Origin of the sequence: Pseudomonas sp. C2B4 (genome assembly GCF_013359695.1) — a bacterium.
In the GTDB taxonomy this organism is placed as follows: domain Bacteria; phylum Pseudomonadota; class Gammaproteobacteria; order Pseudomonadales; family Pseudomonadaceae; genus Aquipseudomonas.
Map to the genome: position 1 here is coordinate 1 of NZ_JABFMU010000010.1, position 57,671 is coordinate 57,671.

46 protein-coding genes and 3 tRNA genes (1 of these 49 running past the window's edge) are annotated in these 57,671 nt (G+C 59.0%); 13 read left to right on the forward strand and 36 right to left on the reverse strand.

Features of this window, described 5'->3' with window-relative positions:
- Positions 1-136 precede the first annotated feature (136 nt).
- Entirely contained in the window at positions 137-1,720 is a 1,584-nt protein-coding gene (locus tag HNQ83_RS09770; protein WP_175388752.1) for a peptide chain release factor 3, read from the reverse strand.
- 451 nt (positions 1,721-2,171) lie between these two features.
- On the opposite strand from HNQ83_RS09770, the gene HNQ83_RS09775 reads away from it, so the two are divergent.
- The 6 genes from HNQ83_RS09775 (at position 2,172) to HNQ83_RS09800 (ending at position 7,876) form a co-directional block, all read left to right on the forward strand.
- Complete coding sequence (locus tag HNQ83_RS09775; RefSeq protein WP_175388753.1) at positions 2,172-2,888, forward strand: ABC transporter permease subunit; 717 nt, start codon at positions 2,172-2,174, stop codon at positions 2,886-2,888.
- A gap of 20 nt (positions 2,889-2,908) precedes the next feature.
- Positions 2,909-3,802: a glycine betaine ABC transporter substrate-binding protein gene (locus HNQ83_RS09780; protein WP_175388754.1), complete on the forward strand. Its 894-nt coding sequence runs from the start codon at positions 2,909-2,911 to the stop codon at positions 3,800-3,802.
- A 12-nt stretch (positions 3,803-3,814) separates the two neighbouring features.
- A complete protein-coding gene (locus HNQ83_RS09785) occupies positions 3,815-4,468 on the forward strand; it encodes an ABC transporter permease (protein WP_175388755.1) in 654 nt (217 codons plus the stop codon).
- On the forward strand, positions 4,465-5,622 hold the full coding sequence (locus HNQ83_RS09790; RefSeq protein WP_175388756.1) for a betaine/proline/choline family ABC transporter ATP-binding protein: 1,158 nt from the start codon (positions 4,465-4,467) through the stop codon (positions 5,620-5,622). Before HNQ83_RS09785 ends, HNQ83_RS09790 begins: the two co-directional genes overlap by 4 nt.
- Positions 5,623-5,864: 242 nt before the next feature.
- Positions 5,865-6,230: a hypothetical protein gene (locus HNQ83_RS09795; protein WP_175388757.1), complete on the forward strand. Its 366-nt coding sequence runs from the start codon at positions 5,865-5,867 to the stop codon at positions 6,228-6,230.
- Positions 6,231-6,712: 482 nt separating this feature from the next.
- Complete coding sequence (locus HNQ83_RS09800) at positions 6,713-7,876, forward strand: type III PLP-dependent enzyme (RefSeq protein WP_175388758.1); 1,164 nt, start codon at positions 6,713-6,715, stop codon at positions 7,874-7,876.
- Between the two features lie 183 nt (positions 7,877-8,059).
- Here HNQ83_RS09800 and HNQ83_RS09805 read toward each other — a convergent pair whose 3' ends face one another.
- Together HNQ83_RS09805 and HNQ83_RS09810 are read right to left on the reverse strand one after the other, a co-directional pair.
- Complete coding sequence (locus HNQ83_RS09805; RefSeq protein WP_175388759.1) at positions 8,060-8,827, reverse strand: tetratricopeptide repeat protein; 768 nt, start codon at positions 8,825-8,827, stop codon at positions 8,060-8,062.
- Positions 8,824-9,504 carry a Fe2+-dependent dioxygenase gene (locus HNQ83_RS09810; RefSeq protein WP_175388760.1) on the reverse strand — a complete coding sequence of 227 codons (681 nt, stop codon included), beginning with the start codon at positions 9,502-9,504 and terminating at the stop codon, positions 8,824-8,826. The genes HNQ83_RS09805 and HNQ83_RS09810 overlap by 4 nt, the downstream gene beginning before the upstream one ends.
- 206 nt (positions 9,505-9,710) lie before the next feature.
- Between HNQ83_RS09810 and HNQ83_RS09815 the strand changes: the two genes are divergently transcribed.
- Positions 9,711-12,035 carry a TonB-dependent siderophore receptor gene (locus HNQ83_RS09815; RefSeq protein WP_175388761.1) on the forward strand — a complete coding sequence of 775 codons (2,325 nt, stop codon included), beginning with the start codon at positions 9,711-9,713 and terminating at the stop codon, positions 12,033-12,035.
- Positions 12,036-12,290: 255 nt separating this feature from the next.
- The gene (locus tag HNQ83_RS09820) at positions 12,291-14,819 is read left to right on the forward strand and encodes a PepSY domain-containing protein (protein WP_175388762.1); all 2,529 of its coding nucleotides are present in this window, start codon (positions 12,291-12,293) and stop codon (positions 14,817-14,819) included.
- Between the two features lie 717 nt (positions 14,820-15,536).
- Here the strand turns inward: HNQ83_RS09820 and HNQ83_RS09825 are convergent.
- From HNQ83_RS09825 to ptsP, 4 genes are all read right to left on the reverse strand, one after another.
- A complete protein-coding gene (locus HNQ83_RS09825; protein WP_175388763.1) occupies positions 15,537-17,078 on the reverse strand; it encodes an alkaline phosphatase in 1,542 nt (513 codons plus the stop codon).
- Between the two features lie 148 nt (positions 17,079-17,226).
- Complete coding sequence (locus tag HNQ83_RS09830) at positions 17,227-18,966, reverse strand: PTS fructose-like transporter subunit IIB (RefSeq protein WP_175388764.1); 1,740 nt, start codon at positions 18,964-18,966, stop codon at positions 17,227-17,229.
- An 11-nt stretch (positions 18,967-18,977) separates the two neighbouring features.
- Positions 18,978-19,919 carry a 1-phosphofructokinase gene (gene pfkB / locus HNQ83_RS09835; RefSeq protein WP_175388765.1) on the reverse strand — a complete coding sequence of 314 codons (942 nt, stop codon included), beginning with the start codon at positions 19,917-19,919 and terminating at the stop codon, positions 18,978-18,980.
- The gene (gene ptsP / locus HNQ83_RS09840) at positions 19,919-22,780 is read right to left on the reverse strand and encodes a phosphoenolpyruvate--protein phosphotransferase (RefSeq protein ID WP_175388766.1); all 2,862 of its coding nucleotides are present in this window, start codon (positions 22,778-22,780) and stop codon (positions 19,919-19,921) included. The genes pfkB and ptsP overlap by 1 nt, the downstream gene beginning before the upstream one ends.
- Before the next feature lie 292 nt (positions 22,781-23,072).
- Between ptsP and cra the strand changes: the two genes are divergently transcribed.
- Both cra and HNQ83_RS09850 read left to right on the forward strand, forming a co-directional pair.
- On the forward strand, positions 23,073-24,068 hold the full coding sequence (gene cra, locus HNQ83_RS09845) for a catabolite repressor/activator (protein ID WP_175388767.1): 996 nt from the start codon (positions 23,073-23,075) through the stop codon (positions 24,066-24,068).
- A gap of 3 nt (positions 24,069-24,071) precedes the next feature.
- A complete protein-coding gene (locus HNQ83_RS09850) occupies positions 24,072-24,848 on the forward strand; it encodes a TatD family hydrolase (RefSeq protein WP_175388768.1) in 777 nt (258 codons plus the stop codon).
- Here HNQ83_RS09850 and HNQ83_RS09855 read toward each other — a convergent pair whose 3' ends face one another.
- From HNQ83_RS09855 to ampD, 4 genes are all read right to left on the reverse strand, one after another.
- On the reverse strand, positions 24,849-25,238 hold the full coding sequence (locus HNQ83_RS09855) for a hypothetical protein (RefSeq protein ID WP_175388769.1): 390 nt from the start codon (positions 25,236-25,238) through the stop codon (positions 24,849-24,851).
- Between the two features lie 259 nt (positions 25,239-25,497).
- Entirely contained in the window at positions 25,498-27,528 is a 2,031-nt protein-coding gene (locus HNQ83_RS09860; RefSeq protein ID WP_175388770.1) for a methyl-accepting chemotaxis protein, read from the reverse strand.
- Positions 27,529-27,756: 228 nt separating this feature from the next.
- Complete coding sequence (gene ampE, locus HNQ83_RS09865) at positions 27,757-28,593, reverse strand: regulatory signaling modulator protein AmpE (RefSeq protein ID WP_175388771.1); 837 nt, start codon at positions 28,591-28,593, stop codon at positions 27,757-27,759.
- A complete protein-coding gene (ampD, locus tag HNQ83_RS09870) occupies positions 28,590-29,165 on the reverse strand; it encodes a 1,6-anhydro-N-acetylmuramyl-L-alanine amidase AmpD (RefSeq protein ID WP_175388772.1) in 576 nt (191 codons plus the stop codon). The genes ampE and ampD overlap by 4 nt, the downstream gene beginning before the upstream one ends.
- A 215-nt stretch (positions 29,166-29,380) precedes the next feature.
- Here ampD and nadC point away from each other — a divergent pair, with 215 nt between their 5' ends.
- The gene (nadC, locus tag HNQ83_RS09875) at positions 29,381-30,229 is read left to right on the forward strand and encodes a carboxylating nicotinate-nucleotide diphosphorylase (RefSeq protein WP_175388773.1); all 849 of its coding nucleotides are present in this window, start codon (positions 29,381-29,383) and stop codon (positions 30,227-30,229) included.
- Between the two features lie 51 nt (positions 30,230-30,280).
- Here the strand turns inward: nadC and HNQ83_RS09880 are convergent, their stop codons facing one another.
- On the reverse strand, positions 30,281-30,586 hold the full coding sequence (locus HNQ83_RS09880) for a DUF6388 family protein (RefSeq protein ID WP_175388774.1): 306 nt from the start codon (positions 30,584-30,586) through the stop codon (positions 30,281-30,283).
- 298 nt (positions 30,587-30,884) lie between these two features.
- On the opposite strand from HNQ83_RS09880, the gene HNQ83_RS09885 reads away from it, so the two are divergent.
- Entirely contained in the window at positions 30,885-31,391 is a 507-nt protein-coding gene (locus HNQ83_RS09885) for a hypothetical protein (RefSeq protein ID WP_175388844.1), read from the forward strand.
- A gap of 9 nt (positions 31,392-31,400) precedes the next feature.
- Here HNQ83_RS09885 and HNQ83_RS09890 read toward each other — a convergent pair.
- From HNQ83_RS09890 to rlmE, 16 genes are all read right to left on the reverse strand, one after another.
- A tRNA-Thr gene (locus HNQ83_RS09890) sits at positions 31,401-31,476 on the reverse strand.
- Between the two features lie 139 nt (positions 31,477-31,615).
- On the reverse strand, positions 31,616-33,721 hold the full coding sequence (gene pnp / locus HNQ83_RS09895) for a polyribonucleotide nucleotidyltransferase (protein WP_175388775.1): 2,106 nt from the start codon (positions 33,719-33,721) through the stop codon (positions 31,616-31,618).
- Positions 33,722-33,924: 203 nt separating this feature from the next.
- Positions 33,925-34,194, reverse strand: a complete 270-nt coding sequence (rpsO, locus tag HNQ83_RS09900; protein WP_011332409.1) for a 30S ribosomal protein S15 — start codon at positions 34,192-34,194, stop codon at positions 33,925-33,927.
- Between the two features lie 117 nt (positions 34,195-34,311).
- A complete protein-coding gene (gene truB / locus HNQ83_RS09905; protein ID WP_175388776.1) occupies positions 34,312-35,229 on the reverse strand; it encodes a tRNA pseudouridine(55) synthase TruB in 918 nt (305 codons plus the stop codon).
- Between the two features lie 3 nt (positions 35,230-35,232).
- On the reverse strand, positions 35,233-35,634 hold the full coding sequence (gene rbfA / locus HNQ83_RS09910; RefSeq protein WP_095193994.1) for a 30S ribosome-binding factor RbfA: 402 nt from the start codon (positions 35,632-35,634) through the stop codon (positions 35,233-35,235).
- Between the two features lie 159 nt (positions 35,635-35,793).
- Positions 35,794-38,319: a translation initiation factor IF-2 gene (infB, locus tag HNQ83_RS09915; RefSeq protein ID WP_175388777.1), complete on the reverse strand. Its 2,526-nt coding sequence runs from the start codon at positions 38,317-38,319 to the stop codon at positions 35,794-35,796.
- A 27-nt stretch (positions 38,320-38,346) separates the two neighbouring features.
- Complete coding sequence (gene nusA, locus HNQ83_RS09920; protein WP_175388778.1) at positions 38,347-39,828, reverse strand: transcription termination factor NusA; 1,482 nt, start codon at positions 39,826-39,828, stop codon at positions 38,347-38,349.
- A gap of 47 nt (positions 39,829-39,875) precedes the next feature.
- On the reverse strand, positions 39,876-40,334 hold the full coding sequence (rimP, locus tag HNQ83_RS09925; RefSeq protein ID WP_110966294.1) for a ribosome maturation factor RimP: 459 nt from the start codon (positions 40,332-40,334) through the stop codon (positions 39,876-39,878).
- A 138-nt stretch (positions 40,335-40,472) separates the two neighbouring features.
- Positions 40,473-40,549 (reverse strand) — tRNA-Met (locus tag HNQ83_RS09930).
- A 97-nt stretch (positions 40,550-40,646) separates the two neighbouring features.
- A tRNA-Leu gene (locus HNQ83_RS09935) sits at positions 40,647-40,732 on the reverse strand.
- A gap of 22 nt (positions 40,733-40,754) precedes the next feature.
- Entirely contained in the window at positions 40,755-41,138 is a 384-nt protein-coding gene (gene secG / locus HNQ83_RS09940; protein WP_017336473.1) for a preprotein translocase subunit SecG, read from the reverse strand.
- Positions 41,139-41,142: 4 nt separating this feature from the next.
- Positions 41,143-41,898, reverse strand: a complete 756-nt coding sequence (tpiA, locus tag HNQ83_RS09945) for a triose-phosphate isomerase (protein ID WP_175388779.1) — start codon at positions 41,896-41,898, stop codon at positions 41,143-41,145.
- A 66-nt stretch (positions 41,899-41,964) separates the two neighbouring features.
- A complete protein-coding gene (gene glmM, locus HNQ83_RS09950; protein ID WP_175388780.1) occupies positions 41,965-43,302 on the reverse strand; it encodes a phosphoglucosamine mutase in 1,338 nt (445 codons plus the stop codon).
- 16 nt (positions 43,303-43,318) lie between these two features.
- Positions 43,319-44,170 (reverse strand): dihydropteroate synthase, encoded by an 852-nt coding sequence (gene folP / locus HNQ83_RS09955; RefSeq protein ID WP_175388781.1) that lies wholly within the window; start codon positions 44,168-44,170, stop codon positions 43,319-43,321.
- Between the two features lie 8 nt (positions 44,171-44,178).
- The gene (gene ftsH / locus HNQ83_RS09960; protein ID WP_077046416.1) at positions 44,179-46,089 is read right to left on the reverse strand and encodes an ATP-dependent zinc metalloprotease FtsH; all 1,911 of its coding nucleotides are present in this window, start codon (positions 46,087-46,089) and stop codon (positions 44,179-44,181) included.
- A 200-nt stretch (positions 46,090-46,289) separates the two neighbouring features.
- Positions 46,290-46,919, reverse strand: coding sequence for a 23S rRNA (uridine(2552)-2'-O)-methyltransferase RlmE (gene rlmE, locus HNQ83_RS09965; RefSeq protein ID WP_008057410.1), 630 nt, complete (start codon positions 46,917-46,919; stop codon positions 46,290-46,292).
- Between the two features lie 101 nt (positions 46,920-47,020).
- On the opposite strand from rlmE, the gene HNQ83_RS09970 reads away from it, so the two are divergent.
- Positions 47,021-47,329 (forward strand): YhbY family RNA-binding protein, encoded by a 309-nt coding sequence (locus tag HNQ83_RS09970; protein WP_007942889.1) that lies wholly within the window; start codon positions 47,021-47,023, stop codon positions 47,327-47,329.
- A gap of 9 nt (positions 47,330-47,338) precedes the next feature.
- Here the strand turns inward: HNQ83_RS09970 and HNQ83_RS09975 are convergent, their stop codons facing one another.
- The 8 genes from HNQ83_RS09975 to grpE form a co-directional block, all read right to left on the reverse strand.
- A complete protein-coding gene (locus HNQ83_RS09975) occupies positions 47,339-47,743 on the reverse strand; it encodes an MFS transporter (protein ID WP_175388846.1) in 405 nt (134 codons plus the stop codon).
- Between the two features lie 28 nt (positions 47,744-47,771).
- Positions 47,772-48,248, reverse strand: coding sequence for a transcription elongation factor GreA (gene greA, locus HNQ83_RS09980; RefSeq protein ID WP_175388845.1), 477 nt, complete (start codon positions 48,246-48,248; stop codon positions 47,772-47,774).
- 2 nt (positions 48,249-48,250) lie between these two features.
- On the reverse strand, positions 48,251-51,472 hold the full coding sequence (carB, locus tag HNQ83_RS09985) for a carbamoyl-phosphate synthase large subunit (RefSeq protein ID WP_175388782.1): 3,222 nt from the start codon (positions 51,470-51,472) through the stop codon (positions 48,251-48,253).
- Between the two features lie 118 nt (positions 51,473-51,590).
- Positions 51,591-52,727: a glutamine-hydrolyzing carbamoyl-phosphate synthase small subunit gene (gene carA, locus HNQ83_RS09990; protein WP_175388783.1), complete on the reverse strand. Its 1,137-nt coding sequence runs from the start codon at positions 52,725-52,727 to the stop codon at positions 51,591-51,593.
- Positions 52,728-52,986: 259 nt separating this feature from the next.
- Positions 52,987-53,790 (reverse strand): 4-hydroxy-tetrahydrodipicolinate reductase, encoded by an 804-nt coding sequence (gene dapB / locus HNQ83_RS09995; RefSeq protein WP_175388784.1) that lies wholly within the window; start codon positions 53,788-53,790, stop codon positions 52,987-52,989.
- Between the two features lie 10 nt (positions 53,791-53,800).
- On the reverse strand, positions 53,801-54,925 hold the full coding sequence (dnaJ, locus tag HNQ83_RS10000) for a molecular chaperone DnaJ (RefSeq protein ID WP_007973132.1): 1,125 nt from the start codon (positions 54,923-54,925) through the stop codon (positions 53,801-53,803).
- A 298-nt stretch (positions 54,926-55,223) separates the two neighbouring features.
- The gene (gene dnaK / locus HNQ83_RS10005) at positions 55,224-57,140 is read right to left on the reverse strand and encodes a molecular chaperone DnaK (RefSeq protein WP_175388785.1); all 1,917 of its coding nucleotides are present in this window, start codon (positions 57,138-57,140) and stop codon (positions 55,224-55,226) included.
- A 102-nt stretch (positions 57,141-57,242) separates the two neighbouring features.
- Positions 57,243-57,671 carry the 3' portion of a nucleotide exchange factor GrpE gene (grpE, locus tag HNQ83_RS10010; RefSeq protein ID WP_095194007.1) on the reverse strand. 138 nt of this gene lie beyond the right edge of the window, so 429 of the gene's 567 nt are visible here — the last part of the coding sequence; its start codon lies beyond the right edge, outside the window; the stop codon is at positions 57,243-57,245.

Below are 57,671 nucleotides of genomic sequence, written 5' to 3' on the forward strand. Positions count from 1 at the left end.
TTGGGCGCCATCATAGCGCCCGATTGAAGTGTCCAAAATCATTAGGCCAGTTCAGGCTCGCTCCTACAGGGGGGAACAGGCAATAAAAAACCCCGAGGCTTTCGCGTCGGGGCTTTTGGTGTTTACAACTCAGCGCTTAGTGATGCTCACGCGTCGCACGGAATTTGATATCCGGCCAGCGCTCTTCCATCAACGCCAGGTTGACCCGCGTCGGCGCGAGGTAGGTCAGGTGACCGCCGCCGTCCAGTGCCAGGTTTTCCACAGCCTTGTTGGAGAATTCCTCAAGCTTCTTCTTGTCGCCGCATTCGATCCAGCGCGCGGAATAGACGGTGATCGGCTCGTAGGAGCACTCGACCTTGTATTCCTCTTTCAGGCGGCTGGCGACCACATCGAACTGCAGCACACCGACGGCGCCGAGGATGATGTCGTTGCTGCGTTCCGGGAAGAACACCTGGGTCGCACCTTCTTCGGCCAATTGCTGCAGACCTTGGCGCAGTTGCTTGGATTTCAGCGGATCTTTCAGACGTACGCGGCGGAACAGTTCCGGGGCGAAGTGCGGGATACCGGTGAAACCCAGGGTTTCGCCTTCGCTGAAGGTGTCGCCGATCTGGATGGTGCCGTGGTTGTGCAGACCGATGATGTCGCCGGCGAAGGCCTCTTCCAGTTGCTCACGCTCCGAGGAGAAGAACGTCAACGCATCGCCGATGCGCACGTCCTTGCCGGTGCGCACGTGGCGCATCTTCATGCCTTTCTCGTACTTGCCGGAACAGATACGCATGAAGGCGATGCGGTCGCGGTGTTTGGGGTCCATGTTCGCCTGGATCTTGAAGATGAAGCCCGAGAACTTCTCTTCCACCGGTTCCACGGTGCGTTCGTTGGCTACGCGTGCGAGCGGGCGTGGCGCCCAGTCGACCACGGCATCGAGGACATGGTCGACACCGAAGTTGCCCAAGGCAGTACCGAAGAACACCGGGGTCAATTGGCCGTCGAGAAACTCCTGCTGGTTGAACTCGTGGCAGGCGCCCTGCACCAGTTCCAGCTGCTCGAGGAAACGCTCGTATTCGTCACCCAGATGCGCCCGCGCTTCGTCGGAATCCAGCTTCTCGATGATTTTGGTTTCGGTGCGCTCGTGGCCGTGACCGGCGGTGTAGACAATGATGTAGTCGTCGGCGAGGTGATACACGCCTTTGAAATCGCGGTAGCAACCGATCGGCCAGGTGATAGGCGCGGCCTTGATCTTCAGGACCGCTTCGATTTCGTCGAGCAGTTCGATCGGGTCGCGAATGTCACGGTCAAGTTTGTTGATGAAGCTGACAATCGGCGTGTCACGCAGACGGCAGACGTCCATCAGGGCGATGGTACGAGGCTCGACACCTTTACCGCCGTCGAGAACCATCAAGGCCGAGTCCACCGCGGTCAGGGTGCGGTAGGTGTCTTCGGAGAAGTCTTCGTGGCCCGGGGTGTCGAGCAGGTTGATCATGTGCTCGCGATACGGGAACTGCATGACCGACGTGGTAATCGAGATACCCCGCTGCTTTTCCATTTCCATCCAGTCGGAGGTGGCATGGCGGTCGGATTTACGGGATTTCACCGTACCGGCCACCGCAATCGCCTTGCCCATCAGCAAGAGCTTCTCGGTGATGGTGGTTTTACCGGCATCGGGGTGGGAAATAATGGCGAAAGTGCGGCGTTTCGCGACTTCGGCGGCCTGTTTGGTCATGGGAAATCGCCTGGCGGTGATCAAAAAAAGGGCGGCGAGTATAGCGCAAACCGACCTCCACGAACCACCGTTCGCCCCGAGGGGAATGGCCATACAGGGTGGCCAAACGCTGCCAACTATGGAACCTTTTAAAAGGTGGAGGCGTCCACTCCCCTGTTACGACCACTCGTCGGGGGCTGAAACATCAGCAAGTTGGCCTGACGAGGCTGCGCTCATGGCTCGAAATGCCGTACGCCTCCCCCTGTAGGAGCGAGCAAGCTCGCGATGGACGTTAACGATAACGCGGGATACCTGAATGTACGCGTTGTCTGGGCGTTTTTCGCGAGCATGCTCGCTCCTACAGGGGATTGCGCTCGGCTTGAGCTGCTTCTCGCGAACGCCTTGCCCGGCAGCCAATGATGGCCTGCCACACGGGACTACGTTCGCCGACAAAGAAAAAAGGAGTCCGCCTGTGGCTATCCACCATGGCAAAGGGCTGATAGGAGGCGCGCTGGTAATCGCCCTTCTGGCCCTGCTGATCCACTGGATCGGCATCGACACGATCGAACATTACCGCGACGATCTGTTGTTTTACCTGCAAGCTCATCTGCTTCTCGTCCTCGCTTCCATGCTGGCCGCCCTTGCCGTGGGCCTCCCCGCCGGCATCTTCCTCAGCCGTCCGACCCGGGTCGCGCGCGCCGAGCGCTTCATGCAGATCTTCAACATCGGCAACACCATTCCACCGCTGGCGGTGTTGGCCATCGCCCTGGGCGTCCTCGGCATCGGCAGCGGTCCAGCGATCTTCGCCCTGTTCCTCGCCTCGTTATTGCCCATCGTGCGCAACACCTACGAAGGCCTGAAAAACGTTCAGGGTTCGCTCAAGGAAGCCGCCATCGGCATCGGCATGACCCCGCGCCAGGTGCTGTGGAAAGTCGAATTGCCGAACGCCGTGCCGATCATCATCGGTGGTGTGCGTGTGGCGCTGGCGATCAATGTCGGGACGGCGCCCCTGGCGTTCCTGATCGGCGCCAATAGCCTGGGCAGCCTGATTTTCCCCGGCATTGCCCTGAACAATCAGCCGCAACTGATGCTCGGTGCGGCTTGCACAGCGCTGTTGGCGTTGTTGCTCGACGGCCTGGTGACTGTTGCCAGCCGCCTCTGGCTCGAACGCGGCTTGCGCCCGTCTTAAGCCTCGGCAAAGGAATTCTCATGAAGACATCAAGCTTTTTACTAGGCTGCGTCCTGCTGTGCGCAGGATTTGCCCAAGCCACAGAAAAACCGGTCATCCGCATCGGCGCCCGGGTATTCACCGAGCAGGCCCTGCTGGCGGAAATCACTTCGCAATACCTGCGCGCCAAGGGTTACGACGCCCAAGTAACGGGCGGCCTGGGCAGCAATCTGGCCCGCAGTGCCCAAGAAAGCGGACAACTGGACATGCTTTGGGAATACACCGGCGTGTCGCTGGTGGCCTACAACCATGTCACTGAAAAACTCGATAGCGAACAGTCCTACGCCCGGGTGAAAGCACTCGATGCGAAAAAAGGCCTGGTCTGGCTGACGCCGTCGAAATTCAGCAACACCTATGCCCTTGCCCTGCCGAAAAACGTCGCTGACGAGTACCCGCAGATCAATAGCATCAGCCAGCTCAATGAGGTGTTGCAGGACGAAGCCAAGACTCATCATCTGGTCGCTTTGGACACCGAGTTCGCCAATCGCTCTGACGGTCTACGCGGCATGGTCGACCTCTACGACATGAACCTGACCCGCCAAAACATCCGCCAGATGGACGCCGGACTGGTTTACACCGCACTGCGCAACGGTCAGGTGTTTGCCGGCCTGGTCTACACCACCGACGGTCGCCTCAATGCCTTCAAGCTGAAACTGCTGGAAGACGACAAGCACTACTTCCCGGACTACACCGCCGCGCCCGTGGTGCGCCAGGCGTTTCTTGACGCTCATCCCGCATTGGCCGAGCAGCTCAAACCCCTGGCCGAACTGTTCGATGACGACACCATGCGCCAGCTCAATGCGCGGGTGGATGTCGACCATGAAAGCCCATCCGCCGTTGCCGCCGATTTCCTGCGCCAGCATCCATTCAATTAAGGAGGAAAAGCCATGGACTTCTTGAACGCCTTTTCCCATCTCGATTGGCAGCAGGTGATGCACCTGACCTGGCAGCACATCACCCTGGTCGGTATCGCCGTCACCCTGGCCATTGTGGTCGGCGTGCCCCTGGGCATTCTGATGACACGCTTTCCGACCCTCGCCGGCCCCCTGCAGGCCAGCGCCACGGTGTTGCTGACCGTGCCATCGATTGCCCTGTTCGGCCTGCTGCTGCCGTTCTATTCGAAGTTCGGCCAGGGCCTGGGGCCGATGCCGGCGATCACCGCCGTGTTTCTGTATTCACTGCTGCCGATCATGCGTAACACCTACCTCGCCCTGACCGGCGTCGAACCCGGCATCCGTGAAGCCGCCCGGGGTATCGGCATGACCTTCGGCCAGCGCCTGCGCTTGGTCGAACTGCCCATCGCCGTGCCGGTAATCCTCGCCGGTGTACGCACCGCCGTCGTGATGAACATCGGTGTCATGACCATCGCCGCCACCATCGGCGCCGGCGGCCTCGGCGTACTCATCCTCGCCTCTATCAGCCGCAGCGACATGTCGATGCTGATCGTCGGCGCCGTGCTGGTCAGCCTGCTGGCCATCTTCACCGACCTGCTTTTGCAAATGCTGCAACGCTCGCTGACTCCAAAAGGACTGCTCAAATGATTGAACTTCAAAACCTCAGCAAGACCTTCCAAAGCAACGGCAAAGACGTGAAAGCCGTGGACTCGGTAAGCCTGACCGTCAATGAAGGCGAGATCTGTGTGTTCCTCGGGCCATCGGGTTGCGGCAAAAGCACCACCCTGAAAATGATCAACCGCCTGATCAAACCGACTTCGGGCAAGATCCTGATCAAAGGTGAAGACACCACCGATCTCGACGAAGTGACGCTGCGGCGCAACATCGGTTATGTGATCCAGCAGATCGGCCTGTTCCCGAACATGACCATCGAGGAGAACATCGTGGTTGTTCCGAAACTGCTCGGCTGGGACAAACAGAAATGCCACGACCGCGCCCGCGAGTTGATGAGCATGATCAAGCTGGAGCCCAAGCAGTATCTGCATCGCTATCCCCGTGAACTGTCCGGCGGCCAGCAGCAACGCATTGGTGTGATTCGCGCGCTGGCGGCCAATGCGCCGCTGTTACTGATGGACGAACCCTTCGGCGCGGTCGACCCGATCAACCGCGAAATGATCCAGAACGAGTTCTTCGAGATGCAACGGGCGCTGAACAAGACGGTGATCATGGTCAGCCACGACATCGACGAAGCGATCAAGCTGGGCGACAAGATCGCGATCTTCCGGGCTGGCAAACTGCTGCAAATCGACCACCCCGACACCCTGCTCGCCCATCCCGTGGATGATTTCGTCAGCCACTTCGTCGGCCAGGACAGCACCCTCAAGCGCCTGTTGCTGGTAAAGGCCGAAGACGCGGCGGACAACGCGCCGTCCGTCAGTCCGCAGACTCCGGTGGCCGAAGCACTGGAATTGATGGATGAGCATGACCGGCGTTATGTGGTGGTCACCGACGCTGGGAACAAGGCATTGGGTTATGTGCGACGCCGCGACCTGCACCGCCAGACCGGCACCTGCGCCCAATACCTGCGCGAGTTCAATGCCACCGCAGCGTATGACGAGCATTTGCGCATCCTGCTGTCGCGGATGTACGAGTTCAATCGGGCCTGGCTGCCAGTGATGGATGCCGAGCGGGTGTTTCTCGGGGAGGTGACTCAGGAGTCGATTGCCGAGTATCTGAGCTCAGGCAAGTCTCGTGGAGGCAAGACAAGTATTGTTTCGCCAGCCGATATGGCGCTGATTTAATTCATGCCTCCCGCCGCTGAGTCATTGGATGCAGCGGCGGAGTTGCATTAACAAAAATACAACCCCCACTTCACACATACTTTTAGATATCCCGCCAGTTACAAATCCACATTCAATACCCTCATAAATGACAGTTTCATTTTCCGATTAAAGACATTTAACTAATGGCGTGCAGTTGCTCGACGAAACCACGCACTGTACAACTTGTTAAATTCACTACTTATCAAAAAAGGAATTTTTAAATGAATACTTCCGACGTGTTACCCAACCGCGACGAACCCTCTGCTCACGCGGGCCCAGCCGTTCAGCTGCGCCTCAGCGCGACTGGAAACCCGAATAAAGTACGGCGCGGAAATAGCTTCACAAAGCTTCCCCTCGGCGACCTGCTGGATGCGACTGGACAAATCGTTCCAGGTTCCGGTAATTGGACTTTAGTGAGTGTTTCGCCTGCTACGCCAGGTGTAACAGTAGGTAATAACCCTGGTTACTTGAACGGAAGAATTTATGTCCCCAGCGTGACGAGCAACATGACCATCACCGCCAGGCTCACACCTTCGCAATATCCGGTTTTGGCAAAAAACTATGTTCTGCAAATTCAAGTCATTTAATTAGTCGCCAATAGTTACCGACATTTGACATACCCTGATGGCTCCCTGCCGCAATCACAGTCGGACCAGGGAGCACTCAGTACCCTTCAAGGGGAGTTCCACCGGTTCGCGATTCTCGTCTCTGATCGACTCCCCCTGGATCACCCCAAACTCCCCTCCCGAGGGAACATCACACCGTCACACAGGTCCGTTACATCAGTAGCTGTCAGGGACCGCACGACGGAAGCGTGCAAAAACGCGACATTTTTTGTTGATCTCGAGCCCCTCACGCCCTAAAGTTCGCGCCGAACGTCCATGCTGGAAACGATCCATCCGGCTCAAGTACTGACGACGAGACAGCAAGGCCAAGGGAAAGCAGCGCTTCCCATGGCCTTTTTGCTTTCGGCGACATGCCTTGGGAAGTAGGCGAACCAAAGTGGGGATACGGAGGACGTTCATTTGCACCCATTGATAATTTCAGTTTGCCAGTAGGAGTTCCCAGCATGTCGATCCAGGTCGAAGACTATTTCGCGCGCGAAACCTTTCAGAAAATGAAGGCGTTCGCCGACAAGCAAGAAACCCCGTTCGTATTGATCGATACCGGAATGATCAGCCAGGCCTATGACGACCTGCGCGCCGGTTTCGAATTCGCCAAGGTCTACTACGCGGTCAAGGCCAACCCGGCCGTGGAAATCATCGACCTGCTCAAGGAAAAAGGCTCGAGCTTCGACATCGCCTCGATCTACGAGCTGGACAAAGTGCTGAGCCGTGGCGTCAGCGCCGATCAGATCAGCTACGGCAACACCATCAAGAAGTCCAAGGACATCCGCTACTTCTACGAGAAGGGCGTTCGCCTGTACGCCACCGACTCCGAAGCCGACTTGCGCAATATCGCCAAGGCCGCACCGGGTTCGAAAGTCTACGTGCGCATCCTGACCGAAGGCTCGACCACCGCCGACTGGCCGCTGTCGCGCAAATTCGGCTGCCAGACCGACATGGCCATGGACCTGCTGATCCTCGCCCGCGACCTGGGCCTGGTCCCTTACGGCGTGTCGTTCCACGTTGGTTCGCAACAGCGCGACATCAGCGTCTGGGACGCGGCGATTGCCAAGGTCAAAGTGATTTTCGAGCGCCTGAAAGAAGAAGACGGCATCGAACTGAAGCTGATCAACATGGGTGGCGGCTTCCCGGCCAACTACATCACCCGTACCAACAGCCTGGAAACCTACGCCGAAGAAATCATCCGCTTCCTCAAGGAAGACTTCGGTGACGATCTGCCGGAAATCATCCTGGAGCCAGGCCGTTCGTTGATTGCCAACGCCGGCATCCTGGTCAGCGAAGTGGTACTGGTGGCACGTAAGTCCCGTACCGCCGTCGAGCGTTGGGTATACACCGACGTGGGCAAGTTCTCGGGCCTGATCGAAACCATGGACGAAGCCATCAAGTTCCCGATCTGGACCGAAAAGAACGGCGAAGTGGAAGAAGTGGTCATCGCTGGCCCGACCTGCGACAGCGCCGACATCATGTACGAAAACTACAAGTACGGCCTGCCGCTGAACCTGGCCATCGGCGATCGCCTGTACTGGCTGTCGACCGGTGCCTACACCACCAGCTACAGCGCCGTTGAATTCAACGGCTTCCCGCCGCTGAAATCGTTCTACGTGTAAGCACTACACGCAGAAAGCAAAAAGCCCATGACGTGTCATGGGCTTTTTTGTGTCTGACTGATTATGCCGCGATAAATCACACCTCCCTGTAGGAGCGAGCTCTGCTCGCGATGGCGTTCAACGATAACGTGTCAAACCTGACACCCCGCGCTGACCCAAGGTTTTTCGCGAGCATGCTCGCTCCTACAGGGGGTTGAGTAGCTGCTCGAGTTCAGCTTGTCGCTGGACATAATCGGATGTCATGGCGCGAATGTCCGGATCGGTTGCGCTCAACAGCGCTTTGCTCGCCACCCGGAGGAAATTCAAGTTCCCGCCGGCCAGCGCCTTGCGCAGCCAGATCAAAGCTTCGTCGATATTTCCTTCACCGGCCAACACCGCTGCATAACTGAACTGCCCACGAAAATCTCCGCCTGCCGCCGAACGTCGATACCAGTCACGGGCCGCCACTGGATCAGCTAAACAAAAACGCCCTTCTTCCAGATACCGCCCCAGCAGGTTCATCGATTTGGCGTGGCCCAGTTCAGCGGCGCGACGATAGAGATCCAGCGCCTGCGCCTGATCCTCACCAACGCCGCGCCCGGTCGCCAGCAGGTTGGCGTAGTTGTACATCGCCCAATCCAGGCCGGCTTCTGCCGCGACCCGGTAATGCCGTGCAGCAACCGACGCATCGGCGGAGCAGCCCCAGCCATGTTCATGACAACGCCCGAGCATATTGCGCGACATCAGGTGCCCTTGTCGGGCAGCGATACCAAACCAGCGCAACGCCAGCGACTGATCCTGCGCAATCCCTCGCCCGTCCAGCAGGATCTGCCCCAACAATGCCTGAGCCTCGACATCACCCTCGCGGGCCGCCATTAGAATCGCCTGTGCCGCACGCGCCGGGCTTTCATCGAGCATGGATTTGAGTTGCTCACCGTCGAGCACTTCCTCGCGGCGCAGTCGAAAACTCATACCTCGACCCAGCGGCGCAGCAGGTTGTGGTAGGTGCCGGTCAGGCGGATCAGCGAAGGATGGTCCGGCACGTCCTGGGTCAGTTGCCTGATAGCACCGTCCATCTCGAACAGCAAAGCGCGCTGGCTGTCTTCGCGCACCAGGCTTTGGGTCCAGAAGAACGAGGCGTAGCGGGCACCACGGGTCACCGCATTGACCTTATGCAGGCTGGTGCCGGGGTACAGCACCATGTCGCCGGCCGGCAGCTTCACGCGTTGCGTGCCGTAGGTGTCCTGAATTTCCAGCTCGCCGCCGTCGTAATCCTCGGGCTCGCTGAAAAACAGGGTCGCCGACAAATCGGTACGCACCCGTTCGATGCTGCCCTTGGGTTGGCGCACGGCATTGTCGATGTGGAAATCGAAACTGCCACCGGCCGTGTAACAGTTCAGTAACGGAGGAGAAACCTTGTGCGGGAGTGCCGCCGACATGAACTGCGGATTTTTCCACAGCCGCTCCACCATGGCCGCGCCGATCTCCTTGGCCAGCGGATGGCCCTCCGGCAACTGTAAATTGTGCTTGGCCTTGGCTGACTGATAGCCGGCGGTGATCTTGCCGTCAGCCCAATCGGCCTGTTCCAGAGCCTCGCGAATGCGCTGCACTTCTTCTTTGTCGAACAAGCCGGGAATATGCAACAGCATGGTAAGGACACCGGAAAACCAAGGGGCGCCAATGGTATTGATTCTTATTGCCCGTGTAAAACCCGCTAGACGAACGAAACAGTAAAAACCGTAAGGTTAAATTGTAAAGAATGTAAATTCAGTGCGAATAGTAACGTTTCGCAATTGATACAAAGACGCGTCTCCCCTATATTCCGCCGCCTCAAATCCTTGGGGAGGGGAATCAAATGTCACGTCTACACCCACAATTACCGGTCAGTTCACCGCGCCTGCTCGCTTCTGCCATTGGCGTGGCAATCACTGCCGGCTCTGCGGGCCATATGGTTTTCGCGGCTGAGAAAGCCGACGAGAAAGCGCCAAGTAACACCATTTCGCTGGGCGCTACCGCGATCACCGGCGAAGCCCAGGACGAGACCTCCTACAACGTCGAAAAAGCCTCCTCGCCCAAGTACACCGCACCGCTGGTCGACACCCCCCGTTCGATCACGGTCATCCCGCAACAAGTCCTCAAGGACACCGGCGCCCTGAACATGCAGGACGCGCTGCGCACTGTTCCAGGCATCACCTTCGGTGCCGGTGAAGGCGGTAACCCGCAGGGCGACCGCCCATTCATCCGCGGCTTCGATGCCCAGGGTGACACCTACCTCGACGGCGTGCGCGATACCGGTTCGCAGAGCCGCGAGATCTTCGCCGTTGAATCGATCGAAGTCAGCAAGGGTCCGAACTCCGCCATTGGCGGTCGTGGCGCGGCGGGCGGCAGCATCAACCTGGTGAGCAAGAAAGCGCACCTGGGCAACTCGTTCGACGGTGGCTTTACCTGGGGCTCGGACCAGACCCAGCGCTACACCCTGGACGGCAACTATCAGTTCTCCGACACCGCCGCCGGCCGTCTGAACCTGATGAGCCACGAAAGCAACGTCGCCGGTCGCGACAGTGTCGATTACGATCGCTGGGGCGTCGCGCCATCGCTGGCCTTCGGCCTGGGCACCGACACCCGCGTCAACCTCGATTACTACCACCTGGAAAGCAACGACACGCCAGATTCGGGGATTCCATACTCGATCCCGACCGCAGGCTCGGCTGCCCGCACCAAGTCCAACCCGGACAAGCCGGATGACGGCGGCGACAGCAGCAACTTCTACGGCCTGGACAACCGCGACTTCCGCAAAGGCCGCGTCGACACCGCGACCATCGCCATCGAGCACGACCTGAGCGACGCGCTGACCGTCAAGAACACCCTGCGCCACGGCAGCAGCATGCAGGACTACATCCTGACCCAGCCGGACGACAGCAAGGGCAACGTCAACAATGGCAGCGTCTGGCGCCGGGCCAACACCCGTGTCAGCAACACCGAGACAACGACCAACCAGACCGATCTGTTCGGTGACGTCTATATCGCCGGCTTCAAGAACAGCTTCGCCACCGGTATCGAGTTGAGCCGCGAGGAAAGCCAGAAATCCTCGTACAACGTCAACACCGACACTACCCCTGGCACAGCGGCCGTCACCACCAACTGCTCGCCGGCACTGATCGGCGCGCCAAGCGGTTACAACTGCACCTCGCTGTCCAACCCGAACCCGAACGACCCGTGGAACGGTGCGATCTCGCGCAACTACGCCGGTACCGACACCAAGGCCAACACTTACGCACTGTATGTGTTCGACACCCTGGAGTTGTCCGAGCAGTGGCTGGTGAACATGGGCCTGCGCTACGACCATTTCGATACCGACTACAAAACCTACAACGCTGCCGGCACCACCACGTCCAAGGGCGATGACGTCAGCGAGTTCGTCACCGGTCAGTTCGGCGTGGTCTACAAGCCAGCGGAAAACGGCAGCATCTATGCCTCCTACGCCACCTCCGCCACTCCACCGGGCTCTACCCTCGGCGAAGGCCAGGACGGCAACCCGCTGGGCGGCACTCCGGATCGCAACGGCAACCTGTTGAGCAGCGACATGGAGCCGGAAACCACCAAGAACTACGAAATCGGTACCAAGTGGGATCTGTTGAACGATCGCCTGTCGCTGACCGCCGACATTTTCCGCACCGAGAAAGAAAACGCTCGCGTGCAGACCAACACCACCTCGTACGAAAACGTCGGCAAGACCCGCGTTCAAGGCTTCGAGTTGTCGGCCACCGGTAAGCTGACCGACAAATGGCAAGTGTTCGCCGGCTACGCCTACATGGACAGCGAGCAGGTCGACGGCGGTCCACTGGCGGCGAACAAGGCCAACGACGGCAACGAACTGCCTAACACGCCGAAAAACAGCGCCAGCCTGTGGACGACCTATCAGGTCACTCCGAAGCTGACCATCGGTGGCGGTGCGTTCTACGTGGACGATGTGTTCGGCAGTGTGGCGAACACCACCATGGTCGACTCCTACGTTCGCTACGATGCAATGGCCGCCTACAAGCTGACCAAGAACATCGACCTGCAATTGAACGTGCAGAACCTGACCGACGAAACCTACTACGACAAGGCCTTCTCGACTCACTTCGCCAACCAGGCGGCGGGCCGTACTGCCTTGCTGAGCACTAACTTCCACTTCTAATGGAAAGGTGATCACGCAACCTCTGTAGGAGCGAGCCTGCTCGCGATGGTCGTGAACGATAACGAGGTCAACCTGACACCCCGCGTCGTTCTCCAGTTCATCGCGAGCAGGCTCGCTCCTACAGGAAAGCGTGAAAGCAGATGCCCCGTTCATCCAAGTGAACGGGGCTTTTGCGTGTAAAAAAGAATGCTTCTCGAAAACCCACGGCATAATGCGCGCCGTGACGATTATTTTTAAACGAACAAGGCGAGCGACGTGTTTAAGAAAACCCTGTTCCAGTTGCACTGGTTTTTTGGCATCAGCGCCGGGCTCGTCCTGGCCCTGATGGGCATCACCGGTGCAACGGTTTCGTTTCAGGATGAGATCCTGTACGCACTGAATCCGTCTGTGCTGCAGGTACAGAAACAGGTCGCCGGTGTGCTGCCACCCGCCGAACTGGTGGAAAAAGTCGAAGCGGCCACGGGCCTGAAAGTCGCAATGCTCTCGGTGGACATCGACAGCGACATTGCCGCCCGCGCCTTCTTCACCCCGGCGCCGGGTGAGCGTCGCGGCCCCATGCGTTTCTTCGATCCCTATACCGGCGAACTGCTGGGCGATGCCACCGGTCAACAATTCTTCGGCCTGATGCTGCAACTGCACCGCTTCCTCGCCATGGGCGACACCGGCCGGCAGATCACCGGCGCCTGTACGCTGATCCTGGTGTTCTTCTGCCTGTCCGGCCTGTACTTGCGTTGGCCGCGCCAGTGGAGGAGCTGGCGCGCCTGGCTGACCCTCGACTGGAAGAAAAAGGGCCGCAACTTCAACTGGGACCTGCACTCGGTCGCCGGCACCTGGTGCCTGGTGTTTTACCTCTTGTCAGCGCTGACCGGATTGTCCTGGTCCTATGAGTGGTACAACAAGGGCCTGAACCAATTACTGTCCGACTCGCCGCAGAACGAACGGGTTCGCGGTGGTCGTGGCCCCGCGCCAAGCGGTCCGGCGCCGACGGCGGATTACTCGGCCATGTGGAGCAGCATTTACAGTGCGGCCGGCCCCGGCCTGAGTTTCTACAACACCCGCATGCCACCCGTGGCCGGCCAACCGGCGACTGTCTATTACCTGTTGAAAGACTCGCCCCACGACCGGGCGTTGAACCAGATCACCCTCGACCCGGTCACTGGCGCGATCAAACGGCATGACCGCTACAGCGACAAGAGTTTCAAGGCGCAACTGCTGACCAGCATCTACGCGCTGCATGTCGGCAGTTACTTCGGCCTCGGCGGACGCATCATCCTGACGATCACCGCCCTGACCATGCCGCTGTTCTTCATCACCGGCTGGCTGCTGTACCTCGATCGCCGCCGCAAGAAACGGCAGATCAAGGATGCGCGCAAAGGTCTGGCTCAACCGGGCAGCGATGCCCCGGCATGGCTGATCGGTTTCGCCAGCCAGAGCGGGTTTGCCGAACAACTGGCATGGCAGACAGCTGGCCAATTACAGGCTGCCGGCCTGCCGGTCAAAGTGCAGCCGCTGGCGAGTGTCAGCGAACAGGACCTGCGTGCTTCGAGCAACGCGTTGTTCGTGGTCAGCACCTTCGGCGACGGCGAAGCACCGGACAGTGCCCGTGGCTTTGAGCGCAAGGTACTGGGCCGAACGCTGAGCCTGGAGAGCCTGAACTACGCCGTGCTCGGTCTGGGTGACCGGCAGTACCAACACTTCTGCGGTTTCGCCCGACGCCTGCACACCTGGCTGGGCGAACACGGCGGCAAGACCCTCTTCGCCCCGGTGGAGGTCGACAGTGGCGACCCGTACGCCTTGCGTCACTGGCAGCAGCAACTCGGTCTGTTGACCGGCCAGGCGCCCGTGGACACCTGGCAAGCGCCAAGCTATGACAACTGGACCCTGACCCGCCGCGAACTGCTCAACCCTGACAGCAGCGGTTCGGCCGTTTACTTGCTGGGCCTCACCGCGCCGACCTCCAGCAGTTGGCTGGCCGGGGATCTGGTGGAAGTGTTGCCGCGCAACTGCCCGTGGGCGATCGAGCATTTCCTCGACGGATTGGGGATCGACGGTCGGGCCACGATTACACTCGATGGTTTGTCACAACCGCTGGAGCAAGCCCTCGCCAGCCGTCAGTTGCCCGAGAACCGCAGCCATCTGGTCGGCCTGCACGCGCAGGCGCTGGTGGATGCCCTTGTGCCATTGGCCATGCGCGAATACTCCATCGCCTCGATTGCCGCCGACGGCATCCTGGAACTGATCGTGCGCCAGGAACGGCACCCTGACGGCAGCCTGGGCGTCGGCTCCGGCTGGCTCACCGAACACGCACCGGTGGGCGGTAGCATCAGCCTGCGGGTTCGACGCAACAGTGGCTTCCACCTGCCAAATGAGCCGGTGCCGATGATCCTGCTCGGCAACGGCACCGGACTGGCCGGCCTGCGCAGCCTGCTCAAGGCGCGGATTGCCGATGGGCAACAGCGTCAGTGGCTGTTGTTCGGCGAGCGCAATCGCGAACACGATTACCTGTGTCGCGACGAGCTGGAGGAGTGGTTGATAGCCGGTGACTTGCAACGCCTTGACCTGGCGTTTTCAAGGGATCAGGCCGAGAAGATCTACGTGCAGGATCGCTTGCGTGAATCGGCCAACGAATTGAAAAAATGGCTGGCGGACGGTGCCGTGATTTACGTCTGCGGCAGCTTGCAAGGGATGGCGGCTGGGGTTGATCAAGTACTCAACGATGTACTCGGTGCCGCGGAAGTGGAACGCCTGATCGAACTGGGCCGTTATCGCCGCGACGTTTACTGATCAACCTGAATATTGATGAAAGATCGTTCCCAAACATGGGAACGATCGAATTCAAATCATGACAGGGGAATCAATCTCAAGGCGACTTGATTAATTCTTCGTCTGTCGTTCGGCCTAATGTATCGAGTCGTGCACTTATATCGTCGAGTTGCTTGCCTACGGGGCATGTAACTCTAGAGCAGTTGTTATTCAGGCGACACATTTCATTACAGTCGATCCCCCTCTGACGCCCCGCCTCATCGACTATACATTGGTCGCTGGTGCCACTTCGGTAGACCCCGTTTCGATCATTGTCTCTCCCCAAAAAAACACATAGGACACTCCCCCCGCCAATCGGGTTTAGATTGCAGTAATAACCCCCGACCATCCCCCACGCACCGTTGCACAACCCGGCGTTGGTTTCACTGGCATAGACGTTTTTACAGGTTGCAAGAAAGAGTACAGAAAAGATCAACGAGGCCATTATCTTCCATAGATTTATTTGATTTTCCATTATCAACTTCATCATTGATTACTCGGTTGGACTGAGGCACAACCATAAATAGAAACCATGGATAAAACACCTAGCACAAATAACAGGCACTGCACCTCAATCAATTCGAAGTTTTACTTCCTTCTCCCGAGGGCATGCCAATACATACGAAGAGAACAGTTCTATTTCTTAATTAATTTATTGAGAAAAAGGTACGCTCCCCACAAGCCCTAGATGCTGATCCGTCAGACCGCTTCCAATGTCCGCTCAAACAGGCTGACCCCATCCAGATCCCGTAATACCACGCTCAACGCCCCCGTCTGCCCGTCGATATTCACCTCACCAAAGAACTGAAACCCGGCAAACGGCGACGCGTTTGGCGAGGGGGCTGCTTTCTGGAACACCACTTGCGGACCAAAGGTTTTATCCAGTAGATCAGGGCCGAAGCTTGCGGCATTCAAGGGACCGGCAACGAACTCCCAAAACGGCTCGAAGTCCTGAAACGCGGCACGGTCCGGACGGTAGTGATGCGCCGCGCAGTAATGCACATCCGCCGTCAGGAACAGGAAATTGCGCACGTGCTGCGCCCGCAGAAAACCCAACAATTCCGCGATTTCCAGCTCGCGCCCCTGGGGCAGACCGGGGTCGCCATTGGCCACCGCTTCCCAGCGCGTGACGCCGGGGCTGACCTCGCCATCCGGTGCGCCGAGGCCGATCGACATGTCGGCGGCGATGACTTTCCATTGGGCCCTGGAAGCTTTGAGCGACGCCTTCAGCCAATCCAGTTGTTCACGACCGAGAAAAGGCTTGGCGTCGCCCAGGTTGTCGTCATTGGCGCCGCGATAACTGCGCATGTCGAGCACGAACACATCGAGCAGCGGCCCATAGCTGAGCTGGCGATAAATTCGCCCGCCGCCATCGGCCCGCTGCAGGCGCATCGGTGCGTATTCGAGCCAGGCCTGACGCCCGCGATCCACCAGGCTGTGGATATCTTTGCTCCTGTAGCGCTCGCCCAGTGGCTGGCCCGGTGACCAGTTGTTCATCACCTCGTGGTCGTCCCACTGCCAGATCTGCGGCACCTCGGCGTTGAAACGACGAATGTTTTCGTCCATCAGGTTGTAGCGGTAATTGCCACGGTAATCATCCAGGGTTTCAGCGACTTTGCTCTTGGCCTCGCTGGTGATGTTGCGCCACACCCGGCCACCCTCGGTGACGAGTTGCGCAGGCACGGGATTGTCGGCGTAGATCGTGTCGCCGCTGTGGATAAAGAAGTCCGGCAGGCGCAGGCGCATGGCTTCGTAGATGCGCATGCCACCGATGTCCGGGTTGATGCCGAAGCCCTGGCCGGCGGTATCGCCGCTCCAGACAAAACGGATGTCTCGGCGGGTCTGCGGCACGCTGCGCAAATGGCCAAACCAGGGCTCGCTGGCGACACCGCTCTGGGCATCTTCGAATTGCACACGATAGAAAATCGCCTGGTCGGCGGGCAGACCGGTTATCTCAACCCGCGCCGTAAAGTCGGTGCGGGCATCGGCCAAGGACGAGACAAATCGCCGGGGATTGGGGAGCAGGCTGCGGGTGTCCCACTCCACCACCATCCGTGCCGGACGATCACAGCGGCTCCAGATCATTGCGCGGTCGCCGAGCAAGTCGCCGGATTGCACGCCGTCGGTGAGTTGCGGTCGATCCTTGAGCGAAGCGATCACTGCCGGCGCCAGCCCCGGCAACAACAGCCCGGCGCCCAGGGCTTGCATGACTCGACGGCGACCGGGGTCGAATTCGCTCATGGTGTTCTCCCGAGAAAGGAAAACTGAAATATGTAAAAACGCGGTCCCTGTGGGAGCGAGCCTGCTCGCGAAGGCGTCGTGTCAGTCTAATTCCATTTCAATGACAGACCGCTTTCGCGAGCAGGCTCGCTCCCACAGGGGGGCCAAGTCAGGCGCTGACAGGTTCTACCGCCAACTCTACAACTTCCGGCCGTTTGACCAGTGCATACACCACCGCCGTCAACAAACTCCCCGCCACAATCGCCAGCAAATACAACAATGCATGATTGATCGCATTCGGGATCGCCAGCACGAACAAACCACCATGGGGTGCCATCAACTTGCAGCCGAAATACATCGACATCGCACCGGTCAGCGCACCGCCGGCGATGCTCGCCGGGATCACCCGCAACGGGTCTTTGGCGGCGAACGGAATCGCGCCTTCGGAGATGAAGCACAAACCCAGTACCAGCGCCGCTTTCCCCGCTTCGCGTTCAGTCTGGGCAAACTTGCGCCGGGCGATGAAGGTGGCGATCCCCAGGCCAATCGGCGGCACCATGCCCGCCGCCATGGTCGCCGCCATCGGCGCGTAACTCTGTGACGCCAGCAGCCCCACCGAAAACGCATACGCGGCCTTGTTGATCGGCCCACCCAGGTCGACGCACATCATGCCGCCCAGCAAGACACCGAGCAGAATCGCGTTGGTGGTGCCCATGCTATCGAGAAAATGCGTGAGTCCTGCAAGCATCCCGGCCACCGGCTTGCCAACCACGTAGATCATCACCAGGCCGGTGAACAAACTGGCCAGCAGCGGGATGATCAGGATCGGCTTCAGCGCTTCGAGACTTTGCGGCAGCCGCGCATAACGATTGATCGCCTGCGCCGCGTAACCGGCGATGAAACCGGCAATGATCCCGCCGATAAAACCGGCACCCAGGGTGCTCGCCAGCAGGCCACCAATCATCCCCGGCGCCAGGCCCGGACGGTCAGCGATGGAGTACGCGATATAGCCCGCCAGCAACGGCACCATCAGCTTGAACGCGGTATCGCCACCGATCTGCATCAACGCCGCCGCCAACGTCCCTTCTTCCTTGAACGCGGTGATGCCGAACACGAACGACAACGCGATCATCAGTCCGCCCGCCACCACCATCGGCAGCATGAACGACACACCGGTCAGCAGATGCTTGTAGACCCCGGTCTTCTCTTGCTTCACCACCCCTTTGGCACCGGTCGATGCGCTTTCCTGCGCGCCTTCGGCCAGTGCCTTGTTCAGTGTCGCTTCAGCCTGCTTGAGCGCGATGCCGGTACCGCAACGGTAGATTTTCTTGCCGGCAAAACGCTCGGTGGCGACTTCGATATCCGCCGCCAGCAGTACCACGTCGGCATCGGCAATCGCTTGAGCGCTCAGCGGATTGCGCGCCCCCACCGAACCCTGGGTTTCCACCTGCAAGTCATAGCCCAGACGCTTGGCCGCTTGCTGCAAGGCTTCCGCCGCCATGAACGTGTGGGCAACGCCGGTCGGGCACGCCGTGATCGCGACCAGGCGCGGGGCGTTTTTGCCGACGGGCGCAGGCTCGACGGTGGCCTGGGGTGCACGATAAATCTCAGCCTCTTCGGCGCCACGTCGCAGCACCGTTTCCACATCCTGCAGGGCCTGGGCCGGAGTGCTCTGGAACACGCGTTTTCCGACAAATCGCGACATGTCCACCGGCGCACTGGTCACCAGCAACACCCATTCGGCCGCTTCAATTGTGGCCGCCGACATTTGCCGCTCGGGATGGGCGACATCGCAGACTTCGACGCTGGTGCTCCAGCCTTGACGCTGGGCCGCCGCATCGAGCAAGCGCGCGCACAGCACACTGGTGACCATGCCATTCGGGCAGGCAGTAATAATGGCTAACTTCATGACCAACCCTCTTATTGTTCTGTCAGGGGGCGCACGCGCACGCCCTGCTCGAGCTGCGCCAATTGCGCGGCATCGCTGATGCCGAATCCGATCTGGGTGACCGCCATCGCGGCAATCGCCGTGGCAGTGCGCAAGGTCTGCTCGGGCGTATCGGGCTTGAGCAAACCGTGGAGCATGCCCGCCAGCAACGAGTCGCCCGCGCCCACCGTACTGGCGACGCAGACCTTGGGCGGCGTGGCATGCAGCGCCGAGCCGACGCTGAACCAGTTCACACCCTCGGCACCGTGGGAAATCACCACATGTTCGATGCCTTGGGCGTGCAAGCGGTTTGCCGCTTCGGCCTGTGCCAGGACCGAAACCACCTCGCCACCCAGCACCTCGGCCAGTTCTTCGGTGTTGGGTTTGATCAGCCAGGGACCGGCCTTGAGCGCGGCTGCCAGAGCCTCGCCACTGGTGTCGAGGGCCACTTTCAAACCGAGGTTTTTCAAGCGCAGGATCAACGCCTGCAACCACTGCGCACTGACGCCTTGCGGCAGGCTGCCGGCGACAACGACAGCGTCATGGGCTGGCGCAATCTGCTCCAGTCGATCGAGCAATGCTTGCTGCGCCGCCGCGCTGACCCGTGGTCCCGGACCGTTGAGGTCGGTGATGCGGCCATCGTTTTCCGCCAGTTTGATATTGCTGCGCGTCTCGCCGGGCACGCGGATGAACGCATCGGTAAAACCGCGCTTGGCGAACAGGGTTTCGAACGCTTGCAGGTTGTCTTCACCGAGAAAACCACTGACCGTCAGCTGATGCCCGAGGTCCGCCAGCACCTGCGCCACGTTCACCCCTTTACCGGCGGCGTGGGTGTGCATGGCGTCGCTGCGGTTAACCTGACCGGGCTCCAGGCGTGACAATTGCACCGTCAGGTCCAGCGCCGGGTTGAGGGTCAGGGTCAGAATCCTGGCCATTACAGGGCCTCCACTAATGCACGCACTTCATTGGCGCTGCCCACGGCGAGTGCCGCCTGGGCAAGGGTTTGGGACTGGCTGAGGCTGAGTTCGCGAATCCGCGCCTTGACCTCAGGGATGCTGCGCCCGCCGACGCTCAGCTCATCTACCCCCAGCCCGACCAGCACCGGCACCGCCAGCGGATCGGCCGCCAGCTCACCGCACACCCCTACCCACTTGCCATGGGCATGGGCCGCCCGCACGGTGATGTCGATCAGTTGCAGTACGGCCGGGTGCAAGCCGTCGGCCTGCGCCGACAGCGTCGGATGACCGCGGTCGATGGCCAGGGTGTATTGCGTCAGATCGTTGGTGCCGACGCTGAAAAAATCGACTTCCTTAGCCAGCACCGGCGCCAGCAACGCCGCCGACGGCACCTCGATCATGATCCCCAGTTGCAAGTCCGCGACCGGGATTTCCAGGCGCAGGCGTTCGGTCATGTCCCGGGCCTGGCGCCACTCATCAACGCTGCCGACCATGGGAAACATGATGCGCAGCGGGCGGTTGTCGGCAGCCCGCAACAAGGCGCGCAACTGTGCCTCCATGATCTTCGGCCGTTGCAGGGTCAGACGAATGCCGCGTACGCCGAGGAAAGGATTTTCCTCCTTGGCGATCGGCCAATAGGGCAGCGGTTTGTCACCGCCGACATCGAGGGTGCGCACCACCAGCGGCCGTCCGGCCAGGCCATCAAGCACACGACGGTATTCGGTTTCCTGGGTGGCTTCGTCCGGCGCTTGCGGGTGGGCCATGAAAATCAGTTCGGTGCGCAGCAGGCCGATGCCTTCGGCCCCCTGCTCCACCGCGCCGGTCACGCCAGCGCTTTCACCGATGTTGGCGAACACTTCGACGGCGTGACCGTCGGTGGTCAGGGCCGGTTGGTGACGTTGTTCCGCGGCTGCCTTGAGCCGTTGTTCGCGGGTGTCACGCTCTTCGATGGCGCGCTGCAAGGTCACTGCATCGGCATCCACGTGCAGGCGACCACGCTGGCCGTCGAGCAGCAACGGCGTACCCGGTGTCAGCAGCAACACCCCTGCGCCGGCACCCACCAACGCCGGAATACCCAATGCCCGGGCGACAATGGCGCTGTGGGCCGTGGCGCCGCCCCGGGCGGTGAGAATGCCGGCGACGCGCGTCGGATCAAGTCGCGCCACGTCGGACGGACCGACTTCGTCCATTACCAGAATGTACGGCTGCTCGGGTTCGGCCGGGGTTTCGATACCACACAACTGCGCCAGCACACGGCGACCGATATCGCGCAAATCGGCGGCGCGCTCGGCGAGCAAGGCATCCTGCAAGGCTTCCTGTTGCCGGGCGGCGGCTTCGATCACCGACATCCACGCCGCTTCCGCGCTTTCACCCTGCTTGAGACGGGTGTCCACCTCATCGGTCAATTCCGGGTCGTCGAGCATTTCCTGATGGGTGACGAAAATCTCGCGAATCGCCTTGGCCTTGCTGCGCTCGATCAAGCCGCCAATGTCACGCCGCACATCCGCCAACGCCTGCTTGAGACGTTCGCGTTCGATCGCTGCGGACTCACCGCGCAGCGGGTAATCAATGACTTGCTGCACTTGAATGTGCGCCGGACCGATAGCAATCCCGGGCGCGGCGGCAATGGCTTGAACCAGGCTGCCGGACGCCGGAGCGAGCAGCACTTCACTCATCTCGACGACTTCTTCTCGCGGCTGGCTCACCGGTGGCAACGGCTCGATTTCCTCGCCGAGGCCTTCTTCTATCGCAGCCAACAACGCAGGCAATGCATCGGCGGCGATGCTCGGCTCGGCGATGATTTCCAGCACCTGACCGCGACGGGCGCCGAGGCTGAGCAGTTTGCTCAAGCTCTTCACCGACACCGCGCTGTCCTTGCTATCGACGATGCGGACGCGAATCTCGCCTTCAAAGCTTTTGGCCAGCTGGGCGAGGATTTTTGCCGGGCGTGCATGCAAACCGTGGGCATTGGCCAGTGCGATGCGCGCGCTCGGCCAGTCCGCCGGCAGTTCCCCGCCGAGCGCCTCCAGCACGGCGCGGCAACTGGTGGCACGGCCCAGTTCATGTCCGCGACCTTCAATCAGCAAGGCGCACAGGCGTTCGAGCAGGGCTTGATGGGCTTCGCCAAGGCTGGCCAGGCAGAACAAACCGTTGAGTGGCTGACCGAGGTAACGCAGCGGTTTGTCTGGAGTGACGAAGGCGAGCCCCGGACGTTTTACGGTTTGCTCACTGTGCAACCACCACAGGCCATCGCCCAACGGCAACGCTTCGACCTGCTGCAACACGGCGGAAAAACCATTGCTGACGCAATCGGCCTGGCGCAACAAACGGGCCCCACGCCAGACCAACTCTTCAAAATCCTCGGCGGCGACGCCCAGGCCGATCATCTGCGCATCCAGCGCCAGCTCCTGCGGCGCGCCTTGCAGCAGCTTCAGCAAGGCTTCGGCGGAACTGGCCCGGCGCAAGGCCTGGCCCAGATCGGTTTCGCCGAGGGCACGGGTCAGCAGTTGCAGGAGTCGTAAATGTTCGTCGGATTTAGCGGCAATACCAATCGCCAGGTAAACGATGTGCCCATCGCCCCAGTCCACGCCCTCGGGGAACTGCATCAGGCGCACGCCGGTGGTAAACACCTGATCGCGGGTTTCGGGTGTACCGTGAGGGATGGCAATACCTTGACCGAGAAAGGTCGAGCCCTGGGCCTCTCGTGCCTGCAAACCCGCGAGGTAACCCTCGGCGACCAGGCCATCGGCAACCAGATGCCGGGCCAGCAACTGCAAGGCTTCGGATTTATCCACAGCCGACTGGCCCATGGATATCTGCTCTACAGTGAGCTCGAGCATGCTTTCTCCTTTTTGGCGCGTATGGGCACCAGGTATTGTTTTGAGTGATTCAGCTTACGCGCTTGTCCGAAGACAGCATTTGGCGGTTTCGCGGCAGAACCGACCAAAGGCATCAATATGGTAGAAAATACGCTTGCTGAAACGTTTAATCTAGAATGATTGGCACGTTACTCCATAATTTCTTTCTCTTGAAGTCCAATTGTCGGATGCGCCATGACAATGGTCGACTGCCTGAATCGGGTAGGATTGACGAAAATGTCGGGCATGCTCGAAAAAACAAGGAAATAACGGGTTGAAACTCAGTGATATCGCCCAGTTGGCCGGTGTGTCCGTTACCACCGCCAGCTATGTCATCAATGGCAAGGCTGAACAGCAACGCATCAGTAGCGCCACCGTCGAACGCGTGCGCGCCGTGGTCGATCAACATGGCTTCACGCCCAATCCCCAGGCCGCCGGGCTGCGCAGTCGCCACACCCGCACCCTGGGCTTCATTCTGCCGGATCTGGAAAACCCCAGTTACGCGCGAATCGCCAAGTTGCTGGAACAAGGCGCGCGGGCTCGTGGCTATCAGTTGCTGATCGCCAGTTCCGACGATGCGCCGGACAGCGAACGGCAATTGCTCAAACTGTTCCGCGCCCGGCGCTGTGATGCGCTGATCGTCGCCAGTTGCCTGCCCGCTGGCGACGACAGTTATCGCCAACTGCAAGCCAAAGGCATTCCGATCATTGCCATCGACCGGGTCATGGAGCCGGAGCATTTCTGCTCGGTGATCAGCGACGACCGCGAGGCCAGCCTGCACCTGACCCGCAGCCTGCTCGACCCGTTGCCCAAACAGATTGCCTTGATCGGCGCCCGCCCTGAACTGAGCATCAGCCAGGAACGGGCCGCGGGTTTCCAAGAGGCGCTATCGGGCTACAACGGTGAAGTGCTGATCGAACACGGCGAATCGTTCAGCCGCGAGTGCGGCAGACAGTTGATGGAAGAACTGCTCCGGCGTGTAGGGCATTTGCCCGAGGCGCTGGTGACCACCTCGTACGTGCTCCTCCAGGGGGTGTTCGATGCCTTGCATGACTTCCCCCTGAAAACCCGCCCATTGCGTCTCGGCACCTTCGGTGACACTCAGTTGCTGGACTTCCTGCCACTGCCGGTGAATGCCATGGCCCAACAGCATCAACTGATTGCCGACAAAGCGCTTGCGCTGGCCCTGGCGGCCATTGAGCAGTCCGATTACCAACCGGGCGTGCAGGCCATCGCGCGCACCTTCAAGCAGCGTATTCGCCAGGATTGAACCGTGGAGCTGATCGACACCCACACCCATCTGGATTTTCCGGACTTCGACGCCGATCGTCAGGCGCTGCTGGTCGAAAGCCGCGCCCTCGGCGTGCGGCGGATGGTGGTGCTGGGGGTGTATCAGGACAATTGGCAGCGGGTCTGGGACCTGGTGCAAAGCGATCCCGACCTGCACGCCGCCCTCGGTTTGCACCCGGTGTACCTGGACGACCATCGTCCTGAACATCTGATGCAGCTCGGTGACTGGCTGACGCGCTTGAGCGGTCATCGGCAACTGTGCGCAGTGGGCGAAATCGGCCTGGACTACTTCATCGAAACCCTCGATCGTGAACGCCAGCAAGCCTTGTTCGATGCACAGCTGCAACTGGCGGCAGATTTCAATCTGCCAGCGCTGATCCATGTACGGCGCAGCCATGCGGCAGTGATTGCCACGCTCAAACGCTTTCGCCTGAAGCGTGCCGGCATCATCCACGCCTTCGCCGGCAGCCGCGAAGAAGCCCGGGAATACATCAAGCTCGGTTTCAAACTTGGCCTGGGCGGTGCCGCAACCTGGCCTCAGGCCCTGCGCATGCATCGGGTCCTGGCCGAGTTGCCGCTGGATTCGGTGGTACTGGAAACCGACTCACCGGACATGGCACCCGCCATGTTTCCCGGCCAGCGCAACAGCCCGGCGCACTTGCCGGCGATCTGCACGGCACTGGCCGGGATCATGGCGGTCAGCCCCGATCGACTGGCCACCTTCAGCACCGCCAATGCCTGTGAGTTGTTCAACTGGTAGTCAGTCGATGTGGGCCTTGGCGGCCGCCAGAATCAGCGTCATGTGCTGACGCTGGCGGGCCAATCGAAGGGCAATGAAGTAAACGAAAATCGCCACCAGCGAAAAATTCAGCTGCTCCACGACACTGATCAAACCAACCCACTCCAGCACCAGCGCGACCAACAGCGCCGTGCAGACCATGATCAAAAGACTCGCCTTCAACATGGCCAATGAGTCGAGGGACTTGAAGCGTTTGATCTGTTTCGGGTCGTTCAACTGCAAGGTTTTCTGGCAGTGGGAACAGGTGAAGGGCTCATTGATTGCAATAGCATTGAGCTGCCAGGGTTTGAGTAACAGCGTGCACTGGCAATGGGCGCAGTGCCCCTGGATTCCAAGCGTTGCAACAGTCATGACCGGGCTTCCTCCAAGCGGACAGTGAAGTGGATCTTCCCTCATTGAAGACGAAAAACCAGAGTGCGGAGGAAAACAGGAGGATCCTCACTCATACAGGGAAAAAGTATTACAGGAAATTCCGCAATGCCTCCAGCCGAAATCAATTCAATGTGGGAGCGAGCCTGCTCGCGAAGGCGATGCCACATCCAGCATCGATGTGACTGGCAGACCGCTTTCGCGAGCAGGCTCGCTCCCACATTGTTTATCGCGGTGTTCGTTAAACCCGAAATGCGCTGATCAACTGCTTCAACTCCATCACCTGCATCGACAAAGCCCGGCTGGCATCCTCGGTCTGGTGCGCCCCTTCGGCGGTGCGTTCACCGGCGCGGTTGATCTCGACGATGTTCTGGTCGATGTCATGGGCCACGGCGGTTTGTTGCTCCACGGCCGCAGCGATCTGCTGGTTCTGGTCGACGATCATCCCCACCGCATCGAGGATGTTCTCCAACGCCTGCTGGACCTTTTCCGACTGACCTACCGTGCCGTTCGCCATTTCATGGCTGACGCCCATCGCCTTCACCGCCGCACCAACGCCACCGTGGAGTTTGGCGATCATCTGCTCGATTTCCTCGGTCGACTGCTGGGTACGCTTGGCCAACGTCCGAACCTCGTCCGCCACCACCGCGAAACCACGCCCCTGCTCCCCGGCCCGCGCCGCTTCGATGGCGGCGTTCAGTGCCAACAGGTTGGTCTGTTCGGCAATGCTCTTGATCACTTCCAGCACACGACTGATGGACTGGCTGTCGCTGGCCAGCTGATTGATCACCAGTACCGATTGATCGATCTCGCTGGCCAGCGCGGCGATACTGCCCTGCTGGGATTGCACCAGCCCGCGGCCGCTGATGGTCTCGTCGTTGACACTGTGGGCACTGCTGACCGCCGCCGCTGCACTGCGCGCCACCTCCAGGGAGGTGGCGGACATCTGATTCATTGCCGTGGCAACCTGCTCGATCTGCGTGCGTTGCCCGGCCACGGCCTGGTTGCTTTGTGCGGAGACATTCTCCACCTGCCCGGCCTGACGCTCTACCTCGCTGACGGTATGTCCCACGCGCTCGATCAGGTCATGGATTTTTTTCACGGTGCCGTTGAACACCTCGCCCAACTCACCCAGTTCGTCACGGCTATTGGCGCTGAACGTGACGGTCATATCGCCTGCCGCCACTTTATCCATCACCCCGCCAAGGCGTTTAAGCGTGGTGCGGGTCGAGGCGTAGAAACCGCCATACAGGTAAAAAATCAACACAAACACCACCGACAGCGCCACGGCCTGCAAGATCATGTGAGTGCGGTTCTGCTCCAGGCGCTGTTGCAACTGGGTGCCGAGAAACTTCAGGGTGGCTTCATTGAGCTGGAAAGTCTGGTCCATCAGGCCGGTGACCTGGTCGTAAAAAGCCTGCCACGGTGCATCCAGCGTGTCGGCCATCACCACTTGCTCTTCAAAGAGCTCGCTGGCTTTTTTCAGCGACGCCCTGCTGCTATCGGCCTGGGCAGCCAGCGTTTCCCGTGCGGCTTTGCTGGAGGCCAGGGCGTCCTGCAATTTCAGGCCATATTCGGCCTGGAGCTTTTCGATCTGCGCCAGCAACTCATCGAAACGGGTGCTCGACGACGAATTGAGAAAGCCCTGCCCCAGCGAATAAGAGCCCATTGCCCGACCGTCGCCCAGGACCTGGGTGACCGCTGGTGTCACGCTGGTGACGAGTTCGCTGAGCTGACGCATGTCGCTTTGGTTGTCACGGCTCAGACCGGCCTGACTGGCAATGATCTGGCTGAAGATTTGTGCGCTGCCCACCAATTTGCCGATCAAGGCACTTTTGCTTTGCAGGGATTTTTCCGCTTGTTGAGCCTTGAACGCTGCGATCATTTCATCGCGCTTGCCATTGAACACCACGATCTGTTCCGGATCGGTGGTCATCGCCGCCAGCCCTTGCAGGCGCGTCAACACACCTTGCTCCAGCGTGCCGATCTGTGATTCGAGATTGCCGGCCTTGCCAGACTGACCGAGGGCAACGTTGATCTGCACCAGGTTGTTCAGGGTTTCCAGATCACGTCGCAGGGTCAGGCTGCCGCCCAACAGATCGAGGCTCTGCAGTTCGACCCGGGTGCCCTGGAATTCACGATAGGAGTCACGCACCAGATAGAAGTTGGTCACCAGCATCGGCACCAGGAACAGAACACTGATCAAGCTGAACTTCATGCCGAAGCTCAGGCGGTTCATCAGCGCGACGGCGGGATAGAGCAAGCTCTTCACTGGAAGTCTCCCCTTGATTTCTTATTTTTATTGGTAGGCGCAGCCGGGCAGCAGATAGCCACTATCCGTCGCCATCTCTATATAGCTCAAATCAAGGGAGGGTTTTGTAACTTAAGGTTAACGGCAAAAGATCGCAGCTTGCGACAGCGCCTACTCGGACCGTGTGACTGACACGAATCTACTGCAGGAGCTGCCGCAGGCTGCGATCTTTTGATTTTGAACGACGAATCAGGGCAACACAGTCCACAACGCAAACCCCGCATACCAGAGCACCGCCGCTCGCAGCAGCAGCTCCCAGATCCGGTCGAGGTTGTTGATGCCTTCAGGCCCGACCATCGGGGCCGGGATTTCGGCGGCCACCAGCCCGGCCTTCTCGATCAATTGGGCGGCGCTGATGTTCCAGTTCAGCAGTTCGTGCAACATCACCCGGCTGACCGCGACAAAGTTGCCGACAAGGGCAAAACTCGCCGCCAGCAGGCGCACCGGCACCCAATCGAACGCGTGGCGCAATTGCCCGGCGCGTTCGGTTACCGCAGGGTTCTGTCCATGTTCTTCAGCCAGGGCCAGTAGCCGGTAACTCAGGGCAGCGACCGGTCCCAACAGGAAATACCAGAAAATCACCGCGAAAAAACTCTGGTAGGCCTCCCACAGCAAATGCCCTTCGACCTGTTCCAGCAGTTGCTCGCCGCTGTCAGCGCAGATATCGAGGTCACGTTTGGCGACATGAGCCGCGGCTTGCAAGTCCTCTCGGCGCCAGGCATCGCGAAACGGCCCGAGGCCACCCAGCAGATCGCCGCGCCCCAAACTGTAAATCACCACCAACAGGTGCACCGGCAGCGCCAGCAAGCCGTAGGCCACCGGGTCCAGCACCAGCAACAGCAAACCCAGCAGCGCGACTGGCAACAGCACCAGCACGACCAGAACCAGCCATGGGCTTTTTGCCATGCGTGGATTGGATTCAAGCTTGTGCAATTCGCGCACCCAACCGCCATCTCGTTGAATCTGATGACGCAGTGCCGAGAACTTCTCGATCCACACCGCCAGCAGCAACACCAGAAAACTCATTGTTGTTCCTCTTTTTCCGAACCTGCTTTCGCCAGGCCCCCGCGATAGCGTGCCCAGTCGAACGCCGGCCCCGGATCGGTCTTGCGCCCGGGCGCGATGTCGCTATGCCCGCAAATGCGCTGTGGGGTGATGGCCGTGAAGGTGCTTTGTAGCTGCCGGGTCAGGGTAATCAACGCGTCGTACTGAGCATCGGTGAACGGCAGATCATCCGTGCCTTCAAGCTCGATGCCCACGGAAAAATCGTTACAGGTCTCCCGTCCCTCGAAACTCGAAACCCCGGCATGCCAGGCGCGCTCAAGGCAGGAGACAAACTGGGTGACGGCACCGTCACGCTCGATCAGAAAATGCGCAGACACTCGCAGGTCGGCAATCCCCTCAAAGTAAGGGTGCTCCGTGACATCCAGGCGATTCTGGAAAAACTCCTGCACCTTGCCGGTGGCGAACTGCGCTGGCGGCAGGCTGATGTTGTGAATCACCAGCAGGGAAATTTCGCCCGTGGGGCGCGCATTGAAGTTGGGCGAGGGGCACAAACGCACGTCCTGGCACCAACCGCTCGCGGGGTCCAACTGCATACCGATTCCTTCAACGACGACTGTATTGCTGCCCAGTATGCCGCGATAGACCCTCCGGACGCGATCACTTGCCGCGATTGAGACGCAACGGGCCGTTCGTCAGTGTGCGGGAATCGACCAAATGCAGACTCCGCAGCGTCAGGAACGTCGCGGATGCCTTGGGTTGCTTCGCGCCATGGCCCTATAATCGGGCGACTTTGTTTGTGGAGCCCGTTATGCCGAATCTACGTCTCGCCGATCTGACCGCCGAAATCGAAGCCAACGTGCGCCGTGCGTTGCGCGAGGACATCGGTAGCGGCGACATCACCGCGCAATTGATCCCGGCTGAACGCCTGGCCAAAGCCACCATCATTACCCGCGATGCCGCTGTCATCTGTGGAACCGCATGGGTGGATAACGTGTTTCGGCAACTGGACCCACGAGTGGCGGTGCACTGGCAAGTCGCCGATGGCGAACGGGTCAAACCCAATCAAGTGCTGTTCCACCTCGAAGGCCCGGCCCGCTCTCTGCTGACGGGAGAGCGCAGCGCACTGAATTTTCTGCAGTTGTTGTCCGGCGTCGCGACTCGCGCGCAATACCTGGCGGACTTCGTGGCCCAGACACAAGTGAAACTGCTCGACACCCGCAAGACCTTGCCGGGTCTGCGCCTGGCGCAAAAATACGCCGTGACCTGCGGTGGTTGCCACAATCATCGCATCGGCTTGTATGACGCCTTCCTGATCAAGGAAAACCATATCGCCGCATCCGGGGGTATTCCACAAGCCATCGCCGCCGCGCACAAAATCGCGCCGGGCAAACCGGTGGAGATCGAAGTGGAGAGCCTGGATGAGCTGAAGGAGGCCCTGGCGGCGGGTGCCGACATCATCATGCTCGACGAACTGAGCCTGGATGACATGCGCGAAGCCGTGCGTCTGAACGGCGGAAAGGCCAAGCTGGAAGCCAGTGGCGGGATCAACGAGAGCACGTTGCTGCCGATCGCTGAAACCGGCGTGGATTACATTTCGATTGGGGCGATGACCAAGGATGTGAAGGCTGTCGACCTGTCGATGCGTTTGAGTCTCTGATCTCTGCACGCGATGAAAAACGCCAGCCTCGATAAGGCTGGCGTTTTTGTCTCAGACCACCAGATTGTTCATCTCGCAGTACTCTTCCCACTCGACACCCAGCACCTCGGCCGCTTCTTTATGCAGCTTCAGGCGCTCGGCTTCGTACTCTTCCGGGGTTGTGGTGTACTTGAGCGTCAGCTCCCACGGCTGCAAGCCCTGGGCCTCTGCTTCATCCTCGAATGCCCACTGGATCTGGTCTTTTTGATCATCGGGACTCAAGTCCTTGATCTCGTCCATCAACTCGGGTGCATCCAGCGCGTACTTTTTCAGCGCTTCTTCGTGTCTGGCTTCCTGGCTCAACTCTTTTACGGTCATGTTGTTCTCGCTGATCGGGGGAATGGAAGATGGATCTGGATCATCAAGGATCTCTCTGACGCAAAAAACCGTTAGACGCCCGGTTTATCTGGCCTTCAGGACCATTCTGGATCATCTGAAAACTGCTGGGCGAAGCTCATGCAGGCTCCGAATATAGGATGTTTGTCGGACGATTTACACGACTCTTTACATCAATCCCACAAAAAACCGCACTTTCCGTCAGTGGTGCCTGGGAACATAAGTCAAAACACCAAGTCATAGCGATGTGCCATATAGCACTTCACAAGGAACCTCAGTGATGCGCAGTTTTTCGAAGCATTCGTCTTCTCTGTCCGCAACCGTGATAGCTACCCTGCTGGGTGCCATGGCGTTGCCAGGCACCGCGCAGGCCGGCATTGAAGTGAGCAATAGCTCCGCGTATCCCAGCGATAAAATTACCGCCATTCACAATGAGTTCGGCAAAGACGTACTGATCAAATCAGATGTTGACGTCGGCGACCTGAAAAAAATGCAGGATACCCTCAACGATCAGGCGCGCCAGATCGAAGAACTCAAGCGCAGCAGCGGTTCCAGCTCTAGCTACAGCAACAAGGAGATCGAGGAGCTCAAGCGCACGATCAAGGAGCAGGAGCGTGACCTGGAAAATCTCGGCAAACAAGTGGAAGAACTCAAGCGCAACAGCGGCTCCAGCTCAAGCTCGAACAACAGCGAGATCTCGAACCTCAAGCGGGAAGTCAGTGATCAGGATCGCGAAATGGATCAGCTCAAACGCACTGTCGAGGAGTTGAGTAGAAAAGTGAAATGAGGTGCAGCGTGGTGCCCGAGACAGGAATCGAACCTGCGACCTTCGCGTTACGAGTGCGCTGCTCTACCGACTGAGCTACACGGGCAGTGGGCTAAACCTAGCATCACGTAGCGATACCGGCAACTTCAGCCAGCGCCTCAGTTCTTCCCGTACAAAAAAAGGCCCCGCAGTTTTCACTGCGGGGCCTTTTTTACGACGTTGTAGCCGTCAGGCTGGAGGGGTGATTAAACGCCCGAAGCCTTGGCTGCTGCTACGTCCTTGATGGACAGCTTGATACGGCCGCGGTTGTCCACGTCCAGTACCAGAACTTCCACTTCCTGGCCTTCTTTCAGGATGTCGGTCACTTTCTCAACGCGAGCGTCGCTCAGCATGGAGATGTGAACCAGACCGTCCTTGCCAGGCAGGATGTTGACGAATGCGCCGAAGTCGACGATGCGCTCAACCTTGCCGACGTAGATCTTGCCGATCTCGGCCTCGGCGGTGATGCCCAGGACGCGCTGACGTGCTGCTTCGGCCGCTTCCTTGGTTTCGCCGAAGATCTTGATCGAACCGTCGTCTTCGATGTCGATCGAAGCCTTGGTCTCTTCACAGATCGCACGAATGGTCGCGCCGCCTTTACCGATGACATCACGGATTTTGTCGGTGTCGATTTTCATCGCGATCATGGTCGGAGCGTTGGCCGACAGCTCGGTACGCGATTGACCAATGATCTGGTTCATCTGGCCGAGGATGTTCAGGCGCGCTTCCAGGGCTTGGCCCAGGGCGATTTCCATGATCTCTTCGGTGATGCCTTTGATCTTGATGTCCATCTGCAGCGCGGTGACGCCTTTGGCGGTACCGGCTACTTTGAAGTCCATGTCGCCCAGGTGGTCTTCGTCACCCAGGATGTCGGTCAGGACGGCGAATTTCTCGCCTTCTTTAACCAGACCCATGGCGATACCGGCAACCGGCGCCTTCATCGGCACACCGGCGTCCATCAGGGCCAGGGAAGCGCCGCAAACGGAAGCCATCGAGCTCGAACCGTTGGATTCGGTGATTTCCGAAACCACGCGGATGGTGTACGGGAACACGTCAGCGGCAGGCAGCATGGCCGAAACCGAGCGACGGGCCAGACGGCCGTGACCGATTTCACGACGACCAGCACCACCCATGCGACCACACTCGCCTACCGAGAACGGAGGGAAGTTGTAGTGCAGCATGAACGGGTCTTTTTTCTCGCCTTCCAGGGTGTCCAGCAGTTGGGCGTCACGGGCGGTGCCCAGAGTTGCAACGACCAGAGCCTGGGTTTCGCCACGGGTGAACAGAGCAGAACCGTGGGTTTTTGGCAGAACACCGACTTCGATGTTCAACGGACGTACAGTCTTGGTGTCGCGACCGTCGATACGTGGCTTGCCGTTAACGATGTTTTCGCGAACGGTGCGGTATTCGATTTCGCCGAAAGCTGCTTTGACGTCAGCAGCGGAAGGCTGGCCTTCTTCGCCGGACAGCTTGGCAACGACCTGGTCCTTCAACTCGCCCAGGCGAGCGTAACGGTCGGCCTTGACGGTGATGGTGTAAGCCTGGGAGATCGCTTCGCCGAACTCGGCACGGATCGCACCCAGCAGTTCGGTGGCTTCTGGCGCAGGAGCCCAGGTCCAGGTTGGCTTGGCAGCTTCGGCAGCCAGTTCTTTAACGGCGTTGATCACAACCTGGAACTCGTCGTGAGCAAACAGTACAGCGCCCAGCATCTGGTCTTCGGTCAGCTCTTTGGCTTCCGATTCAACCATCAGCACAGCGTCCGAAGTACCGGCAACGACCATGTCCAGGCTCGAAGCAGCCTGTTGCTCGTAAGTCGGGTTCAGCAGGTAGCCGGTGCTTTCGTGGAAAGCAACGCGCGCAGCGCCGATCGGGCCATCGAAAGGAATGCCGGAGATGGCCAGGGCAGCCGAGGTACCGATCATCGCAGCGATGTCCGGATCGGTCTTCTTGCTGGTGGAAACGACGGTGCAGACAACCTGCACTTCGTTCATGAAGCCTTCTGGGAACAGCGGACGGATCGGACGGTCGATCAGTCGGGAAGTCAGGGTTTCTTTCTCGGAAGGACGGCCTTCGCGCTTGAAGAAACCGCCAGGGATCTTACCGGCAGCGTAAGTCTTTTCCTGGTAGTGAACAGACAGAGGGAAGAAGCCCTTGCCTGGATCGGCTTGCTTGGCACCGACTACGGTCACCAATACGCTGACGTCGTCGTCAACGGTGACCAATACTGCGCCGGAGGCCTGACGGGCGATACGGCCAGTCTCGAGGGTAACGGTCGACTGACCGAACTGGAATTTTTTGATTACCGGGTTCACGGTGTCCTACCTTCTTTGTGGCTCTTGGGGGAACTGGTTTCTTGCGAAATTCTTGGGCAACGCCGGGAATCGGCCCGACCGGTTGTCCGGAGTACACAGGTAAAGCAGGTATCCAGATAAAACTTGAGGCTGGGAGCCTGCCATGCGCTGGCGGGAAACCCGCTGACGCACGACAGACAACCAACCTCTAGCGCAATCGCTTATTAGCGACGCAGACCCAGGCGAGCGATCAGAGCGCTGTAACGGCTCACGTCCTTGCCTTTCAGGTAGTCCAGCAGCTTACGACGCTGGTTAACCATGCGGATCAGACCACGACGGGAGTGGTGGTCTTTACCGTTGGCCTTGAAGTGACCTTGCAGTTTGTTGATGTTGGCGGTCAGCAGTGCAACTTGCACTTCTGGCGAACCAGTGTCACCAACGGCTTGCTGGTAGTCAGCAACGATTTGAGCTTTTTCTTGAACGTCGAGAGCCATGAGACAATCCTTTTATCAGGAAACTGTTTCAGAAAAACAGTTTCAACAGGCCAGGGACAAATCCCTGTATCTAAAAATGAGTAGTGACCGTGCCTGTTAACAGCCACCCTCGTCCGGTCATTCTGACCGAATCAGTCGACGCGGCGCGATACGCCCGTCTTCGCTCACTTCACCGATACCGATGAAGCGACCATTGTGATCCTGTACCCGCACCATGCCGAACTTCGGAGCATCCGGGGCACGTACCGGCTGGCCGTTGAGCCAGTAGAACGCGCTCGCTTCCGAGAACTGTAACAGTGGCCAATCCAGCAGGCCGCTGTCCGATGGCATCAGGAAGCGATCAACCGCTTCGTTGCCGCCTTCGGCATGTACCGCTTCCAGCTCTTCCAGGGTAACCGTCTGCGCCAGGGTGAATGGCCCGGCCTGGGTACGTCGCAGTTCTGCAACGTAAGCGCCACAACCGAGTTGCTCACCGATATCCTCCACCAGGGTGCGGATATAGGTGCCTTTGCTGCAATCCACCGCCAGCCGCGCAGTATCGCCTTCGAAGGCCAGCAATTCCAAGCGCGTAATAGTAACAGAACGCGGTTCGCGCTCCACTACTTCGCCAGCACGAGCGAGCTTGTACAACGGTTGCCCATCACGCTTGAGAGCCGAGTACATCGGTGGTATCTGACTGATTTGCCCACGAAATTTCGGCAACGCGGCCTCGATTTCGGCGCGACCAACGGTCACTGGGCGTTCCTGCAAAACTTCACCCTCGGCATCGGCCGTGGTGGTGGTTTTGCCCAGTTGCGCCAGGGTTTCGTAACCCTTGTCGGAATCAAGCAGATACTGCGAGAACTTGGTCGCCTCACCGAAGCACAGCGGCAACACGCCGGTGGCCAGCGGATCGAGACTGCCGGTGTGTCCGGCCTTCTCGGCGTTGAGCAGCCAGCGAACTTTCTGCAGGGCTGCGTTGGAGGTGAACCCCAACGGTTTGTCGAGCAGGATGATGCCGCTGACATTACGACGGATACGTTTGACCTGAGCCACCGATTACTCCTTGGTGTCTTCGGCTTCTGCCGCAACCGGATGCTGATTGTCTTCAGCCACTGCACGTTCGATCAACGCGGACAGATGCGCACCGCGCACGACGCTCTCGTCGTAGTGGAAGTGCAACTGTGGAACGCTGCGCAGCTTCATCTCGCGAGCCAACTGCATGCGCAGGAAACCGGCTGCGGAGTTGAGCACCTTGATGCTTTGTGCGATGTCTTCGCGGCTGTCCTGCCCCATCACAGTGATGAAAATCTTGGCGTGACCGACGTCACGGCTGACTTCCACAGCGGTAATGGTGACCAGGCCGACGCGCGGGTCTTTGACTTCACGACGGATCAGCTGTGCCAGCTCGCGCTGCATTTGATCGCCGATTCGTTGGGTACGGCTATATTCTTTTGCCATGTCTTGTTACCTGTTGCTGCCCCATGGTGAAACCCACGAGGTCTGAAAGCGGCAAACGCCCGGCCTGACAAAAGCCAGACCGGGCGTTGCGTTTAGAGTCCGGGCGATGCGCCGTGCATTTGCATGCGGCTGGCCATCACGGCTCTTGAAGTGCGCGAGTTAGAGGCTGCGAGCAACCTGAACCTTCTCGAAGACTTCGATCTTGTCACCGACCTTGACGTCGTTGTAGCTCTTCACGCCGATACCGCATTCCATGCCGGCACGCACTTCGGAAGCGTCATCCTTGAAGCGGCGCAGGGATTCCAGCTCGCCTTCGAAGATAACGATGTCTTCACGCAGTACACGGATTGGACGGTTGCGGTGAACAACACCTTCGATAACCATGCAACCGGCGATCGCGCCAAACTTCGGCGAACGGAACACGTCACGCACTTCGGCCACACCCAGGATGTTCTCGCGAACATCACTGCCGAGCATGCCGGTCAGGGCTTTCTTCACGTCTTCGATGATGTCGTAGATCACGTTGTAGTAACGCATATCCAGACCTTCCTGCTCGACGATCTTGCGAGCGCCGGCATCGGCACGCACGTTGAAGCCGAACAGTACAGCGTTGGAGGCCAGTGCCAGGTTGGCGTCGGACTCGGTGATACCACCGACACCGCCACCGACTACACGCACTTGCACTTCGTCGTTACCCAGGCCATTCAAGGCACCGTTCAACGCTTCCAGCGAACCACGGACGTCAGATTTGAGGACGATGTTGAGCGTCTTCTTCTCTTCCTGACCCATGCTTTCGAAGATGTTTTCCAGCTTGCCTGCGTGAGCACGAGCCAGTTTGACTTCGCGGAACTTGCCTTGACGGAACAGAGCTACTTCACGGGCTTTCTTCTCGTCGGCCACAACACTCATCTCGTCGCCGGCATCCGGGGTGCCGTCCAGGCCGAGAATCTCGACAGGGATAGCTGGACCGGCTTCCTTGATTGGCTTGCCGTTCTCGTCGAGCATGGCGCGAACACGGCCATAGTTCGAACCGACCAGGACCATATCACCCTGACGGAGAGTACCGTCTTGAACCAGAACGGTAGCCACCGGACCACGGCCCTTGTCCAGACGCGATTCAACCACGACACCACGGCCAGGAGCCGAAGGCGTAGCCGTCAGTTCCAGAACTTCGGCTTGCAGCAGAACGGCTTCGAGCAGTTCGTCGACACCGGTACCCATCTTCGCCGAGACCGGTACGAATGGAGTGTCGCCACCCCAATCTTCCGAAGTCACGCCATGTACCGACAATTCGCTACGGATGCGATCGAGGTCGGCACCCGGCTTGTCGATCTTGTTCACTGCCACGACCAGCGGAACGCCAGCGGCCTGGGCATGCTGAACAGCTTCGATGGTCTGCGGCATCACGCCGTCGTCCGCTGCAACCACCAGGATCACGATGTCGGTCGCCTTGGCACCACGGGCACGCATTGCGGTAAACGCGGCGTGACCCGGGGTATCGAGGAACGTCACCATGCCACGGTCGGTTTCAACGTGGTAGGCACCGATGTGCTGAGTAATACCGCCGGCTTCGCCAGCAGCTACCTTGGCACGACGGATGTAGTCCAGCAGGGAAGTCTTACCATGGTCAACGTGACCCATTACGGTCACGACCGGCGCACGGGCAACGGCCTCGCCTTCAAACTTCAGGGACTCGGCCAGGGAATCTTCCAGGGCGGTATCGCTGACCAGGGTCACTTTATGGCCCAGTTCTTCAGCAACCAGCTGGGCAGTTTCCTGATCCAGTACCTGGTTGATGGTCGCTGGCGTACCCAGTTTGAACATGAACTTGATGATTTCAGCAGCCTTGACCGACATCTGCTGAGCGAGATCGCCCACAGTGATGGTCTCGCCGATCTTCACTTCGCGCACGACAGGGCCGGTTGGGCTCTGGAAACCGTGGGCGTTGCGCTTCTTCAGCTTGGCCTTGCCGCGACCACCACGACGGAAGCCATCGCTTTCTTCGTCGGTAGTACGCGGGGCAACGCGTGGAGCAGGCGCCTTTTCCTTGACCGATGCACGATGCGGAGCGTTTTTGCGCTCGCCATCGCCGCCACCGCGACGATTGTTGTCGTCGGCACGTGGCTTGTCCGGACGACGCTGTTCGTCGCGCTTGCGAGTGTCCGCCGCAGGAGCCGGGGCAGCCGCAACAACCGGAGCGCTTTCGCGCACAGGCTCGGCAACCGCAACAGGCGCTGCAACAGGTTCGACAGGAGCGGTCGGCGCAGCAGCAGGCTGGCGACGCGCTTCTTCTTCGGCGCGACGCTTGGCTTCTTCTTCAGCCTTCTGACGTGCAGCATTTTCTACTGCGCGACGTTCTTCCAGTTCACGCTTGCGCTCGGCTTCGATTTCTTCCGGGCTGCGCTGTACGAAGACTTTCTTCTTGCGTACTTCAACGCTGATGCTTTTGCTGCCAGCAACACGCAGGGTGCTGGTGGTTTTACGCTGCAGCGTGATCTTGCGTGGTTCTTCCACTTTCGCCTTGTGGCTGCTTTTCAAGTGAGTCAGCAAGGATTGCTTCTCACTGTCAGTCACATGTTCTTCGGCGGCGGTGTGCGGCAGACCTGCCTCACGCATCTGCTGCAACAGGCGCTCTACCGGTGTTTTGACCTCATCGGCCAGTTGTTTCACCGTGACTTGCGTCATGCACTTCTCTCCTCAGGCCGCGCCTAATTACTCGAACCAATGGGCTCGGGCGGCCATGATCAACTTGCCGGCACGATCATCGTCAATGCCGTCGATGTCGAGCAGGTCGTCAATAGACTGCTCGGCCAGGTCTTCGCGGGTAATTACGCCGCGCACCGCCAGTTCCATCGCCAAATCCTTGTCCATACCCTCAAGCGAGAGCAGGTCTTCGGCCGGATGGGCGTCTGCCAGCTTTTCCTCAGTAGCGATGGCTTTGGTCAACAAACGATCCTTGGCACGAGCGCGAAGCTCGTTGACGATATCTTCGTCAAAGCCGTCGATGTTGAGCATTTCTTCCAACGGTACGTAGGCAATCTCTTCCAGGCTGGTGAAGCCTTCATCTACCAGCACCTGAGCCAGTTCTTCGTCGACTTCCAGCTCGTCGATGAAGTTGCGCAGGATGTCGCCGGTTTCTGCTTGCTGTTTAGCCTGGATGTCCGATTCGGTCATCACGTTCAGGGTCCAGCCAGTCAACTGGCTAGCCAGACGCACGTTCTGACCACCGCGACCGATGGCCTGAGCCAGATTGTCTGCGCCAACGGCGATGTCCATGGCATGGGCATCTTCGTCAACGATAATTGCCGCAACCTCGGCCGGGGACATGGCGTTGATTACGAACTGAGCCGGGTTGTCGTCCCACAGGACGATATCAACACGCTCACCGCCCAACTCACCCGACACTGCCTGGACGCGCGAACCGCGCATACCGATGCAAGCGCCCTGAGGGTCGATGCGTTTGTCCTTGGAGCGGACGGCGATCTTGGCGCGCGAACCCGGATCACGGGACGCTGCCATTACTTCGATCAGGCCTTCAGCGATTTCCGGCACTTCGATGCGGAACAACTCGATCAGCATTTCCGGCGCGGTACGCGACAGAATCAGCTGCGGGCCGCGGTTTTCGGTGCGGATTTCCTTGAGCAGCGCGCGCAGGCGCACGCCAACCCGGAAGGTTTCGCGGGAAATGATGTCCTCACGAGCCAGCAACGCTTCGGCGTTGTTACCCAGGTCAACGATCACGTTGTCGCGGGTTACTTTCTTGACGGTACCGGAGATGATTTCACCCAGGTGCTCGCGATAAGCGTCAACAACCTGAGCGCGCTCGGCCTCGCGGACTTTCTGCACAATGACTTGTTTAGCCGTCTGCGCAGCGATACGACCGAACTCGATAGACTCGATCTTCTCTTCGACCACGTCGCCGACCTTGGCGCCAGGATGCGTTTCGGCAACCTTGCTCGGCCAGGTTTCGATGGCCGGATCGTCCAGGTCTGCTTCTTCGACGACCGTCCAGCGACGGAAAGTTTCGTAAGCACCGGTGTGGCGATTGATTTCCACACGCAGATCGACTTCGTCCTCGAAACGCTTTTTGGTAGCAGTGGCCAGAGCCAGCTCCAGCGCTTCAAAAATCACGTTTGCCGGTACGCCCTTTTCATTGGATACCGACTCAACAACCAGCAGTACTTCTTTGCTCATCGTACGCCTCGCCTTTCGCAAGCCATTGGATCCGCGGGATCCGCGTCTCAGTCAAAACTGGGAATAATGTTGGCCTTGTCGATCATATCGATCGGCAACAGGAACTCATGGTCATCTACCTGCACCACGACATCCTGCTCTTCTACACCGCGCAGAAGGCCCTGAAAGTTGCGTCGACCTTCAAAAGGCGAGCGCAGCTTGATCTTCACTTGTTCACCGGCAAATTTTGCAAACTGCTCAAGAGTGAACAGCGGGCGTTCCATGCCAGGCGAGGAAACTTCAAGGGTGTATTCAACGGCGATTGGATCTTCAACATCCAGCACACCGCTGATCTGACGGCTGACAATGGCACAATCGTCCACCAGCACGCCGCCCTCTTTATCGATATAAACGCGCAACATTGAGTGGCGACCTTGAGCCGTAAACTCAATACCCCAGCATTCATAGCCTAGGGCCACGACCACCGGGGCCAGCAAGGCCTGCAACTCTTCTAGCTTGCTCGACACCTGAACCCCCTAGTGCATGTATGTGCATGCTATGCAAAATAAAAAAATGGGCTAAACGCCCATCCTTGAAACGCCGTCGAACAGCGGCGTTGAAAGTGTCCAGCTAACAAAAAGCCCCTTAAAAGGGGCTCCTTAAACTGGTTGCGGGGGCCGGATTTGAACCGACGACCTTCGGGTTATGAGCCCGACGAGCTACCAGACTGCTCCACCCCGCGACAAAGCTGGGGCGGAAGTATACGACCGATCCCTGACAGGGTCAATGTAACCTTCCACCTGCAAGAAAGCCCGCAACAGCGGGCTCTCCTGACTAATTGGTACCGAGAAGGGGACTCGAACCCCTACACCCTATGGGCACAACCACCTCAAGGTTGCGTGTCTACCAATTCCACCACCTCGGCAATACTACGTTTGAAACCCTTCTTACTTCTGCTCTTGAGCTGGAGGTACGTCAGTCGCTGGAGTAGCCGACTTTTGCTCTTGAAGCACCGGGACATCATCAGAAGCCGGTTGTTGCTTTGGAACTTCCAACACCGCTGGATTTGGGAGACCTACTTGAGTCAGCTGGTGAGCCTTCTCTTTAGCAAAGTAACCTAACCCTAAGCTGGTTATGAAAAAACCTGCGGCAAGTATAGCAGTAAACTTACTAAGAAAGGTAGAGGAACCTTGGCTTCCGAACACAGTATTTGAAGCACCTGCTCCGAAAGACGCGCCAGCATCCGCACCCTTACCCTGCTGCAGCAATACCAGAGCCACTACGCCCAATGCACCCAGCAGATGAAAAACGACTACGACTGTTTCCAGCATTTTTTCAGTTTCCCGCGGCGCGACAAATCGCACCGAACTCATCTGCATTCAGGGAAGCCCCACCAATGAGGCCCCCATCGATATCCGGCATGCCGAACAGTTCGACCGCATTGGCCGCCTTCACGCTGCCGCCGTATAGAAGCCGCACACCTTGCGCGACTTCAGAATTCTCTGCCGCCAACTGAGCGCGAATGGCTGCATGCACATCCTGCGCTTGTTGCGGCGAAGCAGTCAGCCCGGTGCCAATGGCCCAGACCGGCTCGTAAGCAATTACTGCCTTTGCAAAAGCTCCGACACCCAGCTCCTCGATGATACTGCCCAGCTGACGCGAGACAACCTCAAGAGTTTTTCCGGCTTCGCGCTGCTCGAGGGTTTCCCCTACACACAACACCGGAATCAAGCCACATGCCTGTGCCGCTGCGAACTTGCGATTCAGCGCTCCATCCTGCTCGCCCATGATGAGGCGACGCTCGGAGTGCCCGACAAGTACGAAGGAACAACCTGCATCCACTAACTGACTCGGCGCAATCTCACCGGTCAATGCACCTTGCCCGGATTCCACCGCAGAGTTCTGCGCGCCGACCGAAATCGACTTTCCTTTCAAGCCATCAATCACTTGATTGATATGCAAGTAAGGCGGGAATACCGCGACATCAACACCGCTCGGCAAGGCCATTTGACTCAGGCCATTGATCAGCTCAGCGACGCTGGCGCGGGTACCGTGCATCTTCCAGTTACCAGCTACCATAGGGCGACGCATGCTGTACCTCGTCGGTCAAAGTGGGCGCAGATGTTACCCAACACAATCATGGCTGGCAAGCCGAATTCAGGCAGAAACTTCAGTAACCAGTTTTGCCAGCTCTTCGGCGTAGCCGCGAACCTGTGTTTCGTCCTCACCTTCGACCATAACGCGCACCAGCGGCTCTGTACCGGACTTGCGCAACAGGACACGCCCACGCCCCGCCATGGCCTTGGTTACACGCTCACTGGCCTCCTTCACCGACGGGTGATCGAGAGGACTAGCACCGCCACCGAAGCGCACATTGATCAATACCTGCGGACACTTCCGCAGCGCCTGGCGAGCCTGAGCCAACCCTTCGGAGCGAGTTTTCAATGCCATCAGCACCTGCAACGCTGCAATGATCGCATCGCCGGTGGTGGTGTGATTGAAGCAAACGATATGCCCCGAGTTCTCGCCACCCACCAGCCAGTCGCGCTCCAACAGATCAGCAATTACATAACGGTCACCGACATTGGCACGTACGAAGGGAATACCCAGATCTGCCAAGGCCAGCTCAAGACCCAGGTTACTCATCAACGTACCGACTACACCGCCCTGTAACTTGCCGCGCTCATGCAAATCGCGGGCAATGATGAACAGAAGCTCATCACCATCGACGATGGTACCCGTGTGATCAACCATCAGAACGCGGTCGCCATCACCATCGAAGGCAATACCCAGATCAGCATGCTCAGCCAGAACAGCGGCCTGCAATTGACCCATGTGGGTCGAACCGCAGTTGTCGTTGATATTCAATCCATTGGGTTGCGCGGACAGAACTACAACATCGGCGCCCAACTCACGGAAAACGCTAGGCGCTACTTTGTAAGTCGCACCATGGGCGCAATCGAGAACGATTTTCAGGCCCGAGAAGCTTGTGCCGGTCGGTACACTGCTCTTGCAGAACTCGATATAACGACCAGAGGCGTCATTGATTCGCGAGACCTTGCCGATCTTGCTCGACTCGACCACCGTCATCGGCGCATCCAGCAACTCCTCGATCATCAGCTCCAGCTCATCCGGCAGCTTGGTGCCCTTGCCGGAGAAAAACTTGATGCCGTTATCGTCGTGTGGATTGTGCGAGGCGCTGATCACAATACCGGCCTCAGCCTGGAATGTGCGCGACAGATAGGCAATTGCCGGTGTCGGCATAGGGCCGAGCAGCATCACATCAGCACCCGCCGATGTCAGACCCGCTTCAAGTGCCGATTCGAACATGTATCCGGAAATCCGGGTGTCCTTGCCGACCAGTACCTTGCAGGCACCCATCTTGCGGAACGCCATACCCGCAGCCCAGCCGAGCTTGAGCATGAAGTCAGGAGTAATCGGGTATTCACCGACTCGGCCACGAATGCCGTCAGTACCAAAGTATTTCCTAGTCATAAGCGCTCCATCATTCTTATTCGGCTGATTCCACTGCGGCGATCATCCTCACCACATCGACTGTTTCGGCCACATCATGGACGCGCAATATACGCGCCCCCTTGTGTGATGCCAGTGCCGCCAGGGCGAGCCCACCATACAGGCGCTCATCCACCGGGCGACTCAAGGCCTGGCCTATCATGCTCTTGCGAGAAACCCCGACCAACAGGGGCCGCCCCAAGGCATGCAAAGCTTCCATATGTTTGAATAAGCTTAGATTGTGCTGCAAGGTTTTTGCGAAGCCAAAACCCGGATCGAGAATTATCCGCTCTGCCGCAATACCCACCGACGCACACTGAGTCATGCGCTCGGCGAGAAACTCACCGACTTCTCTCGTGACGTCCTGGTACTGCGGATTGTCCTGCATATCGCCCGGCTCACCCAGCATATGCATCAGACAGACCGGTAAACCCGTTGCCGCTGCCGCATCAAGCGCACCGTCACGACGCAACGAACGCACATCATTGATCAAACCAGCCCCCAACCGCGCGGTTTCTCGCATGACGGCTGGGGTGGAGGTATCGACCGAGATGATCACATCCAATTCACGGTGAATTCGCTCGACAATCGGGGCGACACGCTCAAGCTCTTCCAGTGGCGAAACCGCCCTGGCGCCTGGCCGTGTGGATTCACCGCCGACATCGATCAGTGTCGCGCCGGCTGCCACCATCGCCTCGGCATGGCGCAAGGCCGCATCGAGCTGACTGTACTGGCCGCCATCGGAGAAGGAATCGGGAGTGACATTGAGAATGCCCATGACATGCGTCTGGGCCAAATCAAGAACCCGGTTGCCGCAAGGCAACCGGGTCGAGGACTGAACAGAAGTCATTTCAAACCTTAAACGTCAGCAGCCGGACCGCCGATAGGTGTTTGCGGACGCTCATCCTGCACCGCCGGAGGCGTCCCGGAAGTACCGGTACCGCCCGACCAATCGCGAGGTTCGCGAGGCGTACGCCCCGCCATGATGTCGTCGATTTGCTCGGCATCAATCGTCTCGTACTTCATCAGGGCATCAGCCATGGCGTCTAGCTTGTCACGGTTGTCCGTGAGGATTTGCTTGGCGGTGCCGTAGCACTGGTCGATGATACTGCGCACTTCGGAGTCGATCAGCTTGGCTGTCTCACCGGAGAAACTTGCATTCTGGCCACCGCCGCCGCGACCGAGGAACACTTCACCTTCCTCTTCAGCGTACATCAGCGGACCGAGTTTCTCGGAAAGACCCCATTTGGTCACCATGTTCCGTGCAATCTGGCTGGCACGCATGATGTCGTTGGACGCACCAGTGGTGACGCCATCGAAGCCCAGAGTCATTTCTTCAGCGATACGACCACCGTACAGCGAGCAGATCTGGCTGATCAGCGCGCGCTTGGACAGGCTGTAGCGATCCTCTTCCGGCAGGAACATGGTCACGCCCAGCGCACGACCGCGCGGGATGATCGAGACCTTGTACACCGGATCATGCTCAGGCACGACGCGACCGACAATGGCGTGGCCGGCTTCGTGATAAGCGGTGTTCTGCTTTTCTTTCTCGGACATGACCATGGATTTGCGCTCAGCGCCCATCATGATCTTGTCCTTGGCCAGTTCGAACTCTTTCATTTCGACGATGCGCTTGCCTGCACGGGCAGCGAACAACGATGCCTCGTTCACCAGGTTGGCCAGGTCGGCACCGGAGAAACCAGGGGTACCACGAGCGATCACTGCCGGAGCAACGTCGTCACCCATTGGCACTTTGCGCATGTGAACCTTGAGAATTTGTTCGCGACCACGGATATCCGGCAGACCGACCACGACCTGACGGTCGAAACGGCCCGGACGCAGCAGCGCAGGGTCCAGTACGTCAGGACGGTTGGTGGCGGCAATCACGATGATGCCGTCGTTCATTTCGAACCCGTCCATCTCCACCAGCAATTGGTTGAGAGTCTGCTCGCGCTCGTCGTGACCACCGCCCATGCCTGCACCACGATGGCGACCAACGGCGTCGATTTCGTCGATGAAGATGATGCACGGCGCGTGCTTCTTGGCCTGCTCGAACATATCGCGAACACGGCTGGCACCGACACCGACGAACATTTCGACGAAGTCGGAACCGGAAATGGTGAAGAAAGGCACTTTGGCCTCGCCAGCGATTGCCTTGGCCAGCAACGTCTTACCAGTACCTGGAGGACCGACCATCAGCACGCCGCGTGGAATGCGACCGCCCAGGCGCTGGAACTTGCCCGGATCACGCAGGAACTCGACCAACTCGCCGACTTCTTCCTTGGCTTCGTCGCAACCTGCAACGTCAGCCAGGGTAGTTTTTACCTGATCTTCAGAGAGCAGGCGCGCCTTGCTCTTGCCGAAGCTCATCGGCCCGCCCTTGCCACCGGCACCGCCCTGCATCTGGCGCATGAAGAACATGAACACGGCGATGATCACCAGGATCGGGAAGCTCGCGACCAGGAGCTGAGTCCAGATGCTTTGCTGCTCAGGCTGCTTGCCTTCGACCACAACGTGGTTGTCCACCAGGTCGCCGATCAGGCCGTTGTCCTGGATTGCCGGACGAATGGTCTTGAAGCTGTCGCCATCGTTGCGCTTGCCGGTAATCACGTAGCCATCAACCGCCACGCGTTCGACCTTGCCATCCTTGACCTGCTGGATGAAGTCGGAATAGTTGAGGGTCTGCGGCTCGTTAGGGCTGGAGAAGTTGTTCATCACTGTCACCAGGACAGCCGCGATGATCAACCACAGGATCAGATTCTTTGCCATATCGTTCAATTAACTACCCTCTGAAGCAAGCGCCGCTGATGGCGCGCGCTTCGCATGATATTCACCGGCCTAACTTACTACATTACCTACAACTCTGGCAGGCGCCGTCTGTAACCCTTTGTGAAACACTTCCTACACAATATTCGCTATTTCTCACAGGGCGAAATACGAAATTCCTATTGCCCCGCAAAAAACTCGCTTTATTCACTCCGGCCGCGGTAGCCCCAAGCCAGCATGTATTGCTCACGGGAACTGCCACGGGAAGAGTCCGGCTTGATCATCTGGACCTTGTCGAATTTCTGACGAGCGTCCTTCACGTAAGCATCAAACCCTTCACCCTGAAAAACCTTGATCACGAAATTACCACCCGGCTTGAGTATCCGAGCCGCCAGATCAAGCGCCAGCTCGCAAAGAAACATGGCTTTGGGCATATCTACGGCAGGCGTACCACTCATATTGGGGGCCATATCGGAAATCACAAGGTCCACCGGCGAATTACCCACGGCATCCAGGATCTGAGCGAGCACTTCGTCCTGGGTGAAGTCACCCTGGATGAAAGTCACGTCCGGAATGCTGTCCATTTCCAGGATGTCCGAGGCGATCAGACGCCCCTGACCACCGATCAGCCGGCTAGTGACCTGCGACCAGCCACCGGGTGCCGCCCCCAGGTCGACAACGGTCATACCCGGGCGGATCAGCTTGTATTTCTCCTGGACCTCCAGAAGCTTGTAACTCGCACGCGAGCGGTAGCCATCCTTCTGCGCCTGCTTCACATAGGGATCATTGACATGTCTTTTCAGCCAACCAAGGCTTGTCTTGGAACGCGCCATTGGGCACCTCGATGATAAGGGTCGTGATTAATTGGGCGGATCCACGAACCCTCGGGTAAAATGGCCGCCATTTTACAGAATCCAGACGAAAGGGTCAGATTATGCCGCTCACTCAAGAGCAGAAGAAACAGTACAAATCCATTGGCCACCACCTGAAACCAGTTTTGATTGTGGCTGACAATGGTCTGACTGAAGGTGTTTTAGCCGAGCTTGAACGCGCTTTGGCGGATCACGAGCTGATCAAGATCAAGCTCAACATCCTGGATCGCGAGTCGCGCCTGGCGTCCATTGCAGAGCTGTGCAAGGTCGGCAAAGCGGACCTGGTTCAGGTCATCGGCAAGATGGCATTGATTTACCGCAAGAACTTCAGCGTCAACAAGCAGCTGTCGAACGTCCATCGCTTCAAGTGATGGCAAGGGTCAAGGGTGCGCTTCGCGCGCCCTGCCACTCCATCCCGGCACTGGCTGCAACACCAGCACCAACCCTGAAAAGCCCAGGACGAGATAGCTGAATGCCATCCACCGCATCGCATCCGGCCAACCGATACGTACTGCGAAGTACATCGCGCACGCATACAGCGCCATCAGCAACAATTGCCCGCGAATATCCCGCCATAGACTGACAAGGCCCTCGGCCTGAACCAGCACCAAAGCCTGAAATACCACGCACGCCGCGGCAAATCCCACCATCAGCGCATTCAACACGCCTGCAATTTCATCAATCAGCAGCGGCGCCAGGCCAATTCGGCCCAGCACCGGCAGCAGACCGATGTGTAACAGCCACAAACCGCCGACCCATAGCATCTGGGTCAACTGCCAAAGCATGGCGCCCGCACGCAGCGGGCGCCTGCCTTTAGATGTGGCGAACTTCGACAATCTCGTACTCGATAACGCCGCTCGGCGTTTTGACCGCAACCACATCACCTTCTTCCTTGGCGATCAAGGCACGGGCAATGGGCGAGCCAACGGAGATCTTGCCGAGCTTGATGTCAGCTTCGTCCTCACCCACGATCTGGTAAGTCACGCTTTCATCGGTCTCGACGTTGGCGATTTCGACAGTCGTGCCGAAAATCACCTTACCGGTGTGAGGAATAGTCGTGACATCAATCACCACAGCGTTCTGCATGCGGCCTTCGATGTCACGGATCCGCGCCTCGACCATACCTTGCTGCTCGCGAGCAGCGTGGTATTCGGCGTTTTCCTTCAGGTCACCCAACTCGCGGGCCGTACCGATGTCCTGGCTGAGCTTCGGACGGACGACCTTGGTCAGGTGAGCGTGCTCTTCTTCCAGGGCGCGAGCGCCCTGAACGGTCATTGGGTACTTCGTTATGCTCATGCCTTCAATCCTGCGTGTAGATCCTGCAAGCGGCGTACGGTCTTCTCGGGACCGAACTTCAGCGCCTCGCAGATCGCTTCGCCAGCAGCAATGGTCGTGGTGCAGTAGATCTTGTGCTGCAGGGCATTGCGACGAATGGAATAGGAGTCAGCGATCGACTGGCGACCTTCGGTGGTGTTGATGATCAGGGTGACTTCGTCATTCTTGATCATGTCGACCACGTGCGGACGACCCTCGGTGACCTTGTTCACGCGGCGCACTTTCAGGCCTGCAGCTTCGATCAGCTTGGCAGTACCGGCAGTGGCAACCACTTCGAAGCCCAAGTTGATCAGATCACGGGCCACGCCTGCAACCAGCGGCTTGTCGTCGTCGCGCACGCTGATGAACGCAGTACCGCCGGTCGGCAGCACTTCGCTGGCGCCCATCTGGGCCTTGGCGAATGCTTCACCGAAAGTGTCGCCCACACCCATCACTTCACCGGTGGACTTCATCTCAGGGCCGAGGATCGGGTCAACGCCAGGGAATTTGGCGAACGGGAACACCGCCTCTTTCACGCTGTAGAAATTCGGGATGATTTCCTTGGTGAAACCCAGTTCTTTCAGGGTTTTACCGGCCATCACGCGCGCTGCGATCATTGCCAGGGAAACACCGATGCACTTGGACACGAAAGGCACGGTACGCGAGGCACGCGGGTTGACTTCGATGACGTAGATGTCTTCGCCTTGCAGCGCCAACTGTACGTTCATCAGGCCAACCACGCCCAGTTCCAGGGCCATCTTCTTGACCTGTTCGCGCATCTCGTCCTGGATGTGCGCAGGCAGCGAGTACGGCGGCAGCGAGCACGCGGAGTCACCGGAGTGAACGCCGGCCTGCTCGATGTGCTGCATGATCGCGCCGATCACAACGTCTTTGCCGTCGCAGACAGCATCCACGTCCATTTCGATGGCGCAGTTGAGGAAGTGGTCCAGCAGCACCGGGCTGTCGTTGGACACTTGAACCGCTTCACGCAGGTAGCGCTTGAGTTCTTCTTCTTCGTAGACGATTTCCATCGCGCGACCGCCCAATACGTAGGACGGACGCACCACCAGCGGGTAGCCGATCTTGGCGGCAGCACGAATCGCTTCGTCTTCGCTGCGCACAGTGGCGTTTGGCGGCTGACGCAGGTTCAGGCGCTGGACCATTTGCTGGAAGCGCTCGCGGTCTTCGGCACGATCGATGGCGTCAGGGCTGGTGCCGATGATAGGCACGCCGGCTGCTTCCAGGGCACGAGCCAGTTTCAGTGGGGTCTGGCCGCCGTACTGGACGATCACGCCTTTCGGCTTCTCGACGCGGACGATTTCCAGCACGTCTTCCAGGGTTACTGGCTCGAAGTACAGACGATCGGAGGTGTCGTAGTCAGTGGAAACGGTTTCCGGATTGCAGTTGACCATGATGGTCTCGTACCCGTCATCGCGCAGCGCCAGTGCCGCGTGTACGCAGCAGTAGTCGAACTCGATACCCTGACCGATACGGTTAGGACCGCCGCCCAGGATCATGATCTTGTCGCGACCCGATGGCGCGGCTTCGCACTCTTCTTCGTACGTCGAGTAGAGGTAAGCAGTATCAGTGGCGAACTCGGCGGCGCAGGTGTCGACACGCTTGTAGACCGGGAACACTTCGACTTTGTGGCGATGAGCACGCAGGCTCTTCTCGGTCACGCCCAACAATTTGGCCAGACGCTGATCGGAGAAGCCTTTGCGCTTGAGGCGGAACATCAGGTCGCGGTCGATGCTGGTCAGACCCAGGGTCTTGACCTTCTCTTCGTCCTTGATCAGATCTTCCATCTGCACCAGGAACCAAGGATCGATCATGGTCATGCCGAAGATATCTTCAACGCTCATGCCGGCGCGCATTGCGTCCGCCACGTACCAGATACGCTCAGCCCCTGGAACGGTCAGCTCGCGCTTGAGTACGCTCATGCTTTCCGGGTTGCTCAGATCAACTTTCTCGTCCAGGCCGCAAACACCGACTTCCAGGCCACGCAGGGCTTTCTGCAGGGACTCCTGGAAGGTACGGCCGATTGCCATGACTTCACCTACCGACTTCATCTGAGTGGTCAGGCGCGCGTCAGCCTTGGAGAACTTCTCGAAGGCAAAGCGTGGCAGCTTGGTGACGACGTAGTCGATGGACGGTTCGAAGGACGCCGGGGTCTTGCCGCCGGTGATATCGTTCGACAGTTCGTCCAGGGTGTAGCCCACAGCCAGTTTGGCCGCGACCTTGGCGATCGGGAAACCGGTGGCTTTCGAAGCCAGTGCCGAGGAACGGGAAACGCGTGGGTTCATCTCGATCACGACCATGCGGCCGGTGTTCGGGCAGATACCGAACTGAACGTTGGAACCACCGGTTTCCACGCCGATCTCGCGCAGTACCGCCAGGGAGGCGTTACGCAGGATCTGGTATTCCTTGTCGGTCAGGGTCTGTGCAGGCGCCACGGTGATCGAGTCACCGGTGTGCACACCCATCGGGTCGAAGTTTTCGATGGAGCAGACGATGATGCAGTTGTCCTTCTTATCGCGGACAACCTCCATCTCGTACTCTTTCCAGCCGATCAGCGATTCGTCGATCAGCAGCTCTTTGGTCGGCGACAGATCCAGACCGCGGGCGCAGATTTCTTCGAACTCTTCACGGTTGTAAGCGATACCGCCACCGGTGCCGCCCATGGTGAAGGACGGACGGATGATGCACGGGAAGCCCAGCTTCTCGAGGACCGCGTTGGCCTCTTCCATGCTGTGGGCGATACCGGAACGCGGGCACGCCAGGCCGATGGACTTCATGGCCTTGTCGAAACGCGAACGGTCTTCAGCCTTGTCGATGGTGTCGGCGTTGGCACCGATCATTTCCACGCCGAACTTCTCCAGAACGCCTTCGCGCTCCAGATCCAGGGCGCAGTTCAGGGCAGTCTGGCCACCCATGGTCGGCAGCAGTGCGTCCGGACGCTCTTTCTCGATGATCTTGGCAACGGTCTGCCATTTGATCGGTTCGATGTAGGTTGCATCAGCCATGGCCGGGTCGGTCATGATGGTGGCCGGGTTGGAGTTCACCAGGATGACGCGGTAACCCTCCTCGCGCAGGGCTTTACAGGCCTGGGCGCCGGAGTAGTCGAATTCGCAGGCCTGGCCGATCACGATCGGGCCAGCGCCGAGAATCAGGATGCTTTTAATGTCTGTACGTTTTGGCATGGGTTTGTCACTCAAATCCGCAGGTCAGTCGGCAAGCCGTCTTGTTCAATCTCTGAAGACCTGAGGGGGCCACCGATATCGGGACCGCCCTCAGGCTTTGCTACATCAGGGCGAGCGATCAGCGTCGCTTGGCCATCTCATTGATGAAGCGATCGAACAATGGCGCTACGTCGTTCGGGCCAGGGCTGGCTTCAGGGTGACCCTGGAAGCTGAAGGCGCTCTTGTCGGTACGCTCGATCCCTTGCAGGGTGCCGTCGAACAGCGACTTGTGAATCGCGCGGACGTTGGCTGGCAGGGTCGTTTCGTCTACCGCAAAACCGTGGTTCTGGCTGGTGATCATCACAACGCCGGTGTCCAGGTCCTGGACCGGGTGGTTGGCACCGTGGTGGCCGTGACCCATTTTCAGGGTCTTGGCGCCAGAGGCCAGGGCCAGCAGTTGGTGACCGAGGCAGATACCGAAGACCGGGATCTCGGTTTCCAACACATCCTTGATCGCCTGGATCGCGTAGTCGCAAGGCTCCGGGTCGCCAGGGCCGTTGGACAGGAACACGCCGTCCGGTTTCAGCGCCAGTACATCGGCGGCCGGGGTTTGCGCCGGCACCACGGTCACGCGGCAACCGCGCTCGACCAGCATGCGCAGGATGTTGACCTTGACGCCGTAGTCATAGGCGACCACGTGGTACGGCAGCTCGGAAGCTTCGATGGTTGCGTGGCTGTCGGTTTTCAGATCCCAGACAGTCGAGCGCCACTCGTAGGAGTCCTTGGTGCTGACGACTTTTGCCAGGTCCATGCCCTTGAGGCCAGGGAAGCCTTGGGCGGCGGCGATGGCGGCTTCTTCGGAAATGTTGTCACCGGCCATGATGCAGCCGTTCTGCGCGCCTTTTTCACGCAGAATGCGCGTCAGGCGACGGGTGTCGATACCGGCGATGGCCACAACGTTGTTGGCCTTCAGGTAGTCCGACAGGGACATCGTGTTACGCCAGTTGCTCGCCACCAGGGGCAGGTCACGGATAACCAGGCCAGCGGACCAGACGCGGTTCGACTCGGCGTCTTCCGGCGTGGTGCCGGTGTTGCCGATGTGTGGGTAAGTCAGGGTAACGATCTGTTGGGCGTAGGAAGGATCGGTAAGGATTTCCTGATAGCCGGTCATTGCGGTGTTGAACACCACCTCACCAACGGTCTGACCGTCGGCTCCAATGGCTTCGCCGCGAAAAATGCTGCCATCAGCAAGGGCGAGTATGGCTGGCTTAGTCAAGAAGACCTCCCGTAAATAAAGCCTGAAAGGGCGATCGCAGGTTGTAAAAAAGCGGAGTGACGTATGGACACGTCACCCCGCTTCTTCACTGAATTATTCTGCGCGCTTTTAGTGGACACACTAAAGCTGTAGCTTACAGAAAAAGGCATTTTTGGTCTACCGCCAATGAGCCCGAAAGGCCGGAGAATGCGACAGGTCGTCGCTTGGCGGAATAAAACCGGGCCCAAACCCTAGGTTTGAGCCCGATTTCAGGCACATCTTAACGCAGGTCGAGCACGTCTTGCATGTCGTACAGACCAGGCTCGCGCCCATCCAGCCACAACGCAGCACGTACAGCGCCCTTGGCAAAGGTCATGCGGCTGGACGCTTTGTGAGTGATCTCCACACGCTCGCCATCGGCGGCGAACAGCACAGTGTGATCACCCACGATGTCACCAGCGCGGACCGTGGCAAAGCCAATCGTTTCGCGTTCACGGGCACCGGTCTGGCCTTCACGACCGTAAACAGCCACCTTCTTCAGGTCACGACCCAGCGCATCGGCAATCACTTCACCCATGCGCACCGCCGTACCCGATGGGGCATCGACCTTATGCCGGTGGTGAGCTTCTGTGATTTCGATATCGACATCATCACCCAACACGCGAGCAGCGGTGTCGAGCAACTTCAGGCACAGGTTTACACCGACACTGAAGTTGGCCGCGAAGACGATCGGGATGTCCTTGCCCGCCTCCGCCAGCAACTGCTTCTCTTCGACGCTGAAACCGGTGGTACCGATGATCATCGCCTTGCCGTGCTTGCGGCAGAAGGCGAGGTTTTTCAGGGTCACCGTCGGGTGCGTGAAATCGATCAGTACGTCGAACTCGTCAACGACACGATCCAGATCACCGGACAGCGGCACGCCGATTCGGCCCAGTGCAGCCAGCTCGCCGGCATCGGCGCCAACCAACGTACTGTCAGGACGATCCACCGCAGCCGTCAGACCCGCGCCCGATGCTTGATGCACAGCCTCGATCAGGGTTTTGCCCATGCGCCCCGCGGCGCCCATCACAGCTATACGTCGCATGCCTGTCTCCTTACAAATCGCCGAAGAAGCGCTTCACGCCTTCGAACCAGCCTGTGGTTTTCGGCGAATGGCTATTGTCGTCCGCCAGCGAACTGCGGAACTCTTCCAGCATTTCACGCTGACGACGACTCAGATTGACCGGCGTCTCGACCGCCACACGGCACATCAAGTCACCGGCACCACCGCCACGCACTGGCGCGACGCCCTTGCCACGGACACGGAACTGCTTGCCGGTCTGAGTCCCTTCAGGGATCTTCAGCTTGACTCGACCATCCAGGGTCGGAATTTCCAGCTCGCCACCCAGCGCCGCATCGACGAAGCTGATCGGCACTTCGCAGAACAGGTGCTTGCCGTCGCGCTGGAAGATCGAGTGCTCACGCACGTTGATCACCACGTAGAGATCACCTGTCGGCCCACCCTGGGCGCCCGCCTCGCCTTCACCCGAGAGGCGAATGCGATCACCGGTATCGACGCCGGCCGGCACCTTCACCGACAGGGTCTTGTACTCTTCGACACGGCCCTCACCATGGCAGGAATCGCACGGATCGGAAATGATCTTGCCCTGGCCATGACAGCGCGGGCAGGTCTGCTGCACCGAGAAGAAGCCTTGCTGCATGCGTACCTGACCGATACCGCCACAGGTCGGGCACGTCACCGGCGAGGAGCCTTTCTTGGCACCCGAGCCGTCGCATGGCTTGCAGTTGACCAGCGTCGGAACGCGGATATTCACGGTCGTGCCGCGCACCGCTTCTTCCAGGTCCAGTTCCAGGGTGTAACGCAAGTCGCTACCGCGCTGAGCGCCGCCACGGGAACCACCGCGACCGCCACCGAAGAAGTCACTGAAGACATCGCCAAAGATGTCGGAGAAGTTCTGGCCGCCGAATCCGGCACCGCCACCACCCATGCTCGGATCGACGCCGGCATGGCCATACTGGTCGTAGGCCGCACGCTTGCTGGAATCGGACAGCACTTCGTAGGCCTCGTTGGCCTCCTTGAACATCTCTTCCGACGCTTTGTCATCGGGATTACGGTCCGGGTGGTGCTTCATCGCCAGGCGACGGTAGGCCTTTTTCAGGTCCGCCTCGCTTGAGCCTCGTTCAACACCCAATACTTCGTAATAGTCACGCTTTGCCATAAGTCATTTGCACTCTTGAGGACGTTCGGCAAACCTCTCCTGAGCCCTGCCAAACTCGTTGAGCCCCAATACAGGCCCGGACCCAACTCACGTCAATTCAACGATCCTGGTCTTTGTTTCAGTGCGGCACCTTCGGCTCGGAAAGCAGGAGCATTCCCGACCATACCGCCAGCACCCGAACCTTGTCGCATGCTGTAAAAATTCGCGTATTCCAGACACGCCAACGCGGGAGCAAGCTCCCGCGCGGCGACATCCTACCAGTCACCGCCTCAAGGCAGTCAACCGGCCGACCAACAACTTACTTGTGGTCTTTGACTTCTTCGAACTCAGCATCGACCACGTCATCAGCCTTCTCAGCCGATTCGTCTTTCGGTGCCGCACCTTCTGCTGGCTGTGCCTGCTCGGCATACATCTTCTGAGCCACTGGCGCGGAGACCTTGGACAGCTCTTCAACCTTGGCTTCGATCGCAGCCTTGTCGTCGCCTTTTACAGCGGCTTCCAGCGCAACTACAGCAGCCTCGATTGCGGTTTTCTCTTCAGCGCTCACCTTGTCGCCAGCATCAGCGACCATTTTGCGCGTCGAGTGAACCAGTGCATCACCCTGGTTACGAGCAGCGGCCAGCTCTTCAAACTTGCGGTCTTCCTCGGCGTTAGCTTCGGCGTCACGCACCATGCGCTCGATTTCTTCGTCGGACAGACCGGAGTTGGCCTTGATCACGATCGACTGAGTCTTGCCGGTAGCCTTGTCCTTGGCGCCTACGTGCAGAATGCCGTTGGCATCGATGTCGAAGGTCACTTCGATTTGTGGCACACCACGTGGAGCTGGTGGAATCTCGGCCAGGTCGAACTTGCCCAGGGACTTGTTCTGCGCCGCCTGCTTACGCTCACCTTGCAGCACGTGAATGGTCACGGCGCCCTGGTTGTCATCGGCCGTCGAGAACACTTGCGATTTCTTGGTAGGAATCGTGGTGTTTTTCTCGATCAGCGCGGTCATCACGCCACCCATGGTTTCGATACCCAGGGTCAGCGGGCTGACGTCCAGCAGCAGTACGTCTTTCACATCACCGGCCAGAACAGCGCCCTGGATCGCAGCACCCATGGCAACGGCTTCGTCCGGGTTCACGTCTTTACGAGCTTCTTTACCGAAGAACTCGGTCACCAGCTTCTGAACCAGTGGCATACGGGTCTGACCACCAACCAGGATCACGTCGTTGATCGAACCAACGTCGATACCGGAGTCTTTCAGAGCGATGCGGCAAGGCTCAATGGTACGTTGAACCAGGTCTTCTACCAGCGCTTCCAGCTTGGCGCGGGAGATCTTCACGTTCAGGTGCTTAGGACCGGTGGCGTCTGCAGTGATGTACGGCAGGTTCACGTCGGTCGACTGAGCGGACGACAGCTCGATCTTGGCTTTTTCAGCGGCTTCTTTCAGGCGCTGCATTGCCAGCGGATCACCTTTGAGGTTCATGCCGCTTTCTTTCTTGAATTCGTCGACGAGGTAGTCGATCAGACGAATGTCAAAGTCTTCACCGCCCAGGAAGGTGTCACCGTTGGTGGCCAACACTTCGAACTGGTGCTCGCCATCGACTTCGGCGATTTCGATCACGGAAACGTCGAAAGTACCGCCACCCAGGTCATAAACGATCACGGTGTGGTCGCCCTTGGCCTTGTCCATGCCGTATGCCAGAGCGGCCGCGGTCGGTTCGTTGATGATACGTTTTACGTCCAGGCCCGCGATGCGGCCGGCGTCTTTGGTGGCTTGACGCTGGCTGTCGTTGAAGTAGGCCGGAACGGTGATCACCGCTTCAGTCACAGGCTCGCCGAGGTAGTCTTCGGCGGTCTTCTTCATTTTCTTCAGAATTTCAGCCGAGATTTGTGGCGGAGCCATTTTCTGGCCGTTCACTTCAACCCAAGCGTCGTTGTTGTCAGCCTTGACGATCTTGTAAGGGACCATCTGGATGTCTTTCTGTACCACTTCTTCTTCGAAGCGACGACCGATCAGACGCTTCACCGCGTACAGGGTGTTGTGCGGATTGGTCACAGCCTGACGCTTGGCCGACTGGCCAACCAGGATTTCGCCGTCGTTGGCGTAAGCGATGATCGACGGCGTGGTGCGCGCGCCTTCGGCGTTTTCAATAACTTTTGCCTTGCCGTTTTCCAGCACGGAGACGCAGGAGTTGGTAGTCCCCAGGTCGATACCGATAATTTTGCCCATGTTCACTCTCCCGAAACTTTGGATTTGGTTGCCGCAGCGGTTGTGGCCAACTGCGGTAGCACTTAAACGCTTGACTTCTAAATGGGGGCCTTGCGGCTAATTTCAAGCCTGCTCATCAATAGAAGGCGAAACTGGCGCAGGGGCCTTGCTGACCACGACCATCGCCGGGCGCAGCAGGCGTCCGTTGAGCTGGTAACCCTTTTGGAACACCTTGAGCACGCTGTTCGGCTCGAGGTCCGCGCTTTCCTGCATGGCCATCGCCTGATGCAGGACGGCGTTGAACGGTTCGCCATGCGGATCGATCGCTTCCAGCTGATAACGTTTCAGGGTGTCCTGGAACATTTTCAGGGTCAGCTCGATGCCTTCGCGCATTGGGCGGATGCTTTCGTCATCCGGGCTGGACAACTCCAGGCCGCGCTCCAGACTGTCAATGATCGGCAGCAGGTCGCCGGCGAATTTTTCCAGCGCGAACTTGTGAGCCTTTTCTACATCCTGCTCGGCGCGACGGCGGACGTTCTGCAGATCGGCGGC

Bases quoted from the DNA above. Each gene is read 5' to 3' on its own strand.
- infB (WP_175388777.1), bottom strand. From the start codon at position 38,319: ATGACGCAAGTCACGGTGAAACAACTGGCCGATGAGGTCAAAACACCG.
- HNQ83_RS09800 (WP_175388758.1), top strand. From the start codon at position 6,713: ATGTCGATCCAGGTCGAAGACTATTTCGCGCGCGAAACCTTTCAGAAA.
- HNQ83_RS09790 (WP_175388756.1), top strand. From the start codon at position 4,465: ATGATTGAACTTCAAAACCTCAGCAAGACCTTCCAAAGCAACGGCAAA.
- dnaJ (WP_007973132.1), bottom strand. From the start codon at position 54,925: ATGGCAAAGCGTGACTATTACGAAGTATTGGGTGTTGAACGAGGCTCA.
- ptsP (WP_175388766.1), bottom strand. From the start codon at position 22,780: ATGCTCGAGCTCACTGTAGAGCAGATATCCATGGGCCAGTCGGCTGTG.
- ampE (WP_175388771.1), bottom strand. From the start codon at position 28,593: ATGAGTTTTCTGGTGTTGCTGCTGGCGGTGTGGATCGAGAAGTTCTCG.
- HNQ83_RS09885 (WP_175388844.1), top strand. From the start codon at position 30,885: ATGCGCAGTTTTTCGAAGCATTCGTCTTCTCTGTCCGCAACCGTGATA.
- ampD (WP_175388772.1), bottom strand. From the start codon at position 29,165: ATGCAGTTGGACCCCGCGAGCGGTTGGTGCCAGGACGTGCGTTTGTGC.
- HNQ83_RS09770 (WP_175388752.1), bottom strand. From the start codon at position 1,720: ATGACCAAACAGGCCGCCGAAGTCGCGAAACGCCGCACTTTCGCCATT.
- HNQ83_RS09815 (WP_175388761.1), top strand. From the start codon at position 9,711: ATGTCACGTCTACACCCACAATTACCGGTCAGTTCACCGCGCCTGCTC.
- HNQ83_RS09970 (WP_007942889.1), top strand. From the start codon at position 47,021: ATGCCGCTCACTCAAGAGCAGAAGAAACAGTACAAATCCATTGGCCAC.
- carB (WP_175388782.1), bottom strand. From the start codon at position 51,472: ATGCCAAAACGTACAGACATTAAAAGCATCCTGATTCTCGGCGCTGGC.
- HNQ83_RS09805 (WP_175388759.1), bottom strand. From the start codon at position 8,827: ATGAGTTTTCGACTGCGCCGCGAGGAAGTGCTCGACGGTGAGCAACTC.
- nadC (WP_175388773.1), top strand. From the start codon at position 29,381: ATGCCGAATCTACGTCTCGCCGATCTGACCGCCGAAATCGAAGCCAAC.
- HNQ83_RS09880 (WP_175388774.1), bottom strand. From the start codon at position 30,586: ATGACCGTAAAAGAGTTGAGCCAGGAAGCCAGACACGAAGAAGCGCTG.
- rlmE (WP_008057410.1), bottom strand. From the start codon at position 46,919: ATGGCGCGTTCCAAGACAAGCCTTGGTTGGCTGAAAAGACATGTCAAT.
- rbfA (WP_095193994.1), bottom strand. From the start codon at position 35,634: ATGGCAAAAGAATATAGCCGTACCCAACGAATCGGCGATCAAATGCAG.
- HNQ83_RS09830 (WP_175388764.1), bottom strand. From the start codon at position 18,966: ATGAAGTTAGCCATTATTACTGCCTGCCCGAATGGCATGGTCACCAGT.
- folP (WP_175388781.1), bottom strand. From the start codon at position 44,170: ATGACTTCTGTTCAGTCCTCGACCCGGTTGCCTTGCGGCAACCGGGTT.
- rpsO (WP_011332409.1), bottom strand. From the start codon at position 34,194: ATGGCTCTCGACGTTCAAGAAAAAGCTCAAATCGTTGCTGACTACCAG.
- nusA (WP_175388778.1), bottom strand. From the start codon at position 39,828: ATGAGCAAAGAAGTACTGCTGGTTGTTGAGTCGGTATCCAATGAAAAG.
- ftsH (WP_077046416.1), bottom strand. From the start codon at position 46,089: ATGGCAAAGAATCTGATCCTGTGGTTGATCATCGCGGCTGTCCTGGTG.
- HNQ83_RS09855 (WP_175388769.1), bottom strand. From the start codon at position 25,238: ATGACTGTTGCAACGCTTGGAATCCAGGGGCACTGCGCCCATTGCCAG.
- HNQ83_RS09780 (WP_175388754.1), top strand. From the start codon at position 2,909: ATGAAGACATCAAGCTTTTTACTAGGCTGCGTCCTGCTGTGCGCAGGA.
- HNQ83_RS09975 (WP_175388846.1), bottom strand. From the start codon at position 47,743: ATGCTTTGGCAGTTGACCCAGATGCTATGGGTCGGCGGTTTGTGGCTG.
- dapB (WP_175388784.1), bottom strand. From the start codon at position 53,790: ATGCGACGTATAGCTGTGATGGGCGCCGCGGGGCGCATGGGCAAAACC.
- HNQ83_RS09810 (WP_175388760.1), bottom strand. From the start codon at position 9,504: ATGCTGTTGCATATTCCCGGCTTGTTCGACAAAGAAGAAGTGCAGCGC.
- HNQ83_RS09785 (WP_175388755.1), top strand. From the start codon at position 3,815: ATGGACTTCTTGAACGCCTTTTCCCATCTCGATTGGCAGCAGGTGATG.
- secG (WP_017336473.1), bottom strand. From the start codon at position 41,138: ATGCTGGAAACAGTCGTAGTCGTTTTTCATCTGCTGGGTGCATTGGGC.
- HNQ83_RS09825 (WP_175388763.1), bottom strand. From the start codon at position 17,078: ATGAGCGAATTCGACCCCGGTCGCCGTCGAGTCATGCAAGCCCTGGGC.
- HNQ83_RS09795 (WP_175388757.1), top strand. From the start codon at position 5,865: ATGAATACTTCCGACGTGTTACCCAACCGCGACGAACCCTCTGCTCAC.
- tpiA (WP_175388779.1), bottom strand. From the start codon at position 41,898: ATGCGTCGCCCTATGGTAGCTGGTAACTGGAAGATGCACGGTACCCGC.
- dnaK (WP_175388785.1), bottom strand. From the start codon at position 57,140: ATGGGCAAAATTATCGGTATCGACCTGGGGACTACCAACTCCTGCGTC.
- pfkB (WP_175388765.1), bottom strand. From the start codon at position 19,919: ATGGCCAGGATTCTGACCCTGACCCTCAACCCGGCGCTGGACCTGACG.
- glmM (WP_175388780.1), bottom strand. From the start codon at position 43,302: ATGACTAGGAAATACTTTGGTACTGACGGCATTCGTGGCCGAGTCGGT.